This window comes from Enterococcus sp. HY326 (genome assembly GCF_026157065.1).
GTDB lineage: Bacteria > Bacillota > Bacilli > Lactobacillales > Enterococcaceae > HY326.
Window position 1 is genome coordinate 1 of sequence record NZ_JANLGQ010000004.1, and the last position, 57,671, is coordinate 57,671.

The 57,671-nt window shown below is 40.2% G+C and carries 53 protein-coding genes (1 of these 53 running past the window's edge); 41 read left to right on the plus strand and 12 right to left on the minus strand.

Annotation, left to right across the window (positions count from 1 at the left end; all coding sequences use genetic code 11):
• The first annotated feature begins 506 nt into the window (after positions 1-506).
• Positions 507-944 carry a hypothetical protein gene (locus ORH16_RS10695; RefSeq protein ID WP_265458772.1) on the plus strand — a complete coding sequence of 146 codons (438 nt, stop codon included), beginning with the start codon at positions 507-509 and terminating at the stop codon, positions 942-944.
• Positions 945-1,284: 340 nt separating this feature from the next.
• Here ORH16_RS10695 and ORH16_RS10700 read toward each other — a convergent pair whose 3' ends face one another.
• On the minus strand, positions 1,285-1,446 hold the full coding sequence (locus ORH16_RS10700; protein WP_265458774.1) for a hypothetical protein: 162 nt from the start codon (positions 1,444-1,446) through the stop codon (positions 1,285-1,287).
• Between the two features lie 17 nt (positions 1,447-1,463).
• Positions 1,464-1,805, minus strand: a complete 342-nt coding sequence (locus tag ORH16_RS10705) for a hypothetical protein (RefSeq protein ID WP_265458775.1) — start codon at positions 1,803-1,805, stop codon at positions 1,464-1,466.
• A 154-nt stretch (positions 1,806-1,959) separates the two neighbouring features.
• On the opposite strand from ORH16_RS10705, the gene ORH16_RS10710 reads away from it, so the two are divergent.
• The 3 genes from ORH16_RS10710 to ORH16_RS10720 all read left to right on the plus strand — a co-directional run bounded on the left by ORH16_RS10710 (position 1,960) and on the right by ORH16_RS10720 (position 4,263).
• Positions 1,960-2,283, plus strand: coding sequence for a nucleotide pyrophosphohydrolase (locus ORH16_RS10710; RefSeq protein ID WP_265458777.1), 324 nt, complete (start codon positions 1,960-1,962; stop codon positions 2,281-2,283).
• A 9-nt stretch (positions 2,284-2,292) separates the two neighbouring features.
• Entirely contained in the window at positions 2,293-3,252 is a 960-nt protein-coding gene (locus ORH16_RS10715) for a D-2-hydroxyacid dehydrogenase (protein WP_265458779.1), read from the plus strand.
• Between the two features lie 180 nt (positions 3,253-3,432).
• The gene (locus ORH16_RS10720) at positions 3,433-4,263 is read left to right on the plus strand and encodes a VOC family protein (RefSeq protein WP_265458781.1); all 831 of its coding nucleotides are present in this window, start codon (positions 3,433-3,435) and stop codon (positions 4,261-4,263) included.
• A 65-nt stretch (positions 4,264-4,328) separates the two neighbouring features.
• On the opposite strand, the gene ORH16_RS10725 is transcribed toward ORH16_RS10720, so the two are convergent.
• The 3 genes from ORH16_RS10725 to ORH16_RS10735 all read right to left on the minus strand — a co-directional run bounded on the left by ORH16_RS10725 (position 4,329) and on the right by ORH16_RS10735 (position 7,565).
• Positions 4,329-5,072 carry a TPM domain-containing protein gene (locus tag ORH16_RS10725; RefSeq protein WP_265458782.1) on the minus strand — a complete coding sequence of 248 codons (744 nt, stop codon included), beginning with the start codon at positions 5,070-5,072 and terminating at the stop codon, positions 4,329-4,331.
• On the minus strand, positions 5,069-6,187 hold the full coding sequence (locus ORH16_RS10730) for a TFIIB-type zinc ribbon-containing protein (protein WP_265458783.1): 1,119 nt from the start codon (positions 6,185-6,187) through the stop codon (positions 5,069-5,071). The genes ORH16_RS10725 and ORH16_RS10730 overlap by 4 nt, the downstream gene beginning before the upstream one ends.
• Before the next feature lie 121 nt (positions 6,188-6,308).
• Positions 6,309-7,565, minus strand: a complete 1,257-nt coding sequence (locus ORH16_RS10735; protein WP_265458784.1) for an SPFH domain-containing protein — start codon at positions 7,563-7,565, stop codon at positions 6,309-6,311.
• 282 nt (positions 7,566-7,847) lie between these two features.
• On the opposite strand from ORH16_RS10735, the gene dnaX reads away from it, so the two are divergent.
• The 14 genes from dnaX (at position 7,848) to dinB (ending at position 20,041) form a co-directional block, all read left to right on the plus strand.
• The gene (dnaX, locus tag ORH16_RS10740) at positions 7,848-9,596 is read left to right on the plus strand and encodes a DNA polymerase III subunit gamma/tau (protein ID WP_265458785.1); all 1,749 of its coding nucleotides are present in this window, start codon (positions 7,848-7,850) and stop codon (positions 9,594-9,596) included.
• 29 nt (positions 9,597-9,625) lie between these two features.
• A complete protein-coding gene (locus ORH16_RS10745) occupies positions 9,626-9,940 on the plus strand; it encodes a YbaB/EbfC family nucleoid-associated protein (protein WP_265458786.1) in 315 nt (104 codons plus the stop codon).
• A gap of 39 nt (positions 9,941-9,979) precedes the next feature.
• A complete protein-coding gene (gene recR / locus ORH16_RS10750) occupies positions 9,980-10,576 on the plus strand; it encodes a recombination mediator RecR (RefSeq protein ID WP_265458787.1) in 597 nt (198 codons plus the stop codon).
• A 66-nt stretch (positions 10,577-10,642) separates the two neighbouring features.
• A complete protein-coding gene (gene tmk / locus ORH16_RS10755) occupies positions 10,643-11,290 on the plus strand; it encodes a dTMP kinase (RefSeq protein WP_265458788.1) in 648 nt (215 codons plus the stop codon).
• A gap of 17 nt (positions 11,291-11,307) precedes the next feature.
• Positions 11,308-11,637 (plus strand): cyclic-di-AMP receptor, encoded by a 330-nt coding sequence (locus tag ORH16_RS10760; RefSeq protein ID WP_265458790.1) that lies wholly within the window; start codon positions 11,308-11,310, stop codon positions 11,635-11,637.
• A 79-nt stretch (positions 11,638-11,716) separates the two neighbouring features.
• Positions 11,717-12,676, plus strand: a complete 960-nt coding sequence (gene holB, locus ORH16_RS10765; protein ID WP_265458791.1) for a DNA polymerase III subunit delta' — start codon at positions 11,717-11,719, stop codon at positions 12,674-12,676.
• 17 nt (positions 12,677-12,693) lie between these two features.
• Entirely contained in the window at positions 12,694-13,527 is an 834-nt protein-coding gene (locus ORH16_RS10770; RefSeq protein WP_265458792.1) for a PSP1 domain-containing protein, read from the plus strand.
• Positions 13,520-13,864, plus strand: a complete 345-nt coding sequence (locus tag ORH16_RS10775) for a DNA replication initiation control protein YabA (RefSeq protein WP_265458793.1) — start codon at positions 13,520-13,522, stop codon at positions 13,862-13,864. Before ORH16_RS10770 ends, ORH16_RS10775 begins: the two co-directional genes overlap by 8 nt.
• Positions 13,865-14,099: 235 nt before the next feature.
• Positions 14,100-14,969 (plus strand): 16S rRNA (cytidine(1402)-2'-O)-methyltransferase, encoded by an 870-nt coding sequence (gene rsmI / locus ORH16_RS10780; RefSeq protein WP_265458795.1) that lies wholly within the window; start codon positions 14,100-14,102, stop codon positions 14,967-14,969.
• Positions 14,970-15,347: 378 nt separating this feature from the next.
• On the plus strand, positions 15,348-16,829 hold the full coding sequence (locus ORH16_RS10785) for a zinc ABC transporter substrate-binding protein AdcA (protein ID WP_265459223.1): 1,482 nt from the start codon (positions 15,348-15,350) through the stop codon (positions 16,827-16,829).
• A gap of 36 nt (positions 16,830-16,865) precedes the next feature.
• On the plus strand, positions 16,866-16,976 hold the full coding sequence (locus tag ORH16_RS10790) for a putative metal homeostasis protein (protein ID WP_265458796.1): 111 nt from the start codon (positions 16,866-16,868) through the stop codon (positions 16,974-16,976).
• Positions 16,977-17,142: 166 nt separating this feature from the next.
• Complete coding sequence (locus ORH16_RS10795) at positions 17,143-18,357, plus strand: ammonium transporter (protein WP_265458798.1); 1,215 nt, start codon at positions 17,143-17,145, stop codon at positions 18,355-18,357.
• Positions 18,358-18,375: 18 nt separating this feature from the next.
• Positions 18,376-18,717: a P-II family nitrogen regulator gene (locus tag ORH16_RS10800; RefSeq protein WP_265458799.1), complete on the plus strand. Its 342-nt coding sequence runs from the start codon at positions 18,376-18,378 to the stop codon at positions 18,715-18,717.
• Positions 18,718-18,910: 193 nt separating this feature from the next.
• Positions 18,911-20,041, plus strand: coding sequence for a DNA polymerase IV (gene dinB, locus ORH16_RS10805; RefSeq protein WP_265459224.1), 1,131 nt, complete (start codon positions 18,911-18,913; stop codon positions 20,039-20,041).
• Between the two features lie 197 nt (positions 20,042-20,238).
• Here dinB and nrdG read toward each other — a convergent pair whose 3' ends face one another.
• Positions 20,239-20,805, minus strand: a complete 567-nt coding sequence (nrdG, locus tag ORH16_RS10810; protein WP_265458801.1) for an anaerobic ribonucleoside-triphosphate reductase activating protein — start codon at positions 20,803-20,805, stop codon at positions 20,239-20,241.
• Between the two features lie 169 nt (positions 20,806-20,974).
• The gene (gene nrdD, locus ORH16_RS10815; protein WP_265459225.1) at positions 20,975-23,164 is read right to left on the minus strand and encodes an anaerobic ribonucleoside-triphosphate reductase; all 2,190 of its coding nucleotides are present in this window, start codon (positions 23,162-23,164) and stop codon (positions 20,975-20,977) included.
• A gap of 212 nt (positions 23,165-23,376) precedes the next feature.
• Between nrdD and ORH16_RS10820 the strand changes: the two genes are divergently transcribed.
• From ORH16_RS10820 to ORH16_RS10880, 13 genes are all read left to right on the plus strand, one after another.
• Positions 23,377-24,156: an ABC transporter ATP-binding protein gene (locus tag ORH16_RS10820; protein ID WP_265458803.1), complete on the plus strand. Its 780-nt coding sequence runs from the start codon at positions 23,377-23,379 to the stop codon at positions 24,154-24,156.
• Positions 24,134-26,164: an FtsX-like permease family protein gene (locus ORH16_RS10825; RefSeq protein ID WP_265458805.1), complete on the plus strand. Its 2,031-nt coding sequence runs from the start codon at positions 24,134-24,136 to the stop codon at positions 26,162-26,164. Before ORH16_RS10820 ends, ORH16_RS10825 begins: the two co-directional genes overlap by 23 nt.
• Positions 26,165-26,242: 78 nt before the next feature.
• Positions 26,243-27,325, plus strand: coding sequence for a M42 family metallopeptidase (locus ORH16_RS10830; RefSeq protein WP_265458806.1), 1,083 nt, complete (start codon positions 26,243-26,245; stop codon positions 27,323-27,325).
• 91 nt (positions 27,326-27,416) lie between these two features.
• On the plus strand, positions 27,417-28,217 hold the full coding sequence (locus ORH16_RS10835) for a DUF975 family protein (RefSeq protein ID WP_265458808.1): 801 nt from the start codon (positions 27,417-27,419) through the stop codon (positions 28,215-28,217).
• 95 nt (positions 28,218-28,312) lie between these two features.
• Entirely contained in the window at positions 28,313-29,053 is a 741-nt protein-coding gene (locus tag ORH16_RS10840; protein WP_265458809.1) for an MBL fold metallo-hydrolase, read from the plus strand.
• Positions 29,054-29,146: 93 nt separating this feature from the next.
• Positions 29,147-30,151: a lipoate--protein ligase gene (locus tag ORH16_RS10845; RefSeq protein WP_265458811.1), complete on the plus strand. Its 1,005-nt coding sequence runs from the start codon at positions 29,147-29,149 to the stop codon at positions 30,149-30,151.
• A gap of 202 nt (positions 30,152-30,353) precedes the next feature.
• On the plus strand, positions 30,354-31,052 hold the full coding sequence (locus tag ORH16_RS10850) for an O-methyltransferase (protein ID WP_265458813.1): 699 nt from the start codon (positions 30,354-30,356) through the stop codon (positions 31,050-31,052).
• A gap of 484 nt (positions 31,053-31,536) precedes the next feature.
• Entirely contained in the window at positions 31,537-32,394 is an 858-nt protein-coding gene (locus ORH16_RS10855; protein ID WP_265458815.1) for a MurR/RpiR family transcriptional regulator, read from the plus strand.
• A gap of 170 nt (positions 32,395-32,564) precedes the next feature.
• Positions 32,565-33,413 carry an arginase family protein gene (locus ORH16_RS10860; protein ID WP_265458817.1) on the plus strand — a complete coding sequence of 283 codons (849 nt, stop codon included), beginning with the start codon at positions 32,565-32,567 and terminating at the stop codon, positions 33,411-33,413.
• A gap of 312 nt (positions 33,414-33,725) precedes the next feature.
• Complete coding sequence (locus ORH16_RS10865; RefSeq protein WP_322597297.1) at positions 33,726-34,235, plus strand: pyridoxamine 5'-phosphate oxidase family protein; 510 nt, start codon at positions 33,726-33,728, stop codon at positions 34,233-34,235.
• A 240-nt stretch (positions 34,236-34,475) separates the two neighbouring features.
• A complete protein-coding gene (gene dapF / locus ORH16_RS10870; RefSeq protein WP_265458819.1) occupies positions 34,476-35,447 on the plus strand; it encodes a diaminopimelate epimerase in 972 nt (323 codons plus the stop codon).
• Positions 35,448-35,541: 94 nt separating this feature from the next.
• Positions 35,542-35,742, plus strand: a complete 201-nt coding sequence (cspD, locus tag ORH16_RS10875; RefSeq protein WP_265458821.1) for a cold-shock protein CspD — start codon at positions 35,542-35,544, stop codon at positions 35,740-35,742.
• 419 nt (positions 35,743-36,161) lie between these two features.
• Positions 36,162-37,265, plus strand: coding sequence for an LCP family protein (locus tag ORH16_RS10880; RefSeq protein WP_265458823.1), 1,104 nt, complete (start codon positions 36,162-36,164; stop codon positions 37,263-37,265).
• Positions 37,266-37,331: 66 nt separating this feature from the next.
• Here the strand turns inward: ORH16_RS10880 and ORH16_RS10885 are convergent, their stop codons facing one another.
• Together ORH16_RS10885 and rlmD are read right to left on the minus strand one after the other, a co-directional pair.
• A complete protein-coding gene (locus tag ORH16_RS10885) occupies positions 37,332-37,622 on the minus strand; it encodes a hypothetical protein (RefSeq protein WP_265458824.1) in 291 nt (96 codons plus the stop codon).
• Positions 37,623-37,663: 41 nt separating this feature from the next.
• A complete protein-coding gene (gene rlmD, locus ORH16_RS10890) occupies positions 37,664-39,040 on the minus strand; it encodes a 23S rRNA (uracil(1939)-C(5))-methyltransferase RlmD (protein ID WP_265458827.1) in 1,377 nt (458 codons plus the stop codon).
• A gap of 154 nt (positions 39,041-39,194) precedes the next feature.
• On the opposite strand from rlmD, the gene recX reads away from it, so the two are divergent.
• The 4 genes from recX (at position 39,195) to ORH16_RS10910 (ending at position 43,010) form a co-directional block, all read left to right on the plus strand.
• Entirely contained in the window at positions 39,195-40,001 is an 807-nt protein-coding gene (gene recX, locus ORH16_RS10895) for a recombination regulator RecX (protein WP_265458829.1), read from the plus strand.
• Positions 39,985-41,157: an A/G-specific adenine glycosylase gene (gene mutY / locus ORH16_RS10900; protein ID WP_265458831.1), complete on the plus strand. Its 1,173-nt coding sequence runs from the start codon at positions 39,985-39,987 to the stop codon at positions 41,155-41,157. Before recX ends, mutY begins: the two co-directional genes overlap by 17 nt.
• A 141-nt stretch (positions 41,158-41,298) precedes the next feature.
• Positions 41,299-41,832: a DUF402 domain-containing protein gene (locus tag ORH16_RS10905; RefSeq protein WP_265458833.1), complete on the plus strand. Its 534-nt coding sequence runs from the start codon at positions 41,299-41,301 to the stop codon at positions 41,830-41,832.
• A 161-nt stretch (positions 41,833-41,993) separates the two neighbouring features.
• Complete coding sequence (locus tag ORH16_RS10910; RefSeq protein WP_265458834.1) at positions 41,994-43,010, plus strand: N-acetylmuramoyl-L-alanine amidase; 1,017 nt, start codon at positions 41,994-41,996, stop codon at positions 43,008-43,010.
• Positions 43,011-43,222: 212 nt separating this feature from the next.
• Here the strand turns inward: ORH16_RS10910 and ORH16_RS10915 are convergent, their stop codons facing one another.
• Positions 43,223-43,666, minus strand: a complete 444-nt coding sequence (locus ORH16_RS10915; protein ID WP_265458836.1) for a GNAT family N-acetyltransferase — start codon at positions 43,664-43,666, stop codon at positions 43,223-43,225.
• A gap of 172 nt (positions 43,667-43,838) precedes the next feature.
• Between ORH16_RS10915 and ORH16_RS10920 the strand changes: the two genes are divergently transcribed.
• Both ORH16_RS10920 and ORH16_RS10925 read left to right on the plus strand, forming a co-directional pair.
• Positions 43,839-44,951 carry an AI-2E family transporter gene (locus ORH16_RS10920; protein ID WP_265458838.1) on the plus strand — a complete coding sequence of 371 codons (1,113 nt, stop codon included), beginning with the start codon at positions 43,839-43,841 and terminating at the stop codon, positions 44,949-44,951.
• 87 nt (positions 44,952-45,038) lie between these two features.
• Positions 45,039-46,415 (plus strand): hemolysin family protein, encoded by a 1,377-nt coding sequence (locus ORH16_RS10925; protein ID WP_265458840.1) that lies wholly within the window; start codon positions 45,039-45,041, stop codon positions 46,413-46,415.
• Between the two features lie 227 nt (positions 46,416-46,642).
• Here the strand turns inward: ORH16_RS10925 and sdaAA are convergent, their stop codons facing one another.
• A complete protein-coding gene (gene sdaAA / locus ORH16_RS10930) occupies positions 46,643-47,512 on the minus strand; it encodes an L-serine ammonia-lyase, iron-sulfur-dependent, subunit alpha (protein ID WP_265458842.1) in 870 nt (289 codons plus the stop codon).
• A gap of 11 nt (positions 47,513-47,523) precedes the next feature.
• Positions 47,524-48,189: an L-serine ammonia-lyase, iron-sulfur-dependent subunit beta gene (sdaAB, locus tag ORH16_RS10935; RefSeq protein ID WP_265458844.1), complete on the minus strand. Its 666-nt coding sequence runs from the start codon at positions 48,187-48,189 to the stop codon at positions 47,524-47,526.
• Positions 48,190-48,479: 290 nt separating this feature from the next.
• On the opposite strand from sdaAB, the gene ORH16_RS10940 reads away from it, so the two are divergent.
• The 4 genes from ORH16_RS10940 to ORH16_RS10955 all read left to right on the plus strand — a co-directional run.
• Complete coding sequence (locus ORH16_RS10940) at positions 48,480-49,496, plus strand: lipoate--protein ligase (RefSeq protein ID WP_265458845.1); 1,017 nt, start codon at positions 48,480-48,482, stop codon at positions 49,494-49,496.
• Positions 49,497-49,943: 447 nt separating this feature from the next.
• Positions 49,944-51,521 carry a peptide chain release factor 3 gene (locus tag ORH16_RS10945; protein WP_265458847.1) on the plus strand — a complete coding sequence of 526 codons (1,578 nt, stop codon included), beginning with the start codon at positions 49,944-49,946 and terminating at the stop codon, positions 51,519-51,521.
• A gap of 192 nt (positions 51,522-51,713) precedes the next feature.
• The gene (locus ORH16_RS10950; RefSeq protein ID WP_265458849.1) at positions 51,714-52,853 is read left to right on the plus strand and encodes a class C sortase; all 1,140 of its coding nucleotides are present in this window, start codon (positions 51,714-51,716) and stop codon (positions 52,851-52,853) included.
• 554 nt (positions 52,854-53,407) lie between these two features.
• Positions 53,408-57,671, plus strand: partial view of a VWA domain-containing protein gene (locus ORH16_RS10955; RefSeq protein WP_265458850.1) — the 5' portion only. The gene runs 83 nt beyond the window's last position; only the first 4,264 of its 4,347 coding nucleotides appear in the window; it begins with the start codon at positions 53,408-53,410; its stop codon lies beyond the right edge, outside the window.

Below are 57,671 nucleotides of genomic sequence, written 5' to 3' on the forward strand. Positions count from 1 at the left end.
TTTCTAAGGTAAGATAGTTGAGCTATCTTTTTTTGTTTTCAGAAGGTATTACTATTAGAAAACAGTAATTTAATAATTACGATTTTGTGCCAGCAGACAATGTTTTTAATTGTTTGCTGGTTTTTTTATATAATTTTTGAGTTCTTTTGCCAATTGTTACTGGTGGAGTAAAATCAAAATACTATAATTATAGTAAGGTAAGTTACTAGCAGCTCTTTTCTCTAGTAGCTTTTTTGACTTCTGTTAGTAAATTTCGAAAATACATTTTTGAAATTTATTGGAATACGGCCACAATCTTGTTTAAAGCGGACTGTCCCTAATCAAGCATGAAACTTGTATCTATGCCCCCATTTATGAACCCAATATAGTAAATTATCTTGATGTGCGTAAAAATACAAACCGTCTGTTTAAAATTTCTCAATAAATCAGGTTGGCATTAGCATGGAGCTTTGGTAAAATTTGAGAGAGTAACTTAAAAAGCAAATAACTGAAAGTAGGAAGAGTATATGCGACCAAATTTAAATTATTATGTGCAGGCAATTAATGACATTGTTAATGATACTGAAAAGATTGGTGGAGAAATGAATCCTAGTTATGAAATTATTCGTAACGGAATTGATAACGATCAGTTGTCTGATTTGACTACAGAAGAATTATCACAAATTATCAATCAATTTGAAACAGGGACTAGTTCATACGAGGCGATGTTAGAGAAAGTGAAAACTTTACGGCCGCCTGCTAAAGTTATGGGCATCCATAAAAAATTCGAAAAGGCTTACATGAATTATGTTGAGGGGTGTCAAGAAATGATCCAAAGTATCAATCCAGATGAAGCAACTGTCAACATTGAAGGCTTTGATCAAGCGGAACAAAAGCAGGACGAAGCCTCTGATGTCATCGTTTTTTCAATTGAGAGAATGACAAAGATATTATTGAATCGTTAAAAGTGAATAATTTAATTATTTTCTAATCATTTTATTATGTAATTTCTGATATTTTGATGTATTATAAATTCATAACCAACAACAACCTTTTTATTTTTCATTTTACTCCTTTTGGGGTAAAAACTCCTTTTCCGCTGGCCTAACCAACCAGCGGTTTTTGTTTATCTAGATTATTTTTTAAGTAATAATATGTTATTTAAATAAAGTTTAGTCATTTTTCATTATGTTATTTTATAATAACGACTCTTTTAAAGTATTTTGGCTAAAAAGAGCAGAGTAGCAAAAAAAGCATTTTTCTAATCTAGAAAAATGCTTTTTTTGCTGTCTAATTGACGATGGGCTAGTTTTCAACATTGCGAACATAATTATCAAAATAGTCGCTGAGTTCTTTTTTTAATTTTTGGTAGTCTTCTTCACTATAAGTTTTCTCTTCGATCTTGCCGTTGAAAAGGGGAATCTCTAATTCTTCTTTTAAGCGTTCTAAAACTTCTTCTGGTGTCATTTGAATCAATTCCTTCTTTATAATTTGTCAAACCAATCTGAGGCTTCAAAGGCGTCTTTTAGCTGGCTCAATTTGCTGTAGAGTTGAGCCGTATCTTTTTCTTCTTTAAACAAGACTTGTTTTAGTTCATCATAAAAGGCGTCAAGAGCGGCAAGAAAGTTTTTTTCCTTTTGGTTGGCTATTTCTGGATGCAACCACAAAAAGATCTCTAATTTTTGCCAATCAGTATAGAACTCGTTGGTGGTGAGTAAAGCTCGTTCTCGATCAAAGTTACGGGTGGTAACTAATTCGTAAACAGGAAGTGCTTTATTATATAATTCAGATTGCTGTTTCAGTAGTTCGTCTAGTAATGGATTCATGGCATGGCCTCCTTATTGATACTATCAGTATAGCAAAGTTGAAAAATCTTCGCACTGATGAAAAATGCGCTGCAACTTTTTCTGCAATTAAGAAAGTAATTTTGGCATTCTGATGGCTTATTCGCTATACTAAACCAAAGTGGGGTTAGATAAAATGAACGCAATGGATAAGATCAATCAATTTCGCGATGAACGGGACTGGCGACAGTTTCATAATGAAAAGGATTTGGCGTTGTCGATTTCTTTGGAGGCGGCTGAGTTACTAGAGCTTTTTCAATGGAAGACGGCAGAAGAAGCTGTCAAACAACAGGAGCGCTTGAAGGAAGAATTAGCTGATGTGCTGATTTATGCTTATATGCTAGCAGATAATTTGGATTTTGATATCGAGCAGATTATTGCGGAAAAATTAGTCAAAAATGCGGAGAAATACCCGGTGGAAAAAAGTCGGTCTTCGCATCAAAAATATACGGAATTGTAGGTGGCTGAAATGAAGATTGTGGTACTTGATGGATATGTATTGAATCCTGGAGATTTGTCTTGGGATAACTTAAAGGCCTTGGGTGAGGTGACAATCTACGAGCGAACTGCGTATGTTGACGCAGAGATTAGCGAAAGAATTGGTGACGCTGAACTGCTCCTGACGAATAAAACCCCGATTAATGAGCAGGTATTGGCTGCTGCGCCTAATTTACAATATATTGGAGTCTTAGCGACTGGCTATAATGTGGTGGACACTGAAGCGGCTAGAAAACACGGAATTGTCGTGACCAATATTCCGACTTATGCAACAGAGGCGGTGGCTCAGTTTACATTTGCCTTATTGTTAGAAATTGCCAATCAGGTTGGTTTGCATAATCAGTCAGTTCACGCTGGCGAATGGACAAATAGTCTTGATTTTTCCTACACAAAACATCCCTTAATGGAATTGCAGGGGAAAGTTTTTGGGATGGTTGGCTTTGGTCATATTGCTAGAGCAACCGCCAAGATTGTCCATGCGTTTGATATGAAAGTTATTTTCTACAATCATCGCCCAAAGGAATTTTCTGAAGAATGGCTAACACAGGTTTCTTTGGAGGAGTTATACCAGCAGTCGGATATCATTAGCCTGCATGTACCCCAAAACAGCGACACTGAAAAAATGATAAACGAAGATTCTTTAAAGAAGATGAAAGACAAAGTGATCTTGTTAAATACTTCCCGGGGCGGCTTAATTGATGAAGCAGCCGTAGCGGAAGCCTTGAAATCTGGCAAACTGCAGGCTTTTGCAGCAGACGTAGTTTCTACTGAGCCGATTAAAGCCGATAATCCGCTGCTTAGCGCACCGAATAGCTATTTGACTCCCCACATTGCCTGGCAGGCAGTAGAGAGCCGTCAGCGGTCAATGGGGATTGCTGTCGACAACGTCAAAGGCTTTTTAGCCGGACACATTAAAAATCAGGTAAATTAATTGTTTGAAAATTTGTGGTAGCTAGTCTGAATTTAGTTAGAGATGAAATAAATTTTTGCGAAATATGCTGTTTTTCTTCCTCTTTCTTAAAAAAAAATCGCCCTCAGACAGGCTTTTGCTTGTTTAAAAAGACTAAGATGTGTAAAATGTCTTTTGGGATATAAAGGAGGAAGAAACTGCATGACAACATTTGCTTTGAGTCCAGCCACTAAATTGAAAAGTTTGGCTATTCGAGTAAAAAATCGTGATTTAGAAATAAAATTTTTTCAAACGTTAGGCTTCTACTTGAAGAGAGAAGAAAATGAGTTAGCCATTTTTGGCACAGTTGATAAAGATAGTGAGTTGCTAGTCTTGGAGGAAAGTCCACGGGCCGATGAATTTGCGGGACAACCCCGGAAGATGGCGCGGGTGTCCATGATTATTCCTTCTGAAGCGGAATTTGCTGAAATTTACGCCCGCCTAAAAAAAGCTGAGTATCCAATTAAAGAAGCTTTGGAAAATCACGGCCGTCTTGGCTTTGTCGTGACTGATCCAGAGGGAAATGAGTTTGAAATTTTTTGCTCAGAGCATAAAGAAGGTCAGCGGGAAACCACTGAGAATCTTTCTGAAGCGGCTATTTTGGCTCAAGCAAAAGGCGAAATGCCTTATTTTTCTAAAGAGGTTCGTTTTGACAAAATTCATCTGCACGTATTAGACGTGGCGCAACAAATGGATTTTTATCAAGATATCTTAGGCTTGACTGCCCAAGATGAAAATCATGGCTTCTTTGTTTTAAATGAAGGCCATTTCCAAGTGGGGCTTCATCAAGGAGATAGCCAGCCAATCCGTCTATCGACAAAAGAAGTTCACGGCTTGGACTTTTTGAAGTTTGATGTTGATGCGGCGAGCTTTGATGCTTTAAAGGAGCATTTGCAAGCTTTGCAGCAGGATTTCTTTATTGATGGTAAGGAACAGATTATCACCATTTATGATACCTTAGGACTTGAATGGTGGTTTGACAAAGTCAAATAAAAAAACAGTTGCTTTGACAAGTTTCAGCGTGAAATTTGTCGAAAGCAACTGTTTTTATTTGGCCATTAAAAACTGCGTCCACCGCCGCCGAATGTTCCGCCGCCGCTGGAGTGGGTCGAACTGCCACCGCCGAAACCGCCGCCACCGTTATTGTTGTTACGGGGGATTCTGCGGGTGGTGATATAGGAATTAACTAATTGATCAGTTTGGGTATCTAAGTTCAAACTGGATTTTTCTCGGAAAGGATATTTGTAGCCACCAAACTTTAATTGATAGCGGGAAAGATTGGTGAAAAAGACTGCTAGGCCAGCGACTACGGCAATTACACCGGCAATAATGCTTTCGATTAAAGTAACTTCTTTTACAAAATAGCGGCGTACGCCTTTGACGTAATCATTGGCTGCCGCATAATAATCGCCATCTTGCAGGCTGCCTTGCACATTATCCAAGATTTTATTTAACCGGCTGTCTGTGATGGCCGTAATCATATTTCCAGAAGTTGAAATGTAGACCTCACGTGAAGCCATGTCAATGACCAATACCGTACCATTGTTGTTATTGCCAACTTTGTCCCGCAAGTAATTATCTGCGTAGTTGCGAATTGTCCCAACACTGGTAGAGTTGGTGACAATAAACATTTGAGCATCACTGTGCTGATTTAAATTGTCGATTGCCTCATCAAGCTGGGTAATTTCATCAGCAGTGAATAAGCCAGCGTTATCTTCAACACTGCTGGCACTAGCTTTGACTGGCTGAACTAAAAAACAAGCAAACAGCAAAAAACTTAAAATTAAAAAGAGCTTTTTCATATAAAGTAGCCTCCAATCAAGGCAATCAGTAGGACTACAGCAAAAATACCTAAACTAGCTAAGGCGAGGCGGCCAAAGCTGATTGGCAATATGCCGCTGACTTTGCCGGTTTGACCGTTCATGGCGTAGAAATAAACTTTTTTTCCGTCGCCATTGCTGCGATAGGTAACTAACCAGACCGGTAGCAATAGATAGCGGTTGTTTTCATTTTCAATCGCGATATTTGTATTGACGTTAGTGACGGTGGCGTAACCGGCAACCGTGTCCCGCAGTAGGTCTTCACTGTAATCCTTTAAATCGCCACGGACTTCCTCTTGCAAGGCTTGCATCTCAATGTCTCTTTTTTCCGCTTGAAAACCGGAAAGATACTGGGACTTAAATTTAACAGCCTTTTCTAAAGGAAAGGGCTGGACCATGTGGACCATCTTCTGCTGAGTATTTTTACTTAAAGCATTTTTTACGAGGTCGAAAAAGGCTAATTTGCCTTTCCGCTGCACTTGGTAAATTTTAGTTTCAGTGTATTCAATATCGCCTACCCGCCAAACACGGATGGCTGTACCGGTGGCGGAGAGGGAGCCTTTCAAATTGGCATCGATTACCCAGTAAGGAAAATAGACACCTGTTAACTTTTCGATTTGCGCTTTATTAAAGAAATTTTTGGGGACAAACCATTTCTTTTTTGTCCAAGCGATAAATTTTTCAACAGCTTCTTCTTTTTCAACGGCAAAGGGTAAGACTTTGTCCGGTAAAAATTTCCCACTTAAGCGTTCTGATAAGACGACTGGATTGTGACAATAGTAGCAGTAGGTTGCCGCTGTCGTGGTATCAGTGACGATTTCAGCGCCGCAGCTGGGGCATAAAAATAAATCCAGCTGGGCCTCTTCAATCGGTTCTGTTTCGGTAAAGGCTGCCGCAGTTGCTTCGCTGTCGGTTGCATCAATCGTCTGAGTAGTGGTGTCAGAGCCCATTTGAGCAGCCGCTTGTTGGTTGGCTACTGCGCTAACTTGTTCTTCGGTGAAAATGCTCAAACAATAATCACAATGGAATTTTTGATCTTCTGGATTAAAGGTTAAAGGGCCACCGCAGTTTGGACATTTATATGTCAAGACATCCATAAAAGGCCTCGTTTCTTTTGGTATAAGTCAATCAAGACTGAAGCAGATTGTATCAGCTGAACTTTTTCAGTAAGCTGAATTGTCCACAGCGGCTCCAGTCTTTCAAGGGAGAAAAGTTTTCTTATTCTACTGGAATTCCGACGAACGGCTTGCCACAATGAGGGCAGAATTTAGGAATACCGTTAGTTAAATCAACAATTTCATGACATTCGCTGCAGCGCATTTCTAATTTAACTGCCGCTTTGGGTTGTGGTTTTGGTGTGCCGCAATTGGTGCAAAAATTGCCGGTATTTTCAGTCTGGCAATTTGGACAAGTCCAAGTAGCGTCATCACTGCTCGCTTGCTCGCCAGTCTGATTATGCTGGTGAGCCTGTTGATTTTGAGCAGCTTCTTGATTATTCTTTGAAGCCTGACTTAAATAATCGCCCCCCATGTTCATGCCCATACCAACTCCCATAAAGGCAGAGCCAGAGCCACTTGGATTTTTACCAGCATTCTCAATTCCTCGAGCAACAGATCCTTGAACATAGCCTTCACGAATGCCGGGGTCGCCGAGCATCGCGCCTTCGTTACGCATATTGATTAGGCGAGTGGAGTCATCTGTATAAGAAATGCTAGCCACAGCAACGGAGACAATCTCTAAGCCCCGTAATTCATGCCAGCTTTTATCTAAGACATCCGCCATATATTGGCTAAGTTCCATACTTTTTGATGGAATATAAGAAATCCGCTGGCCATCCGCTGACATTTGGTTGATAGCGGCTTGTAAGGCCGTTAAGAATTCGGCCATATATTGCTCGTTAATATCTTTGACATCCATTTGCGGCGCAGATTTGGAAATCGCATTCGCATAAAATAAAATTGGGTCGGTGACTTTGATTGAATAAGTCCCGTGAGCCCGCAGAAATAATTCCGCATTGTAAAAATTGTCGAAATAATTAATCGGTGTAGCGGTGCCGAATTTGATGCCTTTAATTTCCTGTAAATTTATATAGATGACTTGCTGTTTTTGCGGAGTAGTGCCACCGAATTTGAAACGGCTAAAAGTTTCGCTGATGGCGTCTTTCAAATCGCCATTAAACATTGAAGGTGCCAACTCATTTTTGATAGTGTAGTAGCCTTCTTCAGCGGTGTAGTCAATCACTCGGCCGCCATCAACTAACAGCATCATGGTATTTGGATACACATGGACGACAGAGCCATCTGTAATCACCCCTTCAGTCCCTTTGCGATTACTTCCCCGCTTGCTGTCTTGACGTACTTGCACGCCAGTTGTCACCAAAGTGGATTCGGTTAATTCTGCTGGTTCAATGACCTCGAGCCACTGATCTGCTAAGCCACCACCAATTGTACTTGTTGCTGCTTTAATTAAGCCCATATGAAAAGCCTCCTCAGGTTAGTTTACAAAAAAATTTGCTACTCCTAGTATACCATAGCACTAGGCTTTAAGCGGTAGGTCTTAAGGCGGAGAAAGCGTGAATTTTTTTAGAAGCTCAACGTAAACAAGGGAGATTTTTGTGGGCTTTGAAGGAGACTTCCTGCAAAAATAAATTATCTCTTAAGTCTTTCAACAGGAAGATTTTGCTGGGGATTTAGTGTAGTTTTTTTATCGGCAATCCCTTATAATAGATACTAGTGATTTTTTGAGAGGATGAAGGCCGTGGCTTATCAAGCTTTATATCGGGTCTGGCGCTCGCAGCGCTTTGATGATGTTGTCGGGCAAAAGGCGATTACCCAAACGTTAAAAAATGCCATTATCCAGCATAAAACGTCCCATGCCTATTTGTTTACGGGACCGCGGGGGACAGGGAAAACCAGTGCCGCTAAAATTTTTGCAAAAGCGATTAATTGTCCCAACAGTGTCGACGGGGAGCCTTGCAATCATTGTGAGATGTGTCTGTCGATTACCGAAGGCCGGCAGGAGGATGTCATCGAAATCGATGCTGCTAGTAATAATGGTGTCGAAGAAATTCGTTTTATCCGCGACCGGGCCAATTATGCACCCATTCAAGCTAAATACAAGGTCTATATCGTTGATGAAGTCCATATGCTTTCAACTGGAGCTTTTAATGCTTTGTTGAAAACTTTGGAAGAACCCAAAGAAAATGTTATTTTCATTTTAGCGACAACAGAGCCCCATAAAATTCCCTTGACGATTATCTCGAGAACCCAGCGCTTTGATTTTAAGCGAATTGGGGTGCAGGATATCGTTGAGCATTTGGAACATATTTTAAAAGAAATTGATGTGGCCTTTGAAGAAGAAGCGATTTTCGTAATCGCCCGAGCAGCAGAAGGCGGGATGCGGGATGCATTGAGTATTTTGGATCAGGCAATTTCCTTTAGTGATGGGACAGTTACCTTGGCGGATGCAATGGCAGTTACCGGTAGTTTGACCTATGAAATGATGGATCAATATCTGAGCCAAGCCTTTCATCATGAGGTGGAAGGTGCTTTAGAAAGCTTGACGGCAATTTTGGCAGAAGGCAAGGAAGCCCGCCGCTTTTTAGAGGACATGCTTTTATATTGTAGAGATTTACTGATGTATCAGCAGGCGCCAAAAATTATTGAAGAGAAGTCCGGTCAGTTGACGGATAGTTTTAAAAATTTATCTGAAGAAATTCCGGCTGAAGTTTTATACGAATACATTCGTCTGTTAAATGAAACTCAAAGTGAGGTTCGTTTTACAAATAGTCCGAATATTTATCTAGAGGTTGTCACCGTCAAGCTGGCGACTTTAAAATCGGCCAGCCCAGTAGCGCAGCCTGCACTCGTTGCTGAGAGTCAAGCATCTGGTGAGATGCATGCTTCAACGGCTGAGATCAGCCAATTGCAACAGCAAATCAGTCAGCTGCAACAGGAACTGCAGCAATTAAAAGACACGGGTCAGCCGGTGTCTGCAAAGCCTGCTACCAACGGCAAAGCTGAAAATCGCAAAACAGCGACGATGCGGATTCCTAAAGAGCAGGTTTTCCAGATTCTGCAGGAGGCAACTCGAGACAATTTGAATCAGCTGCGGCAAGTCTGGGGAGATTTATTGGATATGCTGCCGGTTCAGCAAAAAGCGCTGATGCGCCATAGCGAACCAATTGCTGCGGGTCCCAATAAGTTTTTACTGGCCTTTGAATATGAAATTATTTGTCAGCGGGCCACAGATGATGTAAATTTAAAGGCGACGCTGCAAAATAATCTCAGTCGTTTAATGACGGATTACGCACCAGAGCCCCTCTTTATTCCAAAAGAGGCTTGGCCTGAGCTGCGGCAGGCTTTTGTCACGATTGCTCAAGAGCAGCCTCAGCAGATTGCTGAAATCGGCAATGAAGATCAGGTGGCAATGCCGCAAAACAGCGAAGAAAGTGTCGAAGAGGCTCAAAAATTATTTGGCTCTTTGGTGACAGTCGTTGATGATTAACTAAAACTAATAAAATTGGAGTGATGAATATGATGCGAGGCATGGGAAATATGCAAGGCATGATGAAACAAGTACAAAAGATGCAAAAAGAAATGGTCAAGGCGCAAGATGCCTTAAATGAAAAAGAATTCACCGGAGAAGCGACAAATGGCTTAGTCAAGGTGGTTTTTACTGGCGACCGTAAGATGAAGGATATTGAAATCAATGAAGGTGTCGTTGATCCAGAAGATGTTGAAATGCTGCAGGACTTAATTGTGATGGCAGTCAATAACGTATTAGAAAAAATTGAAGTTGAAACAGAAGCAACCATGGGACAATACACGAAAGGTATGCCTGGCTTCTAGACTTTAGTTTATACAGACAAGTCAAAGGAGCTAAAAACTATGCAATACCCAGAACCGATAGCTAAGTTAATCGACAGCTACATGAAGCTGCCGGGGATTGGTCAAAAGACCGCCACCCGCTTGGCTTTTTACACAATTGATATGAAGGACGAGGTCGTCAATGAATTTGCCAAATCCCTTTTGAGCGTTAAACGAGATTTACATTTTTGCAGTATCTGCGGCAATATCACTGAAGATGATCCCTGTGAGATTTGCGCAGACACCACCCGAGATCGCAGCATGATTTTAGTGGTGGAAGAACCCAAAGATGTGATGGCGATGGAAAAAATGCGGGAGTATCACGGCCTGTACCATGTCCTCCACGGTGTTTTGTCGCCGATGGAAGGGACCGGGCCAGAGGATATCAACATTGCACCGTTGATTCAGCGACTGCATGACGATCAAGTCAAAGAAGTAATTATTGCTACGAATGCTACGACTGAAGGCGAGGCCACGGCGATTTATCTTTCCCGCTTGATTAAACCAGCGGGAATCAAAGTGACCCGTTTGGCCCACGGCTTATCAGTCGGCAGCGATATTGAATATGCCGATGAAGTCACGTTATTAAAGGCTGTGGAAGGCAGGCGTGAGCTCTAGTATATCTTTTTTTACAGTTTTCCTTTACAATAAATTTAACAGGTTAGAAAAAATGGAGGCAAAAACGTGAACGGATTATTTATCACGATTGAAGGACCAGATGGAGCTGGTAAGACGAGTGTCTTAGAAGAGCTTTATCCTAAATTACAATTAAGAGCAAAACGGCCCTTATTGAAAACACGCGAACCAGGGGGCATTCCAATTGCTGAAAAAATTCGCAATATCATCTTAGATCCACGTCATGAAACGATGGATGAAAGAACGGAAGCTCTTTTGTATGCAGCAGCTCGACGCCAGCATCTCGTTGAAAAAGTTTTCCCGGCTTTAGCCGATGGCAAAATTGTCCTCTGTGATCGTTTCGTCGACAGCTCCATGGCCTATCAAGGAGCTGGCCGCAGAATTGGTTTAGCGGCAATTGCTTCAATCAATGAATTTGCGACTGAAGGGACAACGCCTGATTTTACGCTTTATTTGGATGTTGATTCTGATACTGGTCTGCGGCGAATTCGGGCTAATCGCCGTCATCAGGTGGATCGCTTGGATTCAGAGGGCTTGGAATTTCATCAGCGGGTGCGCCACGCTTATCTGCGTTTGGCAGAAGAAAATCCCCAACGAATTACCAAAGTCAATGCAACCCAGAGTTTACCAGCCGTCGTCAATGAATGCCTTGATGCCATTTTAACCCGTTATCCTGAGTATTTTTCAATTAACTAAAAGGAAGGTGTAGAACTATGAAAATTGTTTTAGCTATTGTTCAAGATAAAGACAGCAACCGTTTAGCCAATGAATTTATTGATGCCAACATTCGGGCAACAAAATTATCTTCAACTGGCGGCTTTTTAAAAGCCGGCAACAGCACGTTTATCGTCGGAATTGAAGACGAGCGGGTTCCAGAAACGTTAGAGTTAATCGAAAGAACTTGCCAATCGAGAAAACAATATGTTTCGACACCTGTGACGTTAGATATTTCAATGGATGGACAAATCCCTTATCCAGTGGAGGTGGAAGTTGGCGGAGCGACAGTTTTCGTCTTGCCAGTTGAAGGTTTCCATCAGTATTAAGAAGCAACATGATTAGCTGGCTGCCATTTTGAGCAGTCAAACAGTCATTAAATTTTTGAAGAAATAAGGAGCAGCGAACATGGAACAAATACCGGCTTTTTTTAAAACGCAGCCGCTAGTTTCCGCTCTATTATTAAAAAGTGTGAAGCATGGGCGATTAGCCCATGCTTATCTTTTTGAAGGGGACCGGGGGACCGGCAAAGATCAGGCGGCGTTGTGGCTGGCAAAAGAAATTTTCTGCCAGCAAAAAATCAATGATCAGCCCTGCAATGTCTGTAATAACTGTACCCGAATCGACGAAGGAATTCATCCAGATGTGCTAGTGGTGGAACCAGATGGTCAGACGATTAAAGTCGATCAAATTCGCGAGCTGCAGACAGAATTTTCTAAGAGCGGGTTTGAAGGCCAGCACAAGGTCTTCATTTTAAAGGATGCAGAGAAAATGAATCTCAGTGCCGCCAACAGTCTGCTGAAATTTTTAGAGGAACCGGCTGGTGGTTTCTTGGCAATTTTGGAAACAACGGCTCTGGCAAGAATTTTACCGACGATCCAATCCCGCTGTCAGATTTTGCATTTCCAGAGTCTCTCTAAAAAAGTTTTGCAGGAAAAATTACAGGCGCAAGGTATTGGTAAACAGTCGGCTGCCCTCTTAACCGATTTGACAAATAGTTATGATAAAGCAGTTGAAATCTCCCAAGATGAATGGTTTAATGAAGCTAAAGAATCTATGACGCAATGGTTTAATTATTTGAAAAACCGTGATTTGCAAAGTTTTATCTATGTCCAAAAGAAATTGTTGACGATTTTTAAAGAAAAAAATCAGCAGCAGCAGGGCTTGAGTATTTTGCTGCATTTTTACCAAGGTTATTTAAAGGAGGCAGTCAAGCAAGGTCTGCCGCAAAAAATTGCTGACATCAATCAGCAAATTCAACTGATTTTGACTGCTGAGCAAAAACTTGGTGCCAATGTTTCTTTTCAAAATGTCTGTGAGCAATTGGCTTTGAAAATCACAGCGGAGACTCTTAAAAAAAATCTCTAATCTAAGGAGGCTTTTAGGTGGTAGAAGTTGTCGGAGTTCGTTATCGTCCAGCTGGACACATTTATTATTTTTCCCCTGGTAAAGCCGAGTATCAATACGATGAAAAAGTAATTGTCGAATCTCAACAGGCCAAATTTATGGCGACCGTGGCAATTCCTAAAAAGGAATTTGCACCGGAGGATTTACCGGAGGAATTGAAGCCGATTTTGCATAAGGCTTCAGCAAAGGAATTGGCAAAAGCTGAAGAAAATCAGCAGGATGCCAAAGAAGCATTCCAGATTGCTAAGAAAAAAATCAAAGAACACGGCTTAGAAATGAAACTGATTCAAGTAGAATACACCTTTGACCGCAGTAAAATTATTTTTTCATTTACCGCTGATGGTCGGGTCGATTTTCGGGAATTAGTCAAAGATTTAGCTGCGGTTTTTCGCACGCGGATTGAGCTGCGACAAGTGGGGGTCAGAGATGAAGCCAAGGCTTTAGGTGGAATCGGTCCTTGTGGTCGCCAGCTCTGCTGTTCAACCTTTTTAGGGGATTTTATTCCTGTTTCGATTAAGATGGCAAAAGACCAGGGGCTATCTTTAAATCCTGCCAAAATTTCTGGTCTCTGTGGTCGCTTGATGTGCTGTTTGAAATATGAAAATGACGAGTACAAAGTTGCTAAAAAAGAAATGCCGGATTACGGCAAAGAAGTCATCACGCCAGATGGCAAAGGTCGGGTCGTTGGGTTAAATATGCTCAGTCGGATTGTCAAAGTTCGCTTAGCTGGCCGTGAAGCAGCAGTTGAGTTTACCAATGAAGAAATCAAAGAAGCTACAGCCTTAGCCAAAGCAGGTGAAACAATTGGATAAAAGATCCCTATATGACGGATTGAACGAATTGGAAACTGAATTAAGCAATTCCTTGGCTGAATTGATTCGCATGAAGGAATCTTTATTACAATTGGTAGAAAAAAATGCAACCTTGGAGATGGAGAATCAGCGTCTACGGCAGCATTTACAGGAGTTGGATCAAGCCAAAGAAGCCAGCGCTAAAAAGACGGCTGGACTATCGCAATCCCGGATGAACCTGGAGAAAATTTACGAAGACGGTTTTCATGTCTGTAATGAATTCTACGGTTCCAGACGGGAAAATGATGAACCTTGTCTGCTTTGTTCAGGAGTTATCTATCGTGAGAGTAACAAATAACGATAAAGTTTTTATCTGCTTAAATTGGCGGACTAATAAATAAGCAGCGATAAACAGTTGTAGCTGATGAATGAACCGATGAAAAAAATTGAACAAAAGAGGCTGTGACTTTAGTTTTGAACCGGACAAACATTTCCGAAAGCTACTTAGTGAAAAAACTAAGGAGTGACGATATCGGATAGTTGTCTGGCAAACTAAAGCTGCAGCCTTTATTTCGTCTAGAAGGGAACGACTAATGAATAAACAAAAAAGCTTTCAGCAGGGTCAGGTAGCAGGCACTCTTTATTTAGTGCCGACGCCAATCGGCAACTTAGAGGATATGACCTTTAGAGCCGTTAAAATTTTAGGAAATGCTGACCTGATTGCCAGTGAAGATACCCGCAACACGCAAAAATTGCTGAATCATTTTGATTTGCAAACACCCCAAAAAAGTTTGCATGAGCATAACTATCGCGAGCGCATTCCCTATCTGCTTGAGTTTTTAAAGAGCGGCAAAGATGTTGCTCAGGTGAGTGATGCCGGTATGCCGTCAATCAGCGATCCCGGTCATGAACTGGTCAAAAGCTGTATAGCGGAAAATATTTCAGTGGTTGCTTTGCCGGGGCCAACTGCTGGAGTGACGGCTTTAATTGCATCTGGTTTAAACCCGCAGCCCTTTACCTTTTATGGATTTTTACCCCGTAAGAAAAAAGAACAAGTGGCTTTTCTTGAAGAAATTTTAGAAGAGGCAACTACTAGTATCTTCTATGAATCCCCCCACCGAATCAAAGCTGTAATTGATACCTTGCTGGAGGTCTTTGGCGAACGGGAAGCAGTAATTTGTCGGGAGCTCACCAAAATTCATGAAGAATATCTGCGGGGGAGTTTAGCAGAACTGCAGGCCTATTTAGCAGAAACGGAATTAAAAGGTGAGATTTGCCTTTTGGTGGCCGGATTTACTGGTGAAAAAATAAGTGCTCTACCTGAAGGCACTTTAAAAGAGCAGGTGACAGCCTTGATCGAAAATGGCCTGACCACAAAAGATGCTATTAAAGAAACCGCCCGCCGCAATGATTTAAAAAAACAAATTGTTTATAATGCTTACCATGAATTAAATGAAAATTAGCCAGTCAAGCATGACTGTGATAGAAGTTTTATACAAATATATTATCTGAATACTGCTATTTGTCCTATGAATCATCAGATTTACCAGGCAAACAGTATGAGTGCTCTTGTCATTTGAAGGTTATAAATGACAAATGAACAATATTTAGTAGCTCATACTGAATAGTTTTCGGAGAAATTATATTTGAATAAACTTGTGTCACAGTTTTTTTGTAAAAAATTTGACAAGTCAAAAAGCCTCTGGTAAACTCCTTCTGTTCAAATCGAAAGCATTACGTTTTGAGTTGAGCAAATCGTAATTGATTGAACAAAAAAATTCGGGATTTAAAAGGAGATATCAGTGAAAAAGTATTTAGTGGGACTATTCGTTTTATTAGGAATGATTGGCTTGAGTGGTTGTGGGGAAACAGAAGAGCAAACCGAAACAGGAGAAATCAAGGTGATTGCTTCTTTTTATCCCATGTATGATTTTACTAAAAATATTGTTGGTGATGAGGGAACGGTCGAGCTGATGATACCAGCTGGCACAGAAGCCCATGATTATGAACCAAGTGCCAGAAATTTGGCAGATATCCAAGATGCGGATGTCTTTGTCTACAACAATGAAAATATGGAGACATGGGTACCAGAGATTGAAGGTACGCTAGCCGATGGCGATGTTCAAGTGGTAAAAGCGACGGAAGGTATGATTTTGTTGCCTGGAGATGAGGCTGGACATGATCATAGCCATGATGCAGCCGGTCATGAAGGTCACAGCCATGAATTAGATCCCCACGTTTGGTTGGCACCAAGTTTGGCGATCAAAGAAGTTGCGGCGATACGTGATCAACTGATGGCAGCTTATCCTGAAAAAGCCCAGGCCTTTGAAGAGAATGCAGCAGCCTATCTTGAAAAATTGACGGCATTGGACGAGGCTTATCAAGATCAACTTACCAACGCCACTCAGAAAACCTTTGTCACACAGCATTCAGCCTTTGGTTATTTAGCTTTAGAATATGGCTTGAATCAAGTGCCGATTACTGGGTTATCGGCAAATGAAGAACCTTCTGCCAGTCGTTTAGCTGAATTAAAGGAATTTGTTTTGGAGCAGGAGTTGCAGTATATCTATTTTGAGGAAAATGCGACAGAAGCTGTAGCTCGCACCTTAGCAGAAGAAACCGGTGTGGAGTTATTAGTTTTAAATCCCTTAGAAGGACTAACAAAGGAGCAGCAGGCAGCAGGTGAAGATTATATTTCAGTGATGGAGGAGAATCTGACGGCCTTAAGTAAAACCATCAATAATGAGCGGACTTCGACATTACCGACTGTCGAAAAAGAACAAACTGTTTACAACGGTTATTTCGCTGATAGTGATGTAAGCGATCGTCCTCTATCAGACTGGCAAGGTAACTGGCAATCTGTCTATCCGTATTTAGAAGATGGCTCATTAGATCAGGTGATGGCTTATAAAGCCAAGCTAGACTCGAGTAAAACACTTGACGAGTATTTTGCCTACTATCAAACAGGCTACCAAACGACCATCAATGAAATTGAAATCACGGAAGATACGATGAGCTTTACAGACGAAGATGGTCAAACTGTTTCCAGTGAGTATCAGTATACCGGCTATCAAATTTTAAATTATGCTGCCGGCAATCGTGGCGTGCGCTACTTATTTGAGGCACTTGATGACAGCAGTGGCGCATTCAAATATGTTCAATTTAGTGATCATGATATTACTTCAACGAAAGCGGCCCATTTCCATATTTATTTTGGTAATGACAGCCAAGAAGCTTTGTTAACAGAGATGAATCATTGGCCAACTTATTATCCTGAAGATTTATCCGGCTTTGAAATTGCTCAAGAGATGATGGCCCACTAAGCAAAATTAATTTACAGAAAAAATAGGTGAAGTAGGATGGAAAAACAAAATTTATCAACAGCTTATCGCAATTTAAAGAGCCCGAATATTAGAACTCGAAAGCGGGCGTTGAAAATGCTGAAGGCTCTTAAAAAGAAAAACAAATAAAGTTGAGCTCTCTTTTTGTGTTAGAAAACTTAACACGAAAAGAGAGCTTTTTTCATTTTTTCTGATAATTTACAAAAATAATCTAGTCTTATCCGAAATTTGATGTTACTATATCTAACATAATCAATTGAAGGTTGATTAATTTACTTAAAAGGGAGTTGGAATTATGGAAGCAGCAAATATTGCATTTATTATTATCTGTTCGGCGATGGTTTTCTTGATGACGCCGGCACTAGCATTTTTTTACGGGGGCTTAGAACGACGCAAAAATATTTTAAATACCATGATGATGGTTATTTGCGTTATGGGCTTAGCTTCAGTAATTTGGATTGGCATCGGCTACACGCTATCCTTTAGTGGAGACGGTCTATTTATCGGGAACTTAGACAATCTTTTCTTAAACGGTGTTTCAATGAGTGAAGGCGAAGGAATTCCAGATGGATTATTCGCTGGATTCCAAATGATGTTTGCTCTAATTACTACAGCAATTATTACCGGTTCAGTTGTTGGTCGGATGCGTTTCTCAGCAATTTTCTTATTTATTGCCGCTTGGTTGGTTATCGTGTATTCTCCATTGGCCCACATGGTTTGGGGCGGCGGCTTCTTAGATGCAATCGGTTCAATCGATTTCGCCGGCGGGAATGTTGTTCACATCAGCTCAGGAATTTCTGGTTTGGTATTAGCTTTAGTTGTCGGTCAGCGTCGTGGCTTCAAGCAAACGGAATATCGTCCTCATAATATTCCTTTCATTGTATTAGGAACAGGTCTTTTATGGTTCGGCTGGTTCGGATTCAATGCTGGTTCGGCTTTAGCAGCAGATGGCTTAGCAGTCCATGCGTTATTAACAACGAATACTTCAGCAGCCGCAGCGATGCTCTCTTGGATGCTGATTGAAAAATTAACAATTGGTAAACCAACAGCTGTCGGAGCTTGTACTGGGGCGGTTGTCGGTCTGGTTGCTATTACACCAGGTGCAGGTTTTGTCAGCCTTTGGTCTTCATTGATTATCGGTGCTTTAGTTAGTCCTTTCTGTTATTACTTTATTTCAGTTATCAAGCATAAACTTGGCTATGATGATGCATTAGATGCTTTTGGTTGCCATGGTATTGGCGGAATTTTCGGAGGAATCATGACAGGTATCTTTGCCGATCCAGCATTAGGCCACACAGGTTTAATCTATGGCGAAGCAAACTTATTTATCGCTCAAGTCGCTTCAATTGTCTTTACAGCAATTTTCGCTGGGTTAGCGACATTTATCATCATCCGAATTATCAAATTGTTTATGCCGATTCGTGTCTCTGCTCAAGAAGAAGCACTGGGCTTAGATCACAGCGAACATGATGAATCAGCTTACCCAACGTTTATGGGCTTAGATTCTTAATAATGGAGGAAGTTATCAATGAAAAAAATAGATGCGGTGATTCAACAGGAAAAACTAGAAGAAGTAAAAGCGGCTATTGATCAAGGAACAGAAACCTCCGGGATGACAGTTGCTCAGGTTTTAGGTTTTGGGCGCCAAAAAGGCTTTAAAGAATATGTCAGAGGTCAAGAAGTCATTACAACCTTATTACCAAAGGTGGCAATAAGCTTTGTCGTACAGGATGAAGACGTGGACCAAGTAATTGATATGATTTTAAATATTTGTGGTACAGAGGGCGTTGGTGATGGCAAAATTTTTATCACCAATGTTGAAGAAGCGATTCGCATTCGCACGGGGGAAAGAGGTCGTGCAGCGATTTAAGTGATTGTAAAATTAAAAATTTTTCAAAATAGTATTTCCATAAAAAGCATTTGCGGCCTCGCAAATGCTTTTTATGCTATCAAGGAGTATTCTAGTACCTTCGAAGATTTTGCAGCTGTTTGAAAGTACGTAATGGCTTTCCTACTTGAAAGGGAACTAATGTTTGGTTTATAATACGGAGGGGGTGATTGACGTGGTGGAGCTACAGTTTCCTTTGAAAAATGATACTTCGCGAAAGATTATTCATATTGATATGGATGCTTTTTTTGCGGCCGTTGAAGAGCGGGACCATCCTGAATTGGTCGGAAAACCACTAGTCATCGCCAGACATCCCAGTGATACCGGTGGCCGAGGAGTGGTAACCACCGCCAACTATGAAGCCCGCAAGTACGGGATTCATTCTGCCATGAGTGCCCAGAAGGCTTTTGAGCTGTGCCCGCAGGCAATTTTTAAACCGGGAGATCATCAAAAATACTCAGAAATTTCGCGCCAGATTCGCCAAATTTTTTATCGTTATACGAATATTGTCGAAGCTGTCTCTATTGATGAGGCTTATCTTGATGTCACCGAAAATAAATTGCACAGTAAATCAGCCATAAAGATTGCCAGTCTGATTCAACGGGAGATTTGGCAGGAAACCCATCTGACGGCGTCTGCTGGTATCAGTTACAACAAATTTTTAGCAAAACTAGCCTCTGATTATCGAAAACCAAGAGGAATAACGGTTGTCATGCCTGATGAAGCTATTACTTTTTTGAAGGAATTACCGATTGAAAAATTTCACGGCATCGGTAAAAAAACCGTGCCTAAAATGCAGGAGCTGGGTATCTTTACTGGTGCTGATTTATATGAAAAAAGCGAGATGGAATTGATTCGTCGCTTTGGAAAAATGGGCTATTCTCTTTACCGTAAAGTTAGAGGCGTGCATGATTCTCCGGTCAATACCTTCCGTAATCGCAAGTCAGTCGGCAAGGAACATACCTATGGGAAATTGCTGACAACTGAATCAGAAGTTCTTACTCAGCTAAGGCAACTGTCAGAAAAAGTTGCTGGGGCCTTAAAAAAAGAGCAAAAACATGGCAAAACAGTGGTGTTAAAAGTCCGTTATGCTGATTTTACCACGATTACTAAGAGAACGACTTTGCGGGAATACCTACACGAAAAAGAAGCGATTTTTGCTGAGGCTAGTTTGATTTGGGAGGAGGTCCAAGGCCTTGAAAAAGGCATTCGTTTGCTAGGAGTTACAATTACGAATCTAGATCCAATGACCTATGAAAATATCACACTACCATTATGGCCAGAGACCCATAAGAAAAAATCTTGAAAAAAAGTATTTCTGGAAGGACAATGAACTATTCAGATAACTTCAGAAGTATTTTTAGGAAACTGTCCTTAAAGACAAACATGCGGCTAGACAAATGCACTGTCTAACCGCATGTTTGCTTTTGTTGATTTTTACTTTCAAGACGCTGGTTATTAGAGCATCTGAAAAGTGATGCTAGATGAAATGATTTCCTGATTCTACTTTCCTGCTTGCAGCTTCTCCCAAATGACAACTCGGTTTTCAGCCAAAGATCTTGGAACATCGATAATCCGCTGATTGCTGCTGCCACGAAATTGCAGTTTGAGATTTTTTTTAGCCAACTCAAAACGGCCATCCACCAAGATATCTACGCAGGATAATAACTCCAGTTTGTCTGAGGATTCTTGTAGTAATTCTTCAAAAGTATAGCCAGTCCAGCTCCAGATATCTTTACTGCTACCGTATTCCTTTCGTAAGCGTGTGACAACTTTCAAACAGACTTCTGTATTTAAAAACGGTTCCCCGCCTAATAAGGTTAGACCTTGAACATAATCTGGTTGTAAGTCCGCTATTATTTGGTCCTCCAGTTCTTCAGTGAAGGGTTGACCATATTGAAAATTTTGAACAGCCTTATTAAAGCAGCCTTCGCAATTAAACAGACAGCCACTGACGTAAAGACTATTTCTGACACCCTCGCCATCGACAAAATTTAGAGGTTTATAGTCAGCATAATAATTTTTACTATATTGACTTGCCAACCACTCTTTTGGTTGAGGATTATTCAAGAAAATACCTCCTTGCAAAATTCATTTATTTAACAAATGGGTGAAAATAATAAAAAATAGATACCACTAGACAATTTACTACAGATAAAATTGCGCCAAGACAAGGTCAAGGCGCAATTTTTTAATTTTATTTGGCTCAGTTGTATTAAAAGCGATTGTTCGAATATCTCTATTTCATATGTTTAACTCGGGATGAAATTTCTTTATGACGACCATGGACCATCGGACGAGCTTGAGGATTTCCAAGATAGCCGCAAGTTCTTTTGACAACGTCACATGATTTTGGATCGTGATTGCCGCACTCCGGACATTCAAAACCACGGGCAGTGGGATTGAAGTCACCTTCAAAGCCACATTCATAGCAATGGTCAATTGGCGTATTGGTGCCTAGATAGCCGACCCGGTCATAGGCGTAATCCCAAACGGCTTCTAAAGCTTTGGGATTTTGTTGTAGCACAGGATATTCACAATAATGGATGAACCCGCCGGAACAATATTTTGGATAATCTTTTTCAAAGTCCAATTTTTCAAAGGGTGTTGGGTTCTTGCGGACATCATAATGGAAACTATTGGTATAGTATTCCTTATCGGTAATATTAGCTACAACGCCAAATTTTTCAGTGTCTAAGCGGCAGAAACGATCTGTTAAGCTTTCACTTGGAGTAGAATAAACGCTGAAATGATAACCGTACTCGTTACCCCAATCATCAGCATGAGCCTTCAACTCTTTTAAGATGCTCAAAGTAAATTCTTTAGCTTCGGCATCTTGCTCCCATTCGCCTCCGAAAAAGGCGGATGCGACTTCGTACAAGCCAATGTAGCCGAGGGAAATGGTCGCCCGTTTATTTTTAAACAACTCATTAACGGCATCTTTGCGGTTTAAACGTTTACCAAATGCGCCATACATATACAAAATTGGCGCATTAGCAGGCGAGGCTTCTTTACAGCGTTCAACACGATAGACAAGGGCATCTTTCATAATGCCTAAGCGTTCTTCTAAAATTTGCCAGAAGCGATCAAGGTTGCCAGCGGATTCTAACGCAATTCGTGGTAAATTCAAAGTAACTACCCCAAGATTCATCCGGCCAACATTTATTTCTTGGCCGTTTTCATCCTGCCAGCCCTGTAAAAATGAGCGGCAGCCCATTGGTACTTTAAAACTTCCGGTTAGTTCAACAATTTTGTCATAGCTTAAAATATCAGGGTACATCCGTTTAGTCGCACATTCCAAGGCAAGCTGCTTTATATCGTAATTCGGATCGTTTTCAGATAAATTGACGCCGCGTTTTAAAGTGAAAATTAATTTAGGGAAGATGGCAGTTCGATGCTCACTGCCAAGTCCGTTAATACGAATTTGCAAAATGGCCCGTTGGATTTCCCGTTCAAACCAATTTGTGCCAAGGCCAAAACCAAGGGAAGTAAATGGTGTTTGCCCATTGGACGTGAACAGAGTGTTGATTTCATATTCTAAACTCTGCATTGCATCGTAAATATCTTTTTGAGTTTTAGCTAAGGCATAGGCTTTACGTTTTTCAGCCACTTCAATCCATTCTTCTGCGTCTTTTAAATGCTTTTGGTAATTTAATTTCGCAAAGGGTGCTAGTAGTTCATCTACACGGTCTGCTGAACAACCGCCGTATTGACTAGAAGCGACATTGGCGATAATTTGTGAAATTTGAGCCGTCGCCGTTTGAATTGATTTAGGTGATTCCACTTCGGCATTGCCAATCTTGAAGCCCTCAGTCAGCATAGTTTTAAAATCAATCAAGCAACAATTCGTCATTGGCGTGTACGGATGATAATCTAAATCGTGATAATGAATATCGCCTTTTTGATGGGCGTTGGCCACATGAGGTGGTAACATTTTTAGGCCGATGGATTTTCCGACAATCCCAGCTGTCAAGTCTCGTTGTGTGTTAAAAACATCACTATCTTTGTTAGCGTTTTCGTTGACAACGGTTTGGTCTTTGTTAATCAACTTCCCAATGGTAAAATTAATATCGGTTGCTTTGGAGCGTTCAAAGTCTCGTTGAGTCCGGTAGTTGATGTATTCTTGAGCCAAATCGTATTCGTTTTTCTCAAGTAAAATGTGTTCGACCACATTTTGCACTTCATAAATTTTTACGTTATGGGCGAAGCGCTCGCTGATTTCTTGGTCAATCCGGTTGACAATTTCTTGAATTCGTTCGTGGGCTAAAGGGTCGATGGAGCCATTAATTTTGGCTTCTGCTTTAACTAAAGCATCGTAAATTTTTTGGTCGTCAAAGTCCACTAAGCGGCCATCCCGTTTGACAACTTTGAATTTTGCAAGTCGTGGATGCAGTAGAATTTCCGTATTTTCCCGTTGGATTTTCATCATTTTTTTCACACTCATTTCCTTTAATCTCGCTTTCTATAATAAAACATTTCACAAGATAGAGCAATAGTTTTCCCGAAGATATTTATCAACATCTGGTATTTTTTAGAGAATATTTCAAAAGATAGCCACCAGATATAGTGGGTCCACTGTTTAAGCTTGTTTGGCGGGATTTTTGGCTGATTATGCTATGATAGAGGGGAGGAAGGGATGAGATGAAAACAATTATTGATGTAAAAAATCTGACCAAAACCTTTGGCAGTCGAAAAAATAAAGTCAATGTGCTGGAGAATATTTCTTTTTCTGTAGAGGAGGGGGAATTTGTTGGTATCATGGGACCAAGTGGTGCCGGGAAGACAACTTTATTAAATATCTTATCGACAATTAGCTTTCCAACCCTTGGCAGCATTGTGATTAATGGTGCCGATTTAACGAGCCTTAAAGGCGATAATCTCAGCGAGTTCCGCAGAAAAAATTTAGGGTTTATTTTGCAGGATTTTCATTTAATGAATACGTTAACGGCCCGAGACAATATTTTATTGCCGCTGGCGGTTGAAAAAAAATCACTGGCTGAAATTGACCAAAAAATCGAAGTGGCTAGTGAAATGCTGGGAATTAAAGGGATTTTGAATCAATACCCTGATGAATTATCAGTCGGGCAAAAGCAACGGGTGGCAGCAGCTCGAGCGTTAATCGAGGAGCCAAAAATTATTTTTGCTGATGAGCCAACGGGGGCGCTGGATTCAACTTCTGCCACTGAACTATTGAATTATCTTCATGATATTTCTTTACATAAGGACACCACGATTTTAATGGTAACTCACGATCCTTATACGGCGAGTTATTGCAACCGAATTTTATTTATCAAAGACGGGGCCATTTTTTCTGAAATTGTGCGCCGAGGTTCTCGCCGGGAATTTTTTAATAAGGTGATTGATATGCAGGCGACTATTGGTGGAGGAGGGCGCAGCAATGCTATTTCGTCTGGCCTTTAAAAGTTTTCGCCGGCAAGTCAGAAGCTATCTAATTTATTTTTTGAGTATGATTTTAGCGGTGACGATTTTTTATACTTTTAGTGCGCTGACTTATAACGATGCGATTATTGTGCGGGCTAATCAGGATCTTCATCTCTCACAAGCCTTGGTTTTAGGACAGATTGCAGTCATTGGAATTTTATTATTTTTTATGCTGAGTACCAATCGCTTTTTCCTAAGAAGGCGTGCGGAGGAAATTGGCATCTATCATTTATTTGGCCTCAACCGTTGGAAGATTACCGGACTTTTTATTAGTGAAATTATTATTCTGGGGATCTTAAGTTTAGGAATTGGTGTTGTAATCGGCATCGTGTTTTCCAAAATGTTTTCCATGATTTTGGTTAAGGCGATGGCTTTGAGTATTGAGAGCAGCTTTTTTATTTCTTGGCGTTCAGTTGGTTTAACTGCGGGGACCATGTTTTTTATTTTATTGATTGTGGCAATGCGTACTGCTTGGATTCTGCAAGACTATTCAACTCATCAATTGTTTAAAATGGATCAGCTGACCAGTCAGCAACTTGAGATGAGGGGCTGGCAAAAGGTGTTGGGGGCAATTAGTACCTTGTTTCTATTGCTTTCGTATTTAGGAGCTTTTCAGACACTGGCTTTGGGAAAATGGTTGGCCAACTTTCTTGATGGCTCAGGTTTTTATGCGAATTTTCTCGGCATTTTGATTACGCTGCTATTAGCAAGTGTTGGCACCATTTTTTTCTTTATTTGGGGTCTGCGCTGGTTGCTGTGGCTTGTCGGACGCAGCCGCAGAATTACAGAACAAAATTTGACTGGTTTATTGATTGGCAATCTGCGGGCCCGCTTAACTCGCAACCGCCGTACGACTGCCGGTATCACGGCCACTATGAGTATAGCGATTATCTTAATCAGTTTGGCCTTTTCAACTTTTATGATTTCTCTGAGGGAGGTTTATTATACCGACCCAACTGATTTTCAAGTTGCGGCCGATCAGTATCCTCGTCTCAAAGAAATTGTTGAGGAAAATGATGGAGAGCTAACAGCTGAGGAGACGTTGAATTTTAAAACGGTTGGCGGCTATCTTACGGGGAACCTGGTGAACGATCGAGGCAGCTCTGCGGTAGAATTAGTCGATGTAATTTCACTGTCGAACTATCGAGAGTATCAAAAAATTAATCAGGGTCTGCCGGATATTAATTTTCAGAATAATCAGCAGGTGGTTTTATTAGATACTGTTCAAAATCTTTTCCGGTACATTTTTGAATATGATTCCAGAGCATATTTAGGCGATCAAGCGGTGACGATTCAACGGGCAACAGCAGACCGTCTGGGACTGACACTTTTACGCTACGGTTATTTGACTTTTGTTGTTTCAGATGAGCTGTTTGACCAGCTGGAGGGCTATAGTTATCAAGTAACAGCTTTTAACACCAATAATCAAAATCAGGAGGAGTTGGCACAAGCTGTTTCGGAAAACTTACCTGTAGCCTACGACTATTCCCTCAGCTATGACCTTATCTGGAATGGCTCAGCGGTGGTCGGCGAAATTGCCAGTGGAAATCAAGGACCATCGACGATACAAAGATTAAACTATTCAAGTCAGTATCCTAATTGGCGGTTGACCCGTCGGCAATCAGGCCTAGTGATTTATGTGACAGTTTTTATTGGTTTAATTGCTTTGATTACAACCGGTAGCATAATCGCTTTACGACAAATTGCTGAAGCCGAACATGGCAAAGAAAACTATCAGCTGCTGCATCTTTTAGGAATACCTAAAAGAAAAATCTTACGGGTCATGTATTGGGAAAATGCACTTGTTTTCATTCCAATTACTTTAGTGATTGTCTTAAATTCTTTTTTTGGAATCTATTTATTGTCCCGTTACTTAACCTTTACTAATTTTTGGCTGCCGAATATTTTTATTATTTTTACTGTGGTGGTCTATCTGATGTTTTACATCTTGACGGCGAATTTTTATCGCCGAGTGGTTGATTTATAGATTTTCAGAAAAAGGGCAAAAAAGCTTTTATCAGCGGTTCGTTATGCTATAATTTTATGAAAAGAAAGGCGGGAAACAATGGATTCAAAAGAAGAACAATTATTAATTGATTTAACGAGTGCCAGAGGTGTTCCGGGAAATGAGGGTCAAGTCCGGGAAATTTTTAAAAATTATGCGAAAGACTATGCCGAAGATGTTTTCTTTGATGGATTGGGCAGTGTGATTGCCAAGCATTCCGGTTCAAAGGGCGGTCCAAAGATTTTTATTTCCGGTCACATGGATGAAGTTGGTTTTATGGTGACGAAAATTACGGATAAAGGTTTTATTGAGTTTCAAACTTTAGGCGGCTGGTGGGGTCAGGTTATGCTGGCACAACAAGTTGAAATCACTACAGATGACGGTAAAGTGATTCATGGAGTGATTGGTTCAAAACCACCGCATGTGCTATCACCAGAAGCTCGCCAAAAACCCTACGATGTCAAAGAGATGTTTATCGATGTCGGCGCCAGCAGTGCTGAGGAAGTGAAGGGCTGGGGAGTTCGGCCTGGGGATATGATTACACCTTATATCGAATACAAACGCTTGAACGATACCAAATTTTTACTGGCTAAAGCTTGGGACAATCGGATTGGCACGGCTGTTTCCTTAAAGGTTTTAGAAAATCTAGCTGAAGCAGACCATCCTAATGTTTTATTTGCTGGCAGTGATGTTATGGAAGAAGTGGGCTTAAGAGGCGCCCGTACCAGCACGCATTTGGTCAATCCAGATATTGCCTTTGCTTTGGATACAGGGACCGCAGGAGATACTCCGGGCATGACGCCTAAAGAAGCAGATTCAATTTTAGGCAAAGGTCCGCAGGTTTTGATTTTTGACGCTTCGATGGTGCCCCATAAAAAATTATTGAAATTTGTGATTGATACGGCTGAGGAATTAGAAATTCCCTTCCAATATACGGTGATTACCGGTGGCGGTACGGATGCCGGACAAATGCATTTGACTAGAGACGGGATTCCGTCGTTAGCGATTACTGTACCGGTGCGCTACTTGCATTCCCATACCTCTGTCATTCATGAGGATGACTATCTAAATACCGTTAAGCTGGTCACTGAAGTGGTGAAACGCTTGGATAGTGATAAAGTCAAAGAAATTCGTAGCTATTAAACACAGGTGAATAATCAGAAAAGATTTTCTGCTACTGTAGGAAATCTTTCTGATTTTTATAAAAAAAGGTAAGTGAGAAAAGGAGAGAAAAATGGAAAATTATGAACTGCGGGCAAAAGCCCGAGAAGCATTGGCAGGCCAATGGGGAATTAATGCAATTATTACGTTATTTGTTTACATTATTACGACGGTGATTCAAGGTGCCGTGACTAGATTATTTGGTTTTAATGCCACTAATTCGGATGGGCTACTTTATCTATTAGTCACCTATGCATTGTCCCTGTTTATTTTATTTGCTTTTTCCTATGGGCAAAATTATATTGCATTAGAAGTAGCTAATGGACAAAAAGCGGAAATTGGTGATGTGTTTTCAATTTTTAACAAGAAGTATTATGTGCCGATGATGATTTTTAACTTAATCAGTGAGGTACTGAATTTCTTAATCAGCTTGATTATTTTTGTGCCGATTATGTTGATTTTTGGTTTCACAGCTTACATGTCCTTTGCCTTTGGCGGCAGTACAAATGGATTGACTCGCTTGTTGAATGATGGTGAAATCAGCACGTCAACAGCCATTATTTTTGTTGTGTTAATCTTGGCAGTGCTTGTATTATTCTTTATTGTTTCTTATATCATTGCCGGCGTCTTCAAATTTGCCGCTTGGGCGAAGTTGGAAAATCCAGAAATGCCAACGTTGAAAGCTTTGTCTTATGCTTGGTATTTAATCAAAGATCGTTTGGGCAAATACATTTTAATGAATCTTTCCTTCATCGGCTGGTGGATTTTCTGTATTTTCATTATTCCAGTTTTATGGGTGGTGCCGTACATCAATACTAGCTTAGCTGAATTTTATTTGAATGCGAAAAATGAACGGGACTTTATGAATGTATAAATGATTTTTAAGCGGCGTCTTCAGGGGTTCAAAGCCTTTGGAGACGTCTTTTTGTGTTAGGATAGAAGTAACAAAAATTGTTTGGAGGCTGTCGAATGAAATTAACGGTTTTAGGCTATTTAGGAGCGTATCCTTATGATGGGGATGGAACGACAGGATTTTTATTGCAATCAGGGGAGTTTAATTTACTATTGGATGCTGGCAGTGGCACACTTTTACAATTGCAAAAATATTTAGACCCGTTGGCACTGGATGCAGTCATTTTAAGTCATTATCACCACGACCATATTGCTGATTTAGGGGTGCTGCAATATGATTGGCAATTAAATCCCCAGCGCAATCAGGAGAAAATTTTGCCAATTCACGGACATACAGAGGATTCATTTCACTTCAATGACTTGACGCTAGCGGGCGTCAGCCAAGGACAGCCGTATTACGAGACAGATGAGTTGAATTTAGGACCGTTTTTGGTTACATTTATGAAGACGATTCATCCAGTACCTTGTTATGCTATGCGCTTTGTTGAAAAAAGCAGCGGCAAGGTTTTGGTCTTTACCGGTGATTCCGGTTATTTGGAAAAGTTTAATGATTTTGCCAAGGATGCCGATTTATTTTTGGCAGACACGTATCTATTTAAAGGCAATGAAAGGCACAAGGCCCACTTTACTTCCCTTGAAGCCGGGGAAATTGCCAAAGCGGCTGAGGTGAAACGCTTAGTCTTGACCCATTTGCCGCAATTCGGAGATTTAAAGCTTTTACAAGCGGAGGCTCAAGCAGCTGCTGGGCCACAAATTCCAGTCGAGTTGGCAGCTACTGGGAAAATTTTTGATATCTAAGCCAGTATGTTGAGCTATTGCATCTGCCTTTTACGCAGGCCGATTTTTACAATAGAAAATAATGACAAACAATTAAAATTGGAGGAAGCAAACATGATTTTTGTACCAAATGAAAACATCGATCCGCGGATTAACTTGGCTATTGAAACTTATTTATTGCGGGAAATGCCATTGGATGAACCAATTTTGTTATTTTATATTAATGAACCGTCGATTATTATCGGCCGCAATCAAAATACAATAGAAGAAATCAATAAAGAATATGTTGAAGAACACGGTATTCATGTTGTTCGTCGATTGAGCGGCGGCGGGGCCGTCTATCATGATTTAGGTAATTTGAATTTTAGTTTTATTATGCCAGATGACGGAAATTCCTTTAGAGACTTTGCTAAATTAACGCAGCCGATTGTCCAAGCTCTCCATGATTTAGGTGTTGAAGGAGCGCAATTAAAAGGTCGCAATGATTTGGTGATTGACGACCAGAAGTTCTCCGGCAATGCGATGTATGCAACCAATGGCCGGATGTTTGCCCATGGTACGATTATGTTTGATTCGGATATCAATGAAGTGGTGAATGCCTTAAAAGTTCGCCAAGACAAAATTGAATCTAAAGGCATCAAGTCGATTCGCTCACGGGTGACCAATATTAAACCATTCTTACCAGCGGATAAACAAGGGATGACCACTAAAGAGTTCCGCCAAGAAATTTTGTTGAAAATTTTTGGTGTGAATGATATTGCCGATGTTAAAACCTATGATTTAACGGCAGATGACTGGAAAAAAATTGAAGAAATTTCTAATAGCATGTATCGCAACTGGGACTGGAATTATGGCAATTCACCGGCCTTTAATATTGAAAAACGTCATCGTTTTCCAATCGGTTCTGTCGAAGTGCGCTTAGATGTGGAAGGCGGCTTGATTAAAGATGCCAAAATTTATGGTGATTTCTTTGGCTTAGGAGAAATCTCCGATGTAGAAGATAAATTAATTGGCCAAAAATATGAAAAAGCGGCGATTAAAGAAATTATTGACAGTATTGATGTCAAAAAATATTTTGGGAATATCGAAGCCGAGGAATTAGTTGAGTTAATTTATTAAGCTAATGGCAACTTTTAGATAATCTGTATCATAAAAATTTTTATGGCTTTGGGGTTTAATCGACTCCAAAGCTTTTTCTTTGGTGGAAGATATTTAGGCTAAAGTTCCATCCCAAACAATAACTCTGCTTTTTTATTGCCAGCGGGGATGGAGACCACTATAATATTAAAGAAAATATCAAAAGGAAGAATGGAGCAGTCTTGTGCGCAATGAAATGATGCATCGGCCAGTGGTCAAAAAGGATTTGCTGGATTTTATGCGAAACCAACAAAAACAATTACCCGGAGAACTGGGAAAAATTGAAGCGGAAGCTCATGAAGAGGAGATTCCAGTCATCCCTCATGAGACGGTGGTCTTTTTACAATTTTTATTGGGTCAGCTAAAGCCCAAAGAAATTTTGGAAATTGGCACGGCCATTGGGTTTTCCTCCAGTTTAATGGCAGAATCACTGCAAGATGGCGGTCATGTCACAACTATTGATCGTTTTGATGTGATGATTCGCAGGGCCAAAAAAACTTATGAGCGGCTAGGAAATGCCGCTAAAATCAATTTGCTAGAAGGCCAAGCTGCTGATATTTTGCCAACGTTAAGTGGTCCATACGATTTTATATTTATGGACAGTGCGAAATCAAAATATATTGAGTTTTTACCAGACTGTTTGCGACTTTTAAAAAAAGGCGGCGTCTTGATGGTGGATGATGTCTTTCAAGCTGGAACAATTCTACAGCCGATTGAAGAAATTCCTCGCGGTCAGCGGGCGATTCACCGTAAACTAAATCAGTTTTTAAAGGTGATTATGCAGCATCCGGATTTAACCTCGACTTTACTACCTTTGGGTGATGGCGTGGTGCTGATTACAAAAGAAGCTGAGCAGGTTGAGTTGCCGTCAGAAGTTGAATAGAAGGATGTGGGAACTGGCTGTGACACGAAAAAATTTCTTGAAGTCAACATAATGATGATAATATATTTGTCTCTATAGCCTAGTAAATCAGTAAGGCTTAAAATCGTGTGCTCCTGAGTTCCAGTAGTTCCTCTTGACAATCCAACAGTAATGTTTAATTTTTTTAATATTTTTCGGAAAAGCTGTGTTAACATTAGGTTGTGTTATGCTAGCACAGCTAAAAAATAAATAGCAAACAGATGAAAATGACAATTAATTTCGATTGGATTTTTCATCTGTTTTATTTTCTAGAGTATTTAATTGTTACTGAACACTCAGTTTGTTAGAGCTAGCAGCTTAGTCATTTTAATATTTTTAATAACACGCATGAGATAAATAGTTAATCCCAATAAAATCTTCAAAATTTTGAAGCTGGATTTTGATGCTTATTTTCGTTGACTACGGATTATATTTTGCTTATAAAGCAAAATTAAGGAGGACTACCATGATAATTGAGCAATTACAGGAAACAAAAAGCTTTACGTCATCAGAAAAACAATTGGCGGAGTATTTGTTGGTGCATCTTGAAGAGCTGGGGAGCATGACGATTGATGAGCTGGCAAAAGCTACCTTTACTAGTAAAGCGACGATTATTCGCTTCTGTAAAAAGCTCAAGCTAAAGGGCTTTATTGATTTGCAAAAGGAAGTTGCCAAAGAGCTTGTTGATGGAAAGCATTTAGCTAAAATTATTGATGACGAGCCAGTTAATCAAGACACAACTAGTGAGGAGGTAATAGGGCTAGTTCCGGCAATTTATGAAAATGCCTTGGCCAATGCTCGTCTGTCTCTGGATAAAAATCAAATGAAACGAATTATTAATCATTTCAAACACATCGGGAAATTGGATATCTATGGGACTGGCATCACCTATTCAATTGCTAGTATGGCGGCATTTAAATTTGCAACCTTAGGTGTTTCCGTGGAGGCCTTTAATGGCTTAAATGAACATTATGTGATTGCGACGCGACAAAAGAAAAACCGATTGGCTATTTTACTATCGTTCTCTGGAAACAATCCTCTAATGGCGACGACTGCCAAATATCTTAAGCAAGCTGGTGTCTTTGTGATTGGAATTGGCGATCATCCAGAAGGTGCACTTGCGCAACAGACGGATGAATACATCGCTTTAAGGCAGAAACAATCGATTTTAAGTATGGAGGTGATGACCTCGATAACGGCGGTCAATTATATTCTAGATATTTTGTTTGTTTCTCAGTTGGTTGGCGATTATCAACAAAATACTCAGAATTCTCTGATGGTTATCAAACAGGAACTGGCAACTAATCAATTGAATGATACTTAGGTTTCAAAAATTTAAACTAAATCTGATAAATAATGCGACAATGTTTCAACTTTTGATTTTACTACTGTTCTCTTCAAGCATGGATGATATAGTGAAGCTAGCTTCACCAGTTTGGTTGCATTTGAATTTTTTGAGATGGAACAGCTTAGCAAAAAAGGAGTGTTTGAAATTTGAAAACAATTCGGTTAAAAATTCCCCAATGGCAGGGAGGCAACAAGTCCAATTATGCTTTTGGATCAGAGCTATTGACTTGGTTAGCACCAAAAAATGCAAATCATGTCGAAATTGATGTGGCAATTCCCAAATATAGCGGGCCTTTAGAAAAGGAAAATGGTGTAGTTGGTCAAAGTGTTGTCGCGGCCAACATCGACTTAATCAACGAAAAAATTCAAGCAGAGCAGCCGGATAAAATAATCGCACTTGGCGGTGATTGCCTAGTTTCTCAAGCGCCTTTTGATTATCTCCATGGAAAATATGGCGATGACTTAGGCATCATTTGGATTGATGCCCACCCAGATATTTCTACACCAGACGTGTTCTACCATGAACATGCGATGGTGTTGGGTAATTTGCTAGAGGATGGTGATCCGGTGCTCGCAGCCAAGGTCAAAGCGCCTTTTAAGTCAGCTGATGTGCTCTATGTCGGATTGCAGGAACCTACCAGTGATGAGAAAAAAATATTAGCAGATTTAGATTTAAACTATCAGGTACAAAAAAACGAGCGACTTTCGCCAGAAGCCATTCAAAAATGGCTCAAGGAAAATCATTTTTCCAAAGTAGTGGTCCATTTTGATTTGGATGTCTTAAATCCTAGTGAATTTCGTTCACTTTATTTTACAGAACCAGGCGTGACCGAATTTCCGTCAGAATCTGGGCAAATGAGTTTAAAGGAAGTGCAGGCCACCTTTGCAGCAATCAGTGAAGTCAGTGAAATTGTCGGCTTGACCATTGCGGAATATCTGCCTTGGGATGCTGAAAACTTGCAGCAATTATTATCAGGAATCAGCATCTTTCAGTAAATGAAATTTAACAGCCAACAGCCTGCTCTCTTTATTGAGGGCAGGTTGTTTTGTTAATGGCTTTAGTTAATATTTTACTTTATAAGTGGTGAAAAAATATGAACTGAGTAAGTAAGACATTTTAGCTGTTCTTAAAATAAGTTTTTTTAGTTTGCAGTCCTCCTATGTGAAGCCTATCTTTTATAATAAATAATAGTAGAAAAATGAAATCAGATTCACTTTTAAAGAGCTGATTTTCGCTTGCATAGAGATAAAGACTTCTTTATAATAGCTAAAACAGTTTTGATTGTTAGAAAAACGGAGGATTTTTAGATGGAGGAAATGCGGCGTAGTAAACGGCAAATGGAGCAGGGGGCCATCAAAGAATTAATTGAGGCCCAGCATGTGTTAAGAATTGGTCTGATTGATAAAACCTTTCCCTACGTTGTCCCCGTGAATTATGGGTACTCGTGGCAAGCAGATCAGCTTATTTTTTATATCCATGGAGCATTGGTTGGTAAAAAAGTCAGCCTGATTGAAAAAAATCCCCATGTTTGTGTGGAAATTGATGGAAAGCATGCTCTAATTGAAACGGGAAAGCGTGCGGAGGGCTATTCTTTTGCCTATGAGAGTTTTATCGGTTATGGCAAGGCAGAAATTGTGACGAATGCAACCGAAAAACTTCATGGCTTGGCGTTACTGATGCAACACGAAACGGGGAAGGCTCTGACTGAGTTTGACCCAATTCCGGAAAAAATGGTGGAACGAACAGGGATTATTAAAATTGTTATCTCTGAGTTCAGCGGCAAGCATCATCAGCTGCCGGAGAAATCAGAAGGCTAGAAAACAGTGCAGCTTAGCTGTGACAAAATTGCTGAGGATTAAAAATGCAATATCCTCTGTGATGAAAAGATTTCTATTTTGAAAACTAAAAAATTTGATAGCAAAAAAAGTGCAAAATTTTGTATCACAGAATATTTTGAGAGTTCTTAGGTCAGTCAAAGACGGGACTCTTTTTTTTTTGACAAAAATTGACTATAATAAGTTCAGGATTTAGTCAAGGTCTTTAAGAAAGGAAAAACAATGAAATTAGTAAAAGTGCACGGTTCAGAGAATGATTTTTTTATTTTGGATCAGACCCAGTTTCAGCAAAAATTAACGGATAGCCAAGTCAATCAACTGACACAGGCGATTACGCCTCGTGAAGGTGGGTTAGTTGGCGGTGCAGATGGCATTTTATTAGTTGATGATGCCAAAAATAGTCTGAGTTTAGGGCAGATGCGGGTAATTAATAATGACGGCAGTGAAGCCAGTATGTGCGGCAACGGTTTGCGGACAGTGGCTCGTTATTTGGCAGAAAAAAATCAGCAGGATTCATTTAATGTTGAAACGATGTTCGCAGATTTAAAAGTACGCAAGGCTCCGGCTCTCGGTGAAAAAATCGAGACCTATCAAGTCGAAATTTCACCGGTTAGTTTTGATTTAGCAGCTGTTCCGGCTAATCTCGAAGGCGGCCGAATCATCAATCAAAAAATTCCTGAGCTATCCGATGAGCTGCTTTTTTCAGTGGTGGCCGTTCCCAATCCTCATCTGATTGCTTTTGTCGATGAAGCGACCTTAAAAGGTCCGTTGCTAGAAGAAATTGCGCAAAAGGTAAATGGCGAAAATAACTTATTTCCTGATGGTGTCAATGTTAGTTTTGTCCAAGTCTTAGGACCAAACGATATTTTTGTCAGAACTTTTGAGCGAGGCGTCGGTTTAACGAACGCCTGCGGGACAGCAATGAGCGCTAGCAGTCTGATGCATGTGTTATTAAATGATGGTCGTTTTATGCAGCCGATTAATGTTAAAAATCCTGGCGGGATGGTTCAAACAGTCGTCCATGAAAATCCTGATGGCGGCTACTGGATGGAGCTGGTTGGCAATGCTACCAACACCCATTTAATTGAAGGGGAGCTGGCGGACTTTATGAATCAGAATTTTGATAAGCTGACGATTGTTGAAACGGATGAACAGGCAGACTATCAAAAATTTCTCAATAATATTGAAAAATAATTAAAATTTTGTTCTTGTTAACGTTTTCTATTTTCGTTATAATAATCCTCAGAGACTAACTATCTCAAATGAAAATTTGGAGGCAATTATTATTATGAATCAAGGAAAAGTGAAATGGTTTAACAATGAAAAAGGTTTCGGCTTTATCGAAACTGACGGCAGCGATGATGTATTCGTACACTTCTCAGCTATTCAAGGGGATGGCTTCAAGTCTTTAGAAGAAGGCCAAGAAGTTGAGTTTTCAATCGTTGAAGGCGCACGGGGACCGCAAGCCGCTGACGTTGTTAAATTATAATCTTTGATATTTTATAAGTGGTTGTGACACAAGTTTTTGACAGTTGATTTATCTGAATTTATTTTTGTCTTGGTGGTCCAGTGGGGCTCGGACAAGCAAATCAGTTTTGCACCTATACTGATGGGGTTCAGATAATTTCATCTATCTGAACTTATGTCCAACCACTTTCTTTATTTTCATTTTTTTCGTGAAATTCATGAAATTTCATTGAAAGAATTTATATCGCATTTATTTTACGAAAATATTTCATAGATTACAAAAGAGTTAAATAAAGTTTGTAATCGAGCCGGATTTCCTGTAGTTGATTGAAATCGGGCTTGTTTTTTGGTATCGTTTGTTAGACGTATGTAATTTACAAGGAAAAGTATTCCTTTAATGAAAAAAGAAATGTGATTCACAGTCACAAGAGGAGCGAACAAATGCGAGTTTGGCAAAAGATCGTGTTGGGATTTGTCTTTGCAGTCCTTTTAGTTGTCATTGGCGGCGTGGCCTATGGTACAAAGGCGTACTATGATTTGAAAGCAACAGCATCCCAAACATATGAATCAGTAGAACGAATCTCTGAAACGAAGCGCTCTGAGGAAGTCGATTATTCCTCCTTAGAACCTATCTCAATTCTATTGATGGGTGTCGATACCGATGTGGAACGAACTGAAGAAGGCGACACCGGCCGGACTGACTCCATGATGGTAGTCACGATTAACCCAGGAACTGGTCAAACAACAATGGTCAGCATTCCACGGGATACACTGGTGGAAATGGATTACCAATACGGAGATGTTTACATTCAGTACGATAAAATTAATGCAGCCTATGCTTATGGCGGAGCAGCCTTAGCTATGAAAACTGTCGAAGATTTATTAGATATTCCAATCGATCATTATGCAACGGTCAACATGGACGGCATGGCCGATTTAATTGACGCTGTTGGTGGTGTGACGGTCAACAATGCTTTTGCTTTTGATTTAAACATGGAACATTTCGATGAGGGTGAATTACAATTGAATGGTAAGCGTGCGGTTGAATACGCCCGCATGCGCTATGAAGATCCTAATGGCGACTACGGCCGTCAAGAAAGACAACGGGAAGTCTTAGAGCAATTGTTTAATCAAATTACTTCTGTTGGCACATTAAGCAATTATCAAAACTTGTTAGATGTATTGGGGGAAAATGGCAAAACTGACTTAGATTGGTCAACCATCAGCTCATTGGTTCAAAATTATACACCAGCTTTAAGTAATTTTGTGACAGATCAGCTACAAGGTGTGGATTACACTGGTGATGGTTATATCGGTGAAAGTGGTATTTCTTTCCAACAAGTGACCGAAGAAGAAATTATTCGAGTTCAAAACCTATTGAAGGAACAACTGAATGAAGCAACTATTACGGAACTGGCTTCTGATTATCCTGATTTAGAAGTTTTGGCGGATAGCTATACGACTTCAACATACGGTACAACTTCTGATACCTACACTTATGGCAACGATACGACCTATGATGATAGCACGAGCTATGGCTATTAAAATTTGAATTTTTTCCCTCTCTGTTCAAAAGAAGTTACTTTTGAACAGAGAGGGATTTTTTTGATTTCACAGTAATTTTTGCACAATGAAGCTTTCGAGAAACCAAGGAATTCTTTTATCGTAATTTTGCAAGGTGCTATTTTTCAGCAGCATACGATACTCCCCCAAAATCGTTACTGATATTCGCAAAATGCTATAGCAATCTCCATAATAAACGGCAGCTGCAAAAATGCGGCTCAAGTTTAGCAATTTAAAAAAGTATATCAAAAGTTTAACAGTTAAAAAAATCCGACAAAAAATCCGCAAGGCCCTCAGTTGTTCGAGAGTATCTTTGCGGATATTTTTTACTCTATCCATCACCAACATGCTGTGTCTTGTGATGGAAATTTTCTAACTCATTACGCGGATTTTAATCTCAGCTTGACTACCACTTCACAGCGGGCAGTTTGAGGAAACATATCGACAGATTGCAGATATTCCACTTGATATTTTTTGCTGAGCATGACTAAGTCCCGCGCCAAAGTTGACACATTGCAGGAAATATAAACCAGCTTTTCTGGTGCGGCCTGCAAAATAGCCTGCCGCAATTTTTCATCAAGACCAGTGCGGGGCGGGTCCACGACAATCCCTGTAGGCTTAAACCCTGATGCCAACCATTTTGGCAGTAAATCTTCAGCCGTACCTGTTTCATAATGCGTATTGGTAACACCTAATTTTTGAGCGTTTTCTTTGGCATCAGCAATTGCTTGAGGAATCGTGTCCATCCCCCGTACTTCTTTAACCTGCTTAGCAAAGCTTAAACCGATGGTGCCGACACCGCAATAAGCATCGACAATCGTATCCGTCGCTTGCGGGTCAAGAGCCTTAATCCCTTCTTGATACAAAAGATTTGTCTGCTGGGGATTTAACTGGAAGAAGGAACGTGCTGATAATTCAAAGCTGACCTCATTGATTTTTTCATGAATAGCTGGCTTGCCAAAAAGCAGCAGTGTTTCCTCACCAAAAATCAACGAAGTTTTTTTACTTTGGATATTTTGCATTACAGAAACGACTTTGCCTTGTCGTTGCGTCAGTTCTCTAATTAGCGGATTGATGCTAGGAATTTTTTTAGAATGGGAAATCAAGACCACTTGGACTTCGCCGGTTTCAATCGCTAGTCGTACCATGATGGTTTTCAAAATGCCACTGTTTTTCCTCTCATCGTAAATTGGAATTTGATACTTGTTGATTAACTGAACAACCGTGTTCATCACATCTTGGGTTGGTTGCTCCTGCACCAAGCAGTCGTCGATAGCCACCAGCTGATGGCTGTTCGGCTGATAAAGACCAGCTTCTGCCTTGTGTTGTTTTCCGTTATAGCGCAATTGGAATTGCGCTTTGTTGCGGTAATGCCAAGGGGCATCCATGCCAATTGTTTTGCGTAATGAATAATTTTGATAGCCAGCTGGTTTAAATTTTGCTAAGGCTTGTTTTAATAAATCCACTTTGAAATCCAGCTGTCCTTGATAGCTCAAATGCTGAAGCTGACAGCCACCGCAAGTCTCGTAAACTTTGCAGGGAGGTGTTACTCGTTCTTTGCTGGTTTTATGAATCGTCAAGAGCTCGCCTTCAGCGAATTTCTCCGTTGCCTTAGTAATTTTTACGGTGACCTCCTCAGTCGGTAAAGCCTTAGGCACAAAGACAATCAGCCGGTTGAAATAACCGATACCTTCGCCGTTGATGCCAAGGCGTTTAATTTTAAGTTTTATTTGTTGGGCTTCTTTCACTACTGCCATAATTTCCCCCATAAATTTTGAAATCTAAAACAAATGCTTCAGTCAGCATTTTACCATAGATAAAAAATTTTCTCATTTCTCATTTGCCTATGTTAGAATAAGCCAGTAGTGGAGATTTTGTAAAAAAACCTTATCAGCAGAAGGAGGAATGCAGATGATTACTGTTGTTAGCCTGCGGAAGGTCAAGGGCAATTTTTATAAGGCAGCTTTTTCAAATGGTGAGGAGCTGCGAATCAGTGAAGACTTATTAGTCCGCTATCGTCTGTTAAAAGGGCAAGAACTGGATGAAGCCGAATTCAACGAAATCAAAAAGAAAATCGGCTATGATATGGGCTTGCAGATGGCGATGAATTATCTCAGCTACCAGATGCATTCTGAGATGGAAGTCCGCAAATATTTAAAGGAAAAAGAAATCGAAACCACCGATCGAAATCAAATTGTCGAGACCTTAAAAGAGCTGGACGTAGTCAACGATCAAAATTTTGGTGACAGTTACATTCGCACACAGGTTCGTTTGAGTGATAAAGGCCCCGGCTATTTAAGTCAGCAATTAAAGAAAAAAGGTTTGGCCCCAGAAGTGATTGAACACGCAATGACCTTTTATCCTCAAAAAGAGCAATTGGCAATTGCTCTGAGAAGCGGTGAAAAGTTTTTTAAAGTGCAACGGAATAAAAGTCTGAGGGAGAGTCAACAAAAGCTGCGGCTACAATTAATGCAAAAAGGGTTTTCTAAAGAGATTGTTAACGAGGTGCTCAGTCTCTTGGAAACTGAGCCGGACGAAGAAAGCGAATATCAAGCTTTAGTCAGTCAGGGAGAAAAACTTTGGCGGCGTCATCAGCGTTTGGAGCCTAAAAAGCGCAATATGAAAATCAAACAAAGCCTCTATCAAAAAGGCTTTGCGTTAGATACAATTCAAATATTTTTAGACGAAAAGGAAGCTAGTGATGAAGAAAACTTTTGAAGATAGTTCTAAACTTCCTAAAGACTTTGAATGGAGTTCGACAGAAATTCAGCAATTTCAAAAAGACTTTTTAATGTGGTACCAACAGGAAAAAAGAAATTTGCCCTGGCGGATAAATACTGATCCTTATCGAGTTTGGATTTCTGAAATTATGCTGCAGCAGACACGGGTCGATACCGTGATTGACTATTATTATCGTTTTATGGAAAAGTTTCCGACAATTCAAGCGTTAGCAGAAGCTGATCAAGCTGAACTACTAAAAACTTGGGAGGGCTTAGGCTATTATTCAAGAGCCCGTAATCTTCAAAGCGCCGCTCAGCAAATTATGGCTGAGTTTGCTGGAGAGATGCCGCAAACAGCTGCTGAGATTGTAACTTTAAAAGGAATTGGTCCTTATACAACCGGTGCAATTGCTAGCATTGCTTTCAATTTACCGGAACCGGCAATTGATGGCAATGTCATGCGGGTGGTCAGCCGTCTGTTTTGTTTGTCAGAGGATATCAGTAAGCCCAGTAGCCGTAAAGTTTTTGATGAAAAGATGCGGTTGATTATCAGCTATGAGGCCCCCGGTGATTTCAATCAAGCCTTGATGGATTTAGGCTCGGCCATTTGCACCCCTAAAAAACCGGACTGTCAAAGCTGTCCGATTCAAAAGTATTGTCGGGCTTATGCAACTCAGCAGCAGGAAAATTTCCCGGTGAAGAGTAAAAAAATTAAACCAAAAGATGTTTTTTTAGTCGCTGGGATTATTGAAAATCAAGCAGGAGAGTATTTATTAGCACAACGGCCGGCAGAAGGTTTAATCGCCAACATGTGGACTTTTCCAATGATTGAAGTGAGTCAAGAATTTTTTAAAGAGTTGCAGGAAAAATGGCAAGGGCCTAAAGCTAATGATAAGCAACTAACTTTAGATTTAGTGGCTGAAGAAAGTCCGGCAATTTTTTCTAATTTGCCGGTGGTTTGGCAAAAGCGGCATTTTAGTGAAGTCACCCATGTCTATTCTCATCTAAAATGGCATGTGTTGCCCTTTTATGGTCGAGCTTTGAAAAATTTTCCAATGCAAGGCAATGAAATGTGGGTCAACCAGGAAGCTTTTCCAGATTTTGTTTTTCCAAAAGTTCAACATAAATTGATTGAAAGTTGGAAAAAGTCGTAGTTTTTTAGGAAAGTCTAGCTAGTAAGCGGAATCACAGCAATCATTAGTAGGCAAAGCCGAGAATTATTGATATAATAATTCTGATATCGGTGTAATGCACACCCAACACAAGCAGTTAAGTCTGCCGAGGGAAGGGTTATAATGCGAGTTCCTAAAGAGGGCGAGTTTGTAACGATTCAAAGTTACAAACATGACGGCAATTTGCATCGAACGTGGCGGGATACCATGGTCTTAAAAACAAGCGAGTATTCAATCATCGGCGTCAACGATCATACTTTGGTGACAGAGTCTGACGGCCGCCGCTGGGTTACTCGAGAACCAGCGATTGTTTATTTCCATCGCAAATACTGGTTCAATGTAATAGCAATGATTCGTGAAAAAGGAGTGTCGTATTATTGTAATCTAGCCTCACCTTTTCTATTGGATGAAGAAGCCTTGAAATATATTGATTATGATTTAGATATCAAAGTATTTCCTGATGGTGAAAAACGTCTTTTAGATGTAGATGAATATGAAATGCATCGTAAAAAAATGCATTATCCGCAAGATATTGACTTCATTTTAAAAGAGAACGTCAAAATTTTAGTGGATTGGATTAATAATGAACGTGGCCCCTTTAGCGAAGGCTATATTGACGTTTGGTATGACCGTTACAAGCAATTGTCGAAAAAATGAGCGAAAAAAGTTGACCTTGAGTCAACTTTTTTTTAGTTTTTTAAAAGTTTTTTTATAGTTTTTATAGGCAAACCGTGTATAATAATAGATAACAATGCTAATAAATTATTTAGCTGAATAATTGCTATTTATTATACATAATAACACCGAGGATAAAGCCTATGAAAAAAAACACACGTTTGCTGCGATTAAAATTCAATTTATTTGTGACGATTCTTTGTGCTGCGACAATTTTATTAGGTTACGGCTTCGACCGAGTTTTTACGGCCAATGCCGAATCATTGCTGGTGACTCAAGCGAAGACCAATGATGAAGAAGGAACAGCAGAGGCTGAGCCGGTCGCCACTAAAGAAATGGTAAAGTTACAGTTGACTGCAACAGAAGATAGTACAGCCGCTAGTTCAGATAGCGGCGTTGATAATACAGATGACACAGCCAGCTATATTTCTGTTTATACTGAAGCGGATACGGCTAGTGTAATCGTCGAACAAGTTTTCACCGGAGAATGGGCGGAGTATATTGGTCAAGCAGATGGTTTTATTCATATTAAAACCAATGCCGGCAATGAAGGTTATATTCTAGCCGAGAATGGTGCTGTGCAATCAGTCTCTGATAAGTCTTCTAATATTTCATTGGCGGATGCCGTGATTGTCCTTGATCCTGGTCATGGCGGCAACGATGCTGGGGCAGTCAGTACCAATGAACAATTTTATGAAAAAGATTTAACGCTAGCAACCGCGGAAGTGATTAAAACAGCGTTAGAAGAAAAAGGTGCGACGGTTTATTTAACCCGCTCTGATGATACTTTCGTTAGCTTAGATGACCGAGTACAAAAGGGAATCGATGAAAATACAGATATTTTTATTAGCCTGCATTACGACAGTTTTGATACTGCCAATACCATGTCCGGTTATACTTCTTATTACTATTATGAGTACGAAGAAGCGTTGGCCAAGGATGTTAATTCTGGTTTGACCAGTAGTATTAATGCCTTGAGTAATATCGGGGTACGGACTGAAAATTTCGAGGTCATTCGCGAAACACCTTATCCATCCTTATTGTTGGAGTTAGGTTACATTAATACGTATTCAGATTTATTATCAATCACCAATGAAGAGTATTATGACCAAGTCGCTAGCGGTATTGTCGCTGGGTTGGAAAAATATTTTCAAGGGTAATTAAGAAAAGCTTCGAAACTTTTTAAAGTTTCGAAGCTTTTTGCTTGTCTGTAGAAAAACTTTCAGTTGCTTCGGATTTTAAAAAATGAAGTATTGGCAGAAATTATTTGCTATGACAAGCAGTTTGTCCAAATAAAAAAATCCTACTTAAGCAGGATTTTTTTCAAATCATTTCATGATAAGCTGAATTCTAATTTATAGGCTAACAAGAATTATTCTTCAGAAAAGAATTTTTTCATTGCCAGATGGGGCATGTCGGCATCGATAAATTCTTCGCCGAAACTGTGATAACCTAAACCTTCGTAAAATGAGATGGCCGTTTTTTGTGCACCTAATTCAATTTCTTTAAAGCCTTGTTCCTGAGAAAATCTTTCAGCTTCAGCAATTAAAGCTTTGCCCAAGCCTAATTGGCGGTAAGGCTTTGAAACCGCCATACGTTGTAGCTTTAAGGTTGTTGGTGAAATAGGGAGTAAGCGTAGAGTAGCCATCGCTTGATTTTCGTCATTGTACATGACGAAATGGACAGCTAAAGCTTCGTCTTTATCGACTTCCCTTTCAAAGGGCACGCCTTGTTCCTTCATAAAGACTTCGTTGCGAATTTTTAAAGCATCTAGATAGATGGGACTCATGGTATCTTTGGAGTGGAGAATTTTCATGGTAAGCCTCGATTCAATTCAATTTTTTTCTATTTTAGCAAATCTTTGCGAATTCTGCTCGTTGGATTACTTTTTGAGAAGCTTTTTTTTAAGATTTCAGCTATAATCGAAAAGATACCTGATTTTTACTAGCAGTTTATTAAGATATCATTTATATAAGGAGGATGGAAATTTGTTTGATAAATTTCGCCAGTCGAAACTTTTTTTCTGGTCAGTGGAAATGCTCGTAGTGGCAACCTTAATTTTTGTGTTAGCGAATCTAAATTTTCTTTACGGACCTATTGGGACTTTCTTCTCAACTTTATTTGCGCCGTTATTGACGGCGGGCTTTCTGTATTACCTGCTAAATCCCGTGGTGGAACTTTTGGAAAAATTCCACATCAAGCGGACTTTAGCAGTAGTAATTATGTTATTAGTTCTTTTAGGAGCGATAATTTTAATTTTATTTAGTGTGATTCCGAGCCTAATCAATCAGCTAGCTCAATTGTCGGCGAATCTGCCGAGCTTTATTCGCCAATTAGAGACTTGGATTAATGATTTTGCCAATACGCCGCTGATGCAAAACTTAGATTTAAGCAGCTATTTGGATCAGTTGAACTTGTCTTATGGTTCAATTATCCAACAGTTTGTCAGCAGTCTATCCAGCAGCTTAGGCTCATTAGTGTCGGCAATCGCTTCAGCGACGGTGCTGATTATCACCGTGCCTTTTGTTTTATTCTACATGTTAAAGGATGGCAAACGGTTTGCTCCAAGCATTCAGAAGGTTTTTCCAGAAAAGCGCCAAACGCAAATCATGGAATTATTGGGCCAATTGAATAAAACTTTGTCCAATTATATTAGCGGGCAAGCAATTGAGTGTCTCTTTGTTGGGACCTTTACCTTTTTAGGCTATTGGTTAATTGGTGTCGATTACGCCTTTTTATTCGGTGTCATTGCCGGCTTAACGAACTTGATTCCATATTTAGGCCCTTACATTGGTTTAGCACCGGCTGTGGTAGTTACAGTGTTTGATTCACCAATTCGTGCGCTACTATGCTGTGTCGTTGTTTTAATTGTTCAGCAGGTGGACGGTAATGTAATTTATCCAAATGTGATTGGTAAATCTTTAGCCATCCATCCCTTGACAATTATTTTGATTTTATTGGTGGCCGGAAATCTAGCGGGATTACTAGGTATTTTCTTGGGCGTTCCTTTTTATGCCATCTGTCGGACAATTGTTATTTTCGTGATTCGGATGTTTAGAGACAGCAAGACCAAGCAGGCTGCTGACCAAATACAATTATAGTTTCAGATATTGCCAAAAAAATCGCTTTATGATAAAGTTTTATCGTGGGTATAACCCACGATTTTTTTTGAATAGGAGAAATGTATTATGAATGCTGACCCTGATAGTCAGTCGATTGTTTTTCAAATCCTTTTATTAATTGTCTTAACCTTGATAAATGCCTTTTTAGCGGCTTCTGAAATTGCCGTGGTATCGATTAATAAAAATCGGGTGGAACAAAAGGCTGAAGAAGGCAATAAAAAATCTCAGAAATTATTAAAAATCCTAGATAATCCGACAAATTTCTTATCCACCATTCAAGTCGGTATTACACTGGTCAACATCTTGTCAGGGGCATCTCTGGCAGATAATTTGACGTCACGTTTAGCGCCGGTTTTAGGCGGCGGCACAGCGGCCCGCAGCATCGCAAACATTATTGTTTTGGCAATTTTGACTTATGTCTCAATCGTTTTTGGAGAATTATATCCAAAACGAATTGCTTTAAACAAATCAGAAGAGGTGGCTCAATTTACCTCGGGTGTGATTCGCGTGGTGGGAATTATCGCTAAACCCTTCGTTTGGTTGCTTTCAGCATCTACTAGTTTGTTAGCCCGCATCACCCCGATGGACTTCGATGATGAAGATTCTAAGATGACTCGGGATGAAATGCGCTACATGCTAGAAACAGAAGGCGTTTTGGACAACGACGAATTGGAAATGCTACAAGGTGTGTTCTCTTTGGATACCAAAGTGGCTCGAGAAGTTATGGTGCCTCGGACCGATGCCTTTATGCTGGACATTGAAGACGATGTCAAAGAAAATATTGAAAAAGCGTTAAATGAAAACTTTTCCCGTATTCCTCTTTATCAAGAGGATAAGGATAAGGTCATTGGTATTTTGCACACGAAAAATTTATTAAAAGCTGGTTATAGACTAGGCTTTGATAATCTTGATTTGCACAAAGTTATGCAGGAACCTTTATTTGTACCAGAAACAATTTTTATCGATGATTTACTCTATGAATTGAAGAAAACGCAAAATCAAATGGCCGTGCTTTTAGATGAATATGGCGGTGTCGTTGGTTTGGCTACTCTAGAAGACTTATTAGAAGAAATCGTTGGCGAAATCGACGATGAATCTGATGAAGTTGAAAAACTCTACGAAAAAGTCGGCGAAAAAGAATATTTGGTTCAAGGTCGCATGCTGATTGACGAATTCAATGAAGAATTTGAAACTGATTTGCATATGAGTGACGTAGATACGATGGCCGGCTATTTGATTACGGCTCTTGGAACAATTCCTGATGCCGGCGAAAAATTATCCTTTGACATCGACAATCTGACTTTAATCAGCGAGGAAATGGATGGCTCCCGCATTCGCAAATTGCGGGTCATCTTCCACGATGAAGAGGAAGAACCGACGGAACCAGAGGAAGAACGCCGCTTATTCCGTAAAGAATTTGAAGAGGATGAACCTCGCCGTTAATTTAATTATTTTCAATTTAGACATCTCAGCGAGTAGCTGGGATGTTTTTTTAATTTCTAAGGGATTATAAAATATCAGAAGTAACGAGCTAAGTTTAGCAAGGCTGTCGCTTCTTTTTGCCTGTGAGTCAGTTAGTGCATGTACGAAAAAACTCCAGCGAGCTATTTCAAATCTTTAGACAGGAGTCTAAATTTCAAAAAGCCCCACTGGAGTTTAATTAATTGTTCTTATTCTTTTGCTAGTAATTCTTTTGTCAATCGTTGGGCTGTCGGTGTCGTTGCTAGACCACCTTCAGCAGTTTCTTTAAAGATACTTGGCATCTGCCGGCCAACGCGATACATCGCTTCAACGACTTCATCAGGTGGAATGACACTTTCGATGCCGGCTAAAGCCATATCAGCGGAGATAAAGGCCTGCGATGAGCCCAAGGCGTTTCGCTTAACGCAGGGAACTTCAACTAGTCCAGCGACGGGATCACAGATTAAGCCCATCATATTTTTCAAAGTAATTGCCACCGCTTGAGCTGCTTGATGAGGCGTGCCACCATTAGCCTGGACCAGGGCCGCTGCCGCCATGGCACTGGCGGAACCGACTTCAGCTTGGCAGCCGCCTTCAGCCCCCGAGATGGAGGCATTATTGGCGATGACTAAACCAAAGGCGCCAGCTGTAAAAAGAAAATCAATTTGCTGGCTGCGGGATAAATTAAGGCGCTCCCGACACGCCATTAAGACACCTGGGACAACGCCAGCGCTGCCGGCAGTTGGTGTAGCGCAAATCAAACCCATCTTGGCGTTGACTTCATTCACCGCAATTGCATTTCTAACGGCAGTCAAAATAGTTTCACCACTGAGGAAATTGCCTTCAGCCAGATAATTATTCATCTTTGTTGCATCGCCACCAGTTAAACCCGTTACCGAGGTCACACCGGCAACTCCTTCGACAATCGATTGTTCCATCACGACAAGATTTCTTTCCATTAATCCGATGATTTCTTCTCGGCTGCGACCGCTTAGTTTAATTTCAGTTTCAATCATCAGCTCACTGATATTAGAATAATTTTGACTTTGCTCGACTAAATCTTCAATACTATAAAACATGCGACTCCTCCTTAACCAAAATACGAGGCACTAAAAACATGCTCGAGATTTTGAATTTTGCTTAGGACTTCTTCATTACGCTCATCGGTTTCAATCACCATGATGGCCCGCTCGCCAACCGCTTCTCTAGTAACAGTCATCGTGCCAATATTGACATTGGCATCACAGAAAAGTTGGCTGACGTGAGCAATCATGCCAGGTAAATCCTGATGCACAATAATAAACGTCGGCACACCTAAAGACAGTGAGAGCTTAAAGCCATTGACCTCAGAAATCTGGATGTTGCCACCACCAATTGAAATGCCTGTGACAGTTAAAACATGACTGCCTTTGGTCAATTTTATTTGCACCATGTTGGGATGCTCGGCCTGCTCTTGTTTAGGCACAAAGAGAACCTCCATCTCCGCTTCAAAGGCCAGCTTTAAAGAATCGCTCAACTGAGGATCATCTGGCTCCATTCCTAAAAGTCCACCCACTAAGGCAATATCGGTGCCATGTCCCCGATAGGTTTTGGCGAAAGATTCGTATAAATAAATATCAACAGAATCTGGCTGTTCTCCGAAAATTTTGCGGACGACTTTTCCGATGCGGGCAGCGCCGGCAGTATGGGAGCTACTGGGCCCAATCATAATTGGCCCAATGATATCAAAAACACTATTATATTTTAATTGTTCCATCAGACTTAACCTCTTTTTGGTTTAATAAAAATTGTGTTGTTATTCAGTTAGTTATTATAACACGCCAGAACAAATCATTCGCCATTATGAAAGTTCCTTTATTGATTTGTTTAGAATTTCTCACAAAATAAAGGAAACAAGCGGAGTTTCTTTGTTTCATTCGTAGAAAAAAGGCGAATTCTTTTTTATTTCGCCGACGAAAAGACGGACAGAATGCTTGATTTTTTTCAGGCTTTCCTCCATCATAAAATGACTAACAAAACTAAATTTACTCAAAGGTTGATACGAGAATGCGTTACTTTATAATGCCTCACCAAGATATTCGCTACAATTTGGCGACAGAAGAATATTTAATGAAGACCTTGCCGATTACTGAGCCGACTTTATTATTATATATCCAAAAGCCTTGTGTTATCATTGGGCGCAATCAAAATGCTTACGCTGAAATTGATTTTCAGTATTTAAAGGAACAGGGAATAACTCTGACTAGAAGAACTTCTGGCGGTGGTGCGGTTTATGATGATTTGGGCAACCTGAGCTTTAGCTTTGTGACCGCTAAAAATCGCCGCGACTTCGGTGACTATGCAGGAGCAACTGCACCAATTGTTCAGGCCTTGCAACAGATGGGGGCTAAACAAGCCGAAATAGGTGGGCGGAATGACTTGTATATTGAGGGCCTAAAATTCTCTGGTAACGCCATGTATTCAAAAGGGGAGCGAACTTATTCCCACGGCACCTTAATGTATGATGTAGATTTATCAGTGCTGGACCATGTTTTAAAAGTTGATCCAGAGAAAATCGCCTCCAAAGCCACTAAATCCGTCCGCAAAAATGTCACAAATATTAAGCCATATTTGAAAGCTGAATTTCAATTTACCGACACGGCTGATTTTCGCGATGAATTATTACGACAAATTTTTTCAGTTAAGAATTTAGCAGAGATTGCTCAGCAGCAAATCGTCTTAACGGATGAAGATGAGGCCACCATCGAAAAACTTTTCATTGAGCGCTATGCCAATGACCAATGGGTGTACGGTGCCGCCCCAGATTACCAAATCACCCGCAGAATCCGCTTAGCGGGAGTGGGCATTGTCGAGCTGCATTTTTCAATTGCAGCTGGTAAAATCAGCTCCTTTGAAATCCTGGGAGATTTCTTTGGTGAAAAGGATATCCATGAGCTGACCAATGCCTTAATTGGTCAGGACTTCAATGAAGTAGCATTAAAAAAATTTTTACAGAAAAATTCTGTGTCTGAATATATTTTTAATTTCAGCAATCAAGATTTTTTGGATTTACTATTTCAGTGAGCTTAGTAGAAAACTCAGTTTATTCCTAGTTAAGTTAAACAACTCAAATTTTATTTTCCTAGACTGAGAAGTTTTGATAGAAAAAATTTGATAGCTGTCAGCTGAGGTAAGCTCGGGAATTCATAATTTATCAGTAAAGCCAAATTACGAAGAACATAATTTTTTTAGCAAACAAAAAATGTTTATCACTTATTTGTAAATTATTCTGGCACTGATAAAACACTTCACAAAAATTAGTTAAGATGCAGACAAAAAATTTCTATCACAAATTAACGAGCTTTTCAAAATCTCCCTAAATTTTGCCAAAAGTTTTCTGCTGGTAAAATTTAACGGGGATTTTTTTGAATTGCGTCTGCTATCATGCTATACTAGGTGAGTTGAAAAAGACTGACTGACAGGGATTTCTCTGTGGCAAAAGATAAATTTAAGATTTTAAAGGAGAACAAAATGAACAACCCTAATTTAGTTTCTGAGGTCAAGCGCCGCCGGACCTTTGCAATTATTTCTCACCCGGATGCCGGGAAAACAACAATTACTGAGCAGCTGCTGCTTTTTGGTGGTGCTATCCGCCAAGCAGGGACCGTCAAAGGAAAAAAGACCGGTAACTTTGCGAAATCAGACTGGATGGACATTGAAAAACAACGGGGAATTTCTGTAACGAGTTCCGTGATGCAGTTTGATTATGAAGGCAAACGAATTAATATTTTGGACACTCCAGGGCATGAAGATTTTTCTGAGGATACTTATCGGACTTTAATGGCCGTCGATAGTGCCGTGATGGTAATTGATAGCGCCAAAGGGATTGAAGCCCAAACGAAAAAACTCTTTCAAGTAGTTAAACGTCGGGGTATTCCGATTTTTACCTTTATCAATAAATTGGACCGAGATGGCCGTGAGCCATTGGATTTATTAGAAGAGTTAGAAGAATTGTTAAACATTGAATCTTACCCAATGAACTGGCCGATTGGGATGGGAAAAGGTTTAGCTGGCTTATATGATGTGTATAACAAACGCGTTGAATTGTATCGCCCGGAAAACTACGGCGGCGAACGCTTGATTCCTTTAGTCGATGGAGATATTCCTGCTGACAATCCATTACACGCTGATAGTGTTTATAAGCAGGTTTTAGAGGAAATCGAACTATTGCAGGAAGCTGGCGATGAATTTTCACCGGAAAAAATTGCAAAAGGCGATCAGACACCTGTCTTCTTCGGCTCAGCCTTAACCAATTTTGGTGTACAAACCTTTTTAGAAACGTTTTTACAATTCGCTCCAGAGCCCCACGCCCATAAAACGGTGGAAGGGGAAGAGGTTAGCCCCTTTGAAGAAGAATTTTCCGGCTTCGTCTTTAAAATTCAAGCCAATATGAATCCAGCCCACCGTGATCGGATTGCCTTTTTGCGTATTTGCTCAGGCACCTTTGAACGGGGCATGGATGTTAATTTGGAAAGAACCAACAAAAAATTAAAACTTAGCAACGTCACCCAATTTATGGCAGATGCTAGAGAAAATGTTGAAGAAGCGGTGGCTGGTGATATTATCGGGATTTATGATACTGGAAATTATCAAATCGGTGACACGCTGTATGAAGGTAAATTGAAAGTTGCCTATGAAGAATTGCCGTCATTTACGCCAGAGCTTTTCATGAAGGTCACAGCTAAAAATGTCATGAAGCAAAAATCCTTCCATAAAGGTATTAATCAGCTGGTGCAAGAAGGGGCGGTTCAGCTATACAAAACTTACCTTTCTGATGAATACATTATCGGTGCAGTCGGCCAATTGCAGTTTGAAGTCTTCCAACACCGGATGCTAAATGAATACAATGCCGAAGTTATTATGACGCCGATGGGCAATAAAATCGCCCGCTGGATTGATCCAAAAGATTTAGATGAAAAAATGAGCTCGAGTCGTAATATTTTAGCAAAAGATCGTTTCGACCAACCGCTATTTTTATTTGAAAACCAATTTGCTGAACGCTGGTTTGCTGATAAATATCCCGAGGTTGAATTGAAAAGCTTGATGTAATCACTTTTTGAAATTAAATAACAGAGTCCAAAGCTGTTTTTTCACGACAGCTTTGGACTCTTTTTTTGCCTTTAGGAAGCTTGTATAATATAGGTGACATCAATTTCTGATAAATAGCTACTCTCAGCCGCACAAATACTTCTTATTTTTCTTAAAGCCCGCCACTCAACCTAGTCGAAATGGGGGATTAATTTGAAAAAAACAACGCGAAAATTTATCCAGCAATTTACAATTCTCTTTTTATTTTTTGTGGGAGCCTTGGTGATGCTCTATCCATTTTATAGCGATGCCTTGAGCAATATGCTGGATCAAGTCCGCATTTCACAATATCAAAAAGCAATCACAAAAGAAGAAATCGCCCAGCGTCTCGCCCGCTTAAAAGAAGCGGCGAAAAAGCAGCAAGAAACCAGTGACCCATTTTCTCGACTGAGTAATGAGCTTGAAGGGACAGTCTATGAAGATCATTTGCTGGGGACTTTAAATATTCCTGCCCTATCGGTGGAGATGCCAATTTTTGATCAGACTGCCGAGACACTTTTAGAAATGGGGGCGACTGTTGTCGGTGGAACGGACATGCCAGTTGGCGGTGAGGGCACGCATTCTGTTTTAGCGGCCCATCGAGGATTGCCGCAAAAAAAATTGTTTACCGATTTACCGGATTTAAAAGAGGGAAACATTTTTGTGCTGACTATTTTCGGTGAAAAGCTCGCCTATCAAGTTGACCAAATTACTGTCGTGTTGCCAGATCAAATTGAAGTTTTGGCAGCCCAACCAGGAGAAGATCTGGTCACGCTTTTAACCTGCACACCTTATATGGTTAATTCCCATCGGTTATTAGTCCGAGGGCATCGTGTTCCATACACTGAAGCCGTCGCCGCTACTGTGACAAGCGGCAACCAAAACCGATTACTGCGACAATGGTTGATTATCGGTGGTTCGATTAGTTTAGTTGCAGGGATTTTTAGTTTACTTTTCAAAATTATTCGGGCTTGGCGTCGACGCAAAGAGGAAGTGTTCATCAGTTTTTTACTGGAGGATGCCACCGGTCAACCACTGGAAAACCGCAGCTTTAGTGTCTGGGATAAAAAAGGCCGGCGTCATCTGCAACGAAAAGGCCAGCCAATCGTCAGCAAAACCAATCAAAAAGGTGAGCTAGAATTTATTGGTCTACCTAAAGATTTTTATCAAATAAAGAGTGAAGAAGAGCCGAAAATACTTTTAAAAATTAAACCACAGAAAAAGACTAAAGCCGACTACTTAGTTCAGTTAGGTAGACATTCTAAAGGTAAAATAGTGCGCCATGACAACGGCCAGACAGCTGTAATTTTGTAAAAGTTGTCGTGCTTGTGCAAACAACTTTTTTGTAAAATGTTTTTATATAAAAACGAATCCGTAATTTTTGTCAAAATCCGACCTTCATATTTTTCTTGATTATTGAAAAATATGAAGGTCATTTTTTGTTGTTTAATTAATTTAAAATCATTAATTTATCAGTGATATTAACTTATTTTATTAGCTTGTTATTGTAATGAATCTCGTTTTTAATAATTAAATTAGACAAATCTGAGTAAATGACAAAGTCGTTATATTTTAAGTTTTTTGACCAATGAACATCAGAGAAAGTCAAAAAAAGCGATTATATTACGTTTTCTTGGAGATGGTATAGTTAGCGCTCTCATTTTACTATTAGCTTGTGGAACAAATCGATTTTGTGAAACCGAGCGGAGGTAAGGTTTTATGCAAGTTGGGAGGGCAATCAGGATGCGTTGCAAAAAAGAAGGCTTTCACAAAAAAGGGACACACGAATTTTGTGAAGCTGCAAGGTATTGGAAAACGGATTACGAAGGCCAAGTAACACGTTTTCTAGATTGGAAGTGGGTGATTAAATGAAGAAAAAAAGATGGCTATCGATACTGATGATTGTAGCTATTATACTGCCGCTTCTCAAGGGAGTGCTAAGTTTATATCCAGCAATTGTTGAAGCGGTCGGCTATGATTCGACCCAAGTATTGGTAGACGATGACACAGTCTATGTTGAAGCAAGTTACGTGGAAACTGAAACAACCTATGACTGGCATCTTGAGTTTCAAAAGAAAGTGACGCCGAACAAACAACGGCTCCGGATTGCCATTGACCAGAGTGCAACTGGTTTTGGAACAATCGCTAACATTCGTGGCCAAGGATTGGGTCAGGCAGATAATGGTGATATCTCTACGATGAAAGTTGCCGATGACAACAGCAATTTTGATTGGTTTTATACACCAGATTTTTCTGAAGAAAGTCAAACTGGGTATCTAGAATTTTCGACTGAGAAAACAGAAACAGTGGGACAAGTGCCAGTTGTTGTTAGTCTAGATGTTTTGGAAGAGCCGAGTGATCCAGAAACTGAGGCTCCAGAAGGTGAGAACCAAGAGTCTCCAGAGGCTTCAGAAACTCCAGAAGATCCCGAAGCAACTGAACCCGAAATATCTGAAGAGACAGAAGAAACTGAAACTACAGAAACAACTGAAGAAGAGATTGAAAGCGCTATTGAGGAAACGACTGAAGATACCACTGATCTTGAAGACACACAAGCGGCTTCTGATGCTGAAGATTTGCCTGAAGAAAATTCAGAAGATAAAAATGCTTTTACCGGATCAATGACTCTCTTTGGTAAAAATCAACAAACGCCTTTTGTAGCTGGCGAGGGTCTACCTTTAGGACCTTTCGCAACTCATGATACTTTTGACTATGTTGTTTCAGCTGTCTCAGAACAAAAATTTCCAAATCAAGCAACAGATAAATTTACTACAGGGTTTGTAACGAATGGCTATACCGGAGCAGAAGCGGAAGCTAACTGGAAAAATTATGATTATTCGAAAACTGACCCAACTGCCGAGGAAAATATCACAGGCTCTGGCCACGGCCAAACCTTACAACTTTGGGGAAAAGAACGTGATTTTACCAACAGCTATACAAGTTACAACGGGGCTTTCGTTAAAAAATGGGTTGAACCGGTCACTAGTGGTGGTAAAACTCAAGATACAACAACAACTTACAATGTTTATATTGACGTCATTGGAACGGCTGAAGAAGTCACTGTAAAGCAAAAACTCGATGTGGTTTTTGTCCTCGATAAATCAGGAAGTATGACAAATAATAGTGATGGAAAAAGAAAAGACCGTGCTTTAAAAGATGCTGTGACTCGCACAGTGACTGATCTTGATAAAAATGAAAATGTTGACTTGCGGGTTGGCCTCGTTGATTTTTATGGTCATGATACATTTGGGATGACCGCCAATACTGCATCACTAACAAGTAATATAGATGCTGTTAAAAACGATCCAATCTTGACTTCGGACGCAAAAAGCAGTCAAGGAACCCCCTTATCTTTAGGACTCCAACAAGGTTATAAAGTTCTTCATGATGGTGGAAAAACTCCAGAACGAGAAAAAGTCTTGATTGTGGTCGGCGATGGTCAGCCAACGGTCTCCTTTAGCGGTATTAAAGGAATTAATGTTGGACTGAATAATGGTAAACCACAGAGCAAACCGGGGGTAGATAAAGCATGGACACATGATCTTACAGCTCTTTCTGACTATTGGGCTCTCAACACCAATTACCAATATTTAAAAAATTTCGGTAGTTCTAATTACTTTTCTGATAAAGACGAACTGCCCACCGATTTTAGTAGGGAAGGGCTAACAGATGGTTATATTGGGGAAGGAAGAGACAAACAATATCGGTATTACGAGTTCGGCGAGATTGAATTTCCCAACAGAAGTTACTATTTCTTTGGTGATGGAACAAGCGCCACTACCAAAGACAAAACCAATGCAATTAACACGGTGGCCTACAACCTGTGGCTCCAACAAAAATATACAAACACAAATGCCAATGTCTATAGTATTGGCATCGGCTTGAACAACACAGGCAAAACAGTTTTGCAAAATATTGGCAAAGATGGTTATTACGATGCAAAAAATACGGACGAATTAATTGCAGCGATGATCAACATTACCGGTGGCTATGGTAATACTCTGAAAAACGCCACAGTCTATGACGAGCTAGGAAGCAATGTTTCATTAGCCGGCGGAAGTCCGGAAATTTCCTATTACAAATTATCAAAAAATAATAATAGTACGACCAAATATAACCCACCAATGCTGTGGGAAAGCAGTAATAAAAATGTTGAGGCTGCTTCACTTAGCGGTAAGGAAGGCTACAAATTTACCGGAATTTCTTTAGGTGAAGGCGAAATGGTGCGCATAAAATATCAGATTGAGCTGGATTATCAAGCGCAAAATGGTGCCTACTATGTGACGAATAAAGAAACCTATATGGTAAATGGCCCAGACAATGAGGCGGAAAAACGAATGTATATGGCGCTTCCGGCAATTCGTTATCTAAGCAAAGCTCGTGATGTCGTTGTAAAAAAACAAGACATTTTTGGCAACCCGATAAGTGGGACGACTTATGAGATGAGCAAAGGAAAAGAGTCACATGGTAACGCGACAACGGATGCAAGTGGAGAAGCAGGTTTCCGTTTTGAATTTCCTGGGAGAAATAGCTCAACTGATGTTTTCACGATTAAGGAAGTATCAGTTCCTAATCAATACCAGCTATTAAATAAAGGATTGGATTTTCAAGTTAGGAAAAGAAGTTCTCTAGGTTCCTACACCTTGACTAATGAAACTGAAGGCAACAGCAAATCTTATAATCAAGCTCCGGCTTGGTGGGACCAAGCTGGTCGAAACTCGGATAGTTGGAAGACGGTTTACACGGATAATGATAGTTTTGTCTTTTCGATTAATCAAAATAGCTGGAGCCAAAATGATCCTTTTGTACACCTCACTGTTCAAAATCAATTCAAGCCAATTAAGTTTACTGTCAATAAACACGATGGCAACAATCCTTTGCCAAAAGCGAGGTTTGAATTGCGGGGTAAAAGCCGAGATGGAAAATATGCAACCGTTTTAGGTAGCGGAGAATCCAATGGAAATGGCGTTGTCGATTTTTATGACGGAGAAGAGAATCTTTTGACATTTGATATCAGTAAAGCGGAACAATCTTACCGGATTTATGAAACAAAGGCACCTGCTGGCTTTGAAGCCCCTGATGCAAACACCTATTGGGAAATTCAAGTCGTGCCTGAAGAGCAAAAAGTTTATTACCATAAATATGGTGATGAAGATAATAAATCATTCAAAACATTTGCAGACATTTCTGCGGTTGATAAAGACACTTTAAACATGTCCATAGATGTTGAAAATAAAAAACAAAAAGTTGATTTTATCATTATCAAGGAAGGTAATGATACTCCCCTTAACGGTTTTGGCTTTGAGCTGCAGGATAAAGATTCTGAAGAAATTTTCAAAGCTTATAGCGGTATCTTAGAAACAAGTCAAGAAGCTGGTCCTATTTGGAATCAGTATGGACAAGGGCACTTCTTTAAGAAAACTGAAGGGGAAAAATATCAGGATCTTGACTTTGAAACAGCTTTTGAGGCTGAAGCAGGTCGCTATACAATCTCAGAGACTGATTTACTGCCGGGCTACAAAGGTAGTGAAACAGATTGGGAGCTTATCATCGATGAGGCAGGTAAGTTCACTCTGGCTGATAATTATTCCAATGCCACATTAAATAAAACTGAAGTTAACAATAAAACCACTTGGAAATTGACAATTGAAAATGAAGTACTGCCATTTGAGCTGGATTTAGAAAAACTGGATAGCTATACAAAGAATCCTTTAAAGGAGGCAGGATTTACTGCAGCCAAGCTAGATAGCTATGGAAATTGGCTAGCCCCTGTTGAATTGCAAGAAAGCTCAAGTGAAGAGGGGCATTATCAACTAGCTGATCTAGAAATTGGTACCTATAAGATTGAGGAAACCGTAGCACCATCTGGATACCAAAGGCTACCGGGGTATTTCCGCTTAGAAATCACTCAGCGGAGTGAAAATGGTAACGATGATGGGAATCTCAGTGAGAAAGGTTCCTTAATGGCAGAAGTTCAGTATTACTTGAATGAAACGCCTCAAGGAGAGAAGGAGAGTATTGAGCTGGAATTTGCCGATGACAAAGTCAGCCTTGGTTTTGTGGTCACCAACGATTTTTCTCATCCATTACCAGCAACTGGCGGAATTGGTCGCTTAGGTCAGTTTCTGATTG

Excerpts from the sequence above, each read along its gene's own strand:
- ORH16_RS10695 (WP_265458772.1), top strand. The coding sequence starts at position 507 with ATGCGACCAAATTTAAATTATTATGTGCAGGCAATTAATGACATTGTT.
- ORH16_RS10700 (WP_265458774.1), bottom strand. The coding sequence starts at position 1,446 with ATGACACCAGAAGAAGTTTTAGAACGCTTAAAAGAAGAATTAGAGATT.
- ORH16_RS10705 (WP_265458775.1), bottom strand. The coding sequence starts at position 1,805 with ATGAATCCATTACTAGACGAACTACTGAAACAGCAATCTGAATTATAT.
- ORH16_RS10710 (WP_265458777.1), top strand. The coding sequence starts at position 1,960 with ATGAACGCAATGGATAAGATCAATCAATTTCGCGATGAACGGGACTGG.
- ORH16_RS10715 (WP_265458779.1), top strand. The coding sequence starts at position 2,293 with ATGAAGATTGTGGTACTTGATGGATATGTATTGAATCCTGGAGATTTG.
- ORH16_RS10720 (WP_265458781.1), top strand. The coding sequence starts at position 3,433 with ATGACAACATTTGCTTTGAGTCCAGCCACTAAATTGAAAAGTTTGGCT.
- ORH16_RS10725 (WP_265458782.1), bottom strand. The coding sequence starts at position 5,072 with ATGAAAAAGCTCTTTTTAATTTTAAGTTTTTTGCTGTTTGCTTGTTTT.
- ORH16_RS10730 (WP_265458783.1), bottom strand. The coding sequence starts at position 6,187 with ATGGATGTCTTGACATATAAATGTCCAAACTGCGGTGGCCCTTTAACC.
- ORH16_RS10735 (WP_265458784.1), bottom strand. The coding sequence starts at position 7,565 with ATGGGCTTAATTAAAGCAGCAACAAGTACAATTGGTGGTGGCTTAGCA.
- ORH16_RS10745 (WP_265458786.1), top strand. The coding sequence starts at position 9,626 with ATGATGCGAGGCATGGGAAATATGCAAGGCATGATGAAACAAGTACAA.
- recR (WP_265458787.1), top strand. The coding sequence starts at position 9,980 with ATGCAATACCCAGAACCGATAGCTAAGTTAATCGACAGCTACATGAAG.
- ORH16_RS10760 (WP_265458790.1), top strand. The coding sequence starts at position 11,308 with ATGAAAATTGTTTTAGCTATTGTTCAAGATAAAGACAGCAACCGTTTA.
- holB (WP_265458791.1), top strand. The coding sequence starts at position 11,717 with ATGGAACAAATACCGGCTTTTTTTAAAACGCAGCCGCTAGTTTCCGCT.
- rsmI (WP_265458795.1), top strand. The coding sequence starts at position 14,100 with ATGAATAAACAAAAAAGCTTTCAGCAGGGTCAGGTAGCAGGCACTCTT.
- ORH16_RS10785 (WP_265459223.1), top strand. The coding sequence starts at position 15,348 with ATGATTGGCTTGAGTGGTTGTGGGGAAACAGAAGAGCAAACCGAAACA.
- ORH16_RS10790 (WP_265458796.1), top strand. The coding sequence starts at position 16,866 with ATGGAAAAACAAAATTTATCAACAGCTTATCGCAATTTAAAGAGCCCG.
- ORH16_RS10795 (WP_265458798.1), top strand. The coding sequence starts at position 17,143 with ATGGAAGCAGCAAATATTGCATTTATTATTATCTGTTCGGCGATGGTT.
- ORH16_RS10800 (WP_265458799.1), top strand. The coding sequence starts at position 18,376 with ATGAAAAAAATAGATGCGGTGATTCAACAGGAAAAACTAGAAGAAGTA.
- nrdD (WP_265459225.1), bottom strand. The coding sequence starts at position 23,164 with ATGATGAAAATCCAACGGGAAAATACGGAAATTCTACTGCATCCACGA.
- ORH16_RS10820 (WP_265458803.1), top strand. The coding sequence starts at position 23,377 with ATGAAAACAATTATTGATGTAAAAAATCTGACCAAAACCTTTGGCAGT.
- ORH16_RS10825 (WP_265458805.1), top strand. The coding sequence starts at position 24,134 with ATGCTATTTCGTCTGGCCTTTAAAAGTTTTCGCCGGCAAGTCAGAAGC.
- ORH16_RS10830 (WP_265458806.1), top strand. The coding sequence starts at position 26,243 with ATGGATTCAAAAGAAGAACAATTATTAATTGATTTAACGAGTGCCAGA.
- ORH16_RS10835 (WP_265458808.1), top strand. The coding sequence starts at position 27,417 with ATGGAAAATTATGAACTGCGGGCAAAAGCCCGAGAAGCATTGGCAGGC.
- ORH16_RS10840 (WP_265458809.1), top strand. The coding sequence starts at position 28,313 with ATGAAATTAACGGTTTTAGGCTATTTAGGAGCGTATCCTTATGATGGG.
- ORH16_RS10845 (WP_265458811.1), top strand. The coding sequence starts at position 29,147 with ATGATTTTTGTACCAAATGAAAACATCGATCCGCGGATTAACTTGGCT.
- ORH16_RS10855 (WP_265458815.1), top strand. The coding sequence starts at position 31,537 with ATGATAATTGAGCAATTACAGGAAACAAAAAGCTTTACGTCATCAGAA.
- ORH16_RS10865 (WP_322597297.1), top strand. The coding sequence starts at position 33,726 with ATGGAGGAAATGCGGCGTAGTAAACGGCAAATGGAGCAGGGGGCCATC.
- dapF (WP_265458819.1), top strand. The coding sequence starts at position 34,476 with ATGAAATTAGTAAAAGTGCACGGTTCAGAGAATGATTTTTTTATTTTG.
- cspD (WP_265458821.1), top strand. The coding sequence starts at position 35,542 with ATGAATCAAGGAAAAGTGAAATGGTTTAACAATGAAAAAGGTTTCGGC.
- ORH16_RS10880 (WP_265458823.1), top strand. The coding sequence starts at position 36,162 with ATGCGAGTTTGGCAAAAGATCGTGTTGGGATTTGTCTTTGCAGTCCTT.
- ORH16_RS10885 (WP_265458824.1), bottom strand. The coding sequence starts at position 37,622 with ATGGATAGAGTAAAAAATATCCGCAAAGATACTCTCGAACAACTGAGG.
- rlmD (WP_265458827.1), bottom strand. The coding sequence starts at position 39,040 with ATGGCAGTAGTGAAAGAAGCCCAACAAATAAAACTTAAAATTAAACGC.
- recX (WP_265458829.1), top strand. The coding sequence starts at position 39,195 with ATGATTACTGTTGTTAGCCTGCGGAAGGTCAAGGGCAATTTTTATAAG.
- mutY (WP_265458831.1), top strand. The coding sequence starts at position 39,985 with ATGAAGAAAACTTTTGAAGATAGTTCTAAACTTCCTAAAGACTTTGAA.
- ORH16_RS10905 (WP_265458833.1), top strand. The coding sequence starts at position 41,299 with ATGCGAGTTCCTAAAGAGGGCGAGTTTGTAACGATTCAAAGTTACAAA.
- ORH16_RS10910 (WP_265458834.1), top strand. The coding sequence starts at position 41,994 with ATGAAAAAAAACACACGTTTGCTGCGATTAAAATTCAATTTATTTGTG.
- ORH16_RS10915 (WP_265458836.1), bottom strand. The coding sequence starts at position 43,666 with ATGAAAATTCTCCACTCCAAAGATACCATGAGTCCCATCTATCTAGAT.
- ORH16_RS10925 (WP_265458840.1), top strand. The coding sequence starts at position 45,039 with ATGAATGCTGACCCTGATAGTCAGTCGATTGTTTTTCAAATCCTTTTA.
- sdaAA (WP_265458842.1), bottom strand. The coding sequence starts at position 47,512 with ATGTTTTATAGTATTGAAGATTTAGTCGAGCAAAGTCAAAATTATTCT.
- sdaAB (WP_265458844.1), bottom strand. The coding sequence starts at position 48,189 with ATGGAACAATTAAAATATAATAGTGTTTTTGATATCATTGGGCCAATT.
- ORH16_RS10940 (WP_265458845.1), top strand. The coding sequence starts at position 48,480 with ATGCGTTACTTTATAATGCCTCACCAAGATATTCGCTACAATTTGGCG.
- ORH16_RS10945 (WP_265458847.1), top strand. The coding sequence starts at position 49,944 with ATGAACAACCCTAATTTAGTTTCTGAGGTCAAGCGCCGCCGGACCTTT.